At 58.4% G+C, this 56,507-nt stretch carries 57 protein-coding genes (1 of these 57 cut by a window edge); 32 read left to right on the top strand and 25 right to left on the bottom strand.

Features of this window, described 5'->3' with window-relative positions; genetic code table 11:
• From ACZ500_RS25785 to ACZ500_RS25770, 4 genes are all read left to right on the top strand, one after another.
• Window positions 1-106, top strand: the 3' portion of a protein-coding gene (locus tag ACZ500_RS25785) for a hypothetical protein (protein WP_464230301.1). The gene continues 221 nt to the left of window position 1, outside the view; 106 of the gene's 327 nt are visible here — the last part of the coding sequence; the start codon falls outside the window, past its left edge; it ends in the stop codon at window positions 104-106.
• Window positions 107-171: 65 nt separating this feature from the next.
• Entirely contained in the window at window positions 172-1,617 is a 1,446-nt protein-coding gene (locus ACZ500_RS25780) for a Do family serine endopeptidase (RefSeq protein ID WP_464230300.1), read from the top strand.
• A gap of 74 nt (window positions 1,618-1,691) precedes the next feature.
• On the top strand, window positions 1,692-3,140 hold the full coding sequence (locus ACZ500_RS25775; RefSeq protein ID WP_464230299.1) for a DegQ family serine endoprotease: 1,449 nt from the start codon (window positions 1,692-1,694) through the stop codon (window positions 3,138-3,140).
• 63 nt (window positions 3,141-3,203) lie between these two features.
• Window positions 3,204-3,740, top strand: a complete 537-nt coding sequence (locus tag ACZ500_RS25770; protein WP_464230298.1) for a hypothetical protein — start codon at window positions 3,204-3,206, stop codon at window positions 3,738-3,740.
• A 94-nt stretch (window positions 3,741-3,834) separates the two neighbouring features.
• On the opposite strand, the gene ACZ500_RS25765 is transcribed toward ACZ500_RS25770, so the two are convergent.
• The 6 genes from ACZ500_RS25765 to ACZ500_RS25740 form a co-directional block, all read right to left on the bottom strand.
• A complete protein-coding gene (locus ACZ500_RS25765) occupies window positions 3,835-4,206 on the bottom strand; it encodes a DsrE family protein (protein WP_464230297.1) in 372 nt (123 codons plus the stop codon).
• 483 nt (window positions 4,207-4,689) lie between these two features.
• Entirely contained in the window at window positions 4,690-5,139 is a 450-nt protein-coding gene (ahbA, locus tag ACZ500_RS25760) for a siroheme decarboxylase subunit alpha (protein WP_464230296.1), read from the bottom strand.
• A gap of 42 nt (window positions 5,140-5,181) precedes the next feature.
• Window positions 5,182-6,282, bottom strand: coding sequence for a heme b synthase (ahbD, locus tag ACZ500_RS25755; protein ID WP_464230295.1), 1,101 nt, complete (start codon window positions 6,280-6,282; stop codon window positions 5,182-5,184).
• A gap of 22 nt (window positions 6,283-6,304) precedes the next feature.
• The gene (hemB, locus tag ACZ500_RS25750; RefSeq protein WP_464233121.1) at window positions 6,305-7,219 is read right to left on the bottom strand and encodes a porphobilinogen synthase; all 915 of its coding nucleotides are present in this window, start codon (window positions 7,217-7,219) and stop codon (window positions 6,305-6,307) included.
• 44 nt (window positions 7,220-7,263) lie between these two features.
• Window positions 7,264-8,490 carry a 12,18-didecarboxysiroheme deacetylase gene (gene ahbC, locus ACZ500_RS25745; protein ID WP_464230294.1) on the bottom strand — a complete coding sequence of 409 codons (1,227 nt, stop codon included), beginning with the start codon at window positions 8,488-8,490 and terminating at the stop codon, window positions 7,264-7,266.
• Window positions 8,487-10,370 carry an AAA family ATPase gene (locus tag ACZ500_RS25740; protein WP_464230293.1) on the bottom strand — a complete coding sequence of 628 codons (1,884 nt, stop codon included), beginning with the start codon at window positions 10,368-10,370 and terminating at the stop codon, window positions 8,487-8,489. The genes ahbC and ACZ500_RS25740 overlap by 4 nt, the downstream gene beginning before the upstream one ends.
• Window positions 10,371-10,612: 242 nt before the next feature.
• On the opposite strand from ACZ500_RS25740, the gene ACZ500_RS25735 reads away from it, so the two are divergent.
• Window positions 10,613-13,609 carry an AIR synthase-related protein gene (locus tag ACZ500_RS25735; RefSeq protein WP_464230292.1) on the top strand — a complete coding sequence of 999 codons (2,997 nt, stop codon included), beginning with the start codon at window positions 10,613-10,615 and terminating at the stop codon, window positions 13,607-13,609.
• Window positions 13,606-14,448 carry a phosphoribosylformylglycinamidine synthase subunit PurQ gene (locus ACZ500_RS25730; RefSeq protein ID WP_464230291.1) on the top strand — a complete coding sequence of 281 codons (843 nt, stop codon included), beginning with the start codon at window positions 13,606-13,608 and terminating at the stop codon, window positions 14,446-14,448. The genes ACZ500_RS25735 and ACZ500_RS25730 overlap by 4 nt, the downstream gene beginning before the upstream one ends.
• Before the next feature lie 153 nt (window positions 14,449-14,601).
• Here ACZ500_RS25730 and ACZ500_RS25725 read toward each other — a convergent pair whose 3' ends face one another.
• On the bottom strand, window positions 14,602-14,742 hold the full coding sequence (locus tag ACZ500_RS25725; RefSeq protein WP_464230290.1) for a hypothetical protein: 141 nt from the start codon (window positions 14,740-14,742) through the stop codon (window positions 14,602-14,604).
• Window positions 14,743-14,775: 33 nt separating this feature from the next.
• On the opposite strand from ACZ500_RS25725, the gene ACZ500_RS25720 reads away from it, so the two are divergent.
• Window positions 14,776-14,913 carry a hypothetical protein gene (locus ACZ500_RS25720; protein ID WP_464230289.1) on the top strand — a complete coding sequence of 46 codons (138 nt, stop codon included), beginning with the start codon at window positions 14,776-14,778 and terminating at the stop codon, window positions 14,911-14,913.
• A 463-nt stretch (window positions 14,914-15,376) separates the two neighbouring features.
• Window positions 15,377-16,627, top strand: coding sequence for a thiolase family protein (locus tag ACZ500_RS25715; RefSeq protein WP_464230288.1), 1,251 nt, complete (start codon window positions 15,377-15,379; stop codon window positions 16,625-16,627).
• 347 nt (window positions 16,628-16,974) lie between these two features.
• On the opposite strand, the gene ACZ500_RS25710 is transcribed toward ACZ500_RS25715, so the two are convergent.
• Entirely contained in the window at window positions 16,975-17,214 is a 240-nt protein-coding gene (locus ACZ500_RS25710; protein ID WP_464230287.1) for a hypothetical protein, read from the bottom strand.
• Here ACZ500_RS25710 and ACZ500_RS25705 point away from each other — a divergent pair.
• From ACZ500_RS25705 to ACZ500_RS25675, 7 genes are all read left to right on the top strand, one after another.
• On the top strand, window positions 17,213-19,171 hold the full coding sequence (locus ACZ500_RS25705) for an oxidoreductase (protein WP_464230286.1): 1,959 nt from the start codon (window positions 17,213-17,215) through the stop codon (window positions 19,169-19,171). The genes ACZ500_RS25710 and ACZ500_RS25705 overlap by 2 nt on opposite strands.
• Before the next feature lie 44 nt (window positions 19,172-19,215).
• On the top strand, window positions 19,216-20,070 hold the full coding sequence (locus ACZ500_RS25700; RefSeq protein WP_464230285.1) for a branched-chain amino acid ABC transporter permease: 855 nt from the start codon (window positions 19,216-19,218) through the stop codon (window positions 20,068-20,070).
• A complete protein-coding gene (locus ACZ500_RS25695; RefSeq protein WP_464230284.1) occupies window positions 20,067-21,026 on the top strand; it encodes a branched-chain amino acid ABC transporter permease in 960 nt (319 codons plus the stop codon). The genes ACZ500_RS25700 and ACZ500_RS25695 overlap by 4 nt, the downstream gene beginning before the upstream one ends.
• Window positions 21,027-21,193: 167 nt before the next feature.
• Complete coding sequence (locus ACZ500_RS25690; protein ID WP_464230283.1) at window positions 21,194-22,444, top strand: ABC transporter substrate-binding protein; 1,251 nt, start codon at window positions 21,194-21,196, stop codon at window positions 22,442-22,444.
• 303 nt (window positions 22,445-22,747) lie between these two features.
• Complete coding sequence (locus ACZ500_RS25685) at window positions 22,748-23,500, top strand: ABC transporter ATP-binding protein (protein ID WP_464230282.1); 753 nt, start codon at window positions 22,748-22,750, stop codon at window positions 23,498-23,500.
• Entirely contained in the window at window positions 23,493-24,203 is a 711-nt protein-coding gene (locus ACZ500_RS25680; RefSeq protein WP_464230281.1) for an ABC transporter ATP-binding protein, read from the top strand. Before ACZ500_RS25685 ends, ACZ500_RS25680 begins: the two co-directional genes overlap by 8 nt.
• A 348-nt stretch (window positions 24,204-24,551) precedes the next feature.
• Entirely contained in the window at window positions 24,552-25,061 is a 510-nt protein-coding gene (locus tag ACZ500_RS25675) for a response regulator (RefSeq protein ID WP_464230280.1), read from the top strand.
• 36 nt (window positions 25,062-25,097) lie between these two features.
• Here the strand turns inward: ACZ500_RS25675 and ACZ500_RS25670 are convergent, their stop codons facing one another.
• Complete coding sequence (locus ACZ500_RS25670) at window positions 25,098-26,462, bottom strand: sigma-54-dependent transcriptional regulator (RefSeq protein ID WP_464230279.1); 1,365 nt, start codon at window positions 26,460-26,462, stop codon at window positions 25,098-25,100.
• A 4-nt stretch (window positions 26,463-26,466) separates the two neighbouring features.
• Window positions 26,467-27,975, bottom strand: coding sequence for a two-component system sensor histidine kinase NtrB (locus ACZ500_RS25665; RefSeq protein ID WP_464230278.1), 1,509 nt, complete (start codon window positions 27,973-27,975; stop codon window positions 26,467-26,469).
• Between the two features lie 464 nt (window positions 27,976-28,439).
• Here ACZ500_RS25665 and ACZ500_RS25660 point away from each other — a divergent pair, with 464 nt between their 5' ends.
• Together ACZ500_RS25660 and ACZ500_RS25655 are read left to right on the top strand one after the other, a co-directional pair.
• Window positions 28,440-30,095, top strand: a complete 1,656-nt coding sequence (locus ACZ500_RS25660; protein ID WP_464230277.1) for a (2,3-dihydroxybenzoyl)adenylate synthase — start codon at window positions 28,440-28,442, stop codon at window positions 30,093-30,095.
• Between the two features lie 58 nt (window positions 30,096-30,153).
• Window positions 30,154-30,390, top strand: coding sequence for a hypothetical protein (locus tag ACZ500_RS25655; RefSeq protein ID WP_464230276.1), 237 nt, complete (start codon window positions 30,154-30,156; stop codon window positions 30,388-30,390).
• A gap of 85 nt (window positions 30,391-30,475) precedes the next feature.
• Here ACZ500_RS25655 and ACZ500_RS25650 read toward each other — a convergent pair whose 3' ends face one another.
• The 13 genes from ACZ500_RS25650 to ACZ500_RS25590 form a co-directional block, all read right to left on the bottom strand.
• A complete protein-coding gene (locus ACZ500_RS25650; protein ID WP_464230275.1) occupies window positions 30,476-30,784 on the bottom strand; it encodes a hypothetical protein in 309 nt (102 codons plus the stop codon).
• Window positions 30,785-30,808: 24 nt separating this feature from the next.
• The gene (gene recO / locus ACZ500_RS25645) at window positions 30,809-31,552 is read right to left on the bottom strand and encodes a DNA repair protein RecO (RefSeq protein ID WP_464230274.1); all 744 of its coding nucleotides are present in this window, start codon (window positions 31,550-31,552) and stop codon (window positions 30,809-30,811) included.
• Window positions 31,549-31,794 carry a hypothetical protein gene (locus ACZ500_RS25640; protein WP_464230273.1) on the bottom strand — a complete coding sequence of 82 codons (246 nt, stop codon included), beginning with the start codon at window positions 31,792-31,794 and terminating at the stop codon, window positions 31,549-31,551. Before ACZ500_RS25640 ends, recO begins: the two co-directional genes overlap by 4 nt.
• 141 nt (window positions 31,795-31,935) lie before the next feature.
• Window positions 31,936-33,459 carry an AMP-binding protein gene (locus ACZ500_RS25635; RefSeq protein WP_464230272.1) on the bottom strand — a complete coding sequence of 508 codons (1,524 nt, stop codon included), beginning with the start codon at window positions 33,457-33,459 and terminating at the stop codon, window positions 31,936-31,938.
• A 74-nt stretch (window positions 33,460-33,533) separates the two neighbouring features.
• Entirely contained in the window at window positions 33,534-34,130 is a 597-nt protein-coding gene (locus ACZ500_RS25630) for an LEA/WHy family protein (RefSeq protein WP_464230270.1), read from the bottom strand.
• Window positions 34,131-34,226: 96 nt separating this feature from the next.
• Entirely contained in the window at window positions 34,227-35,036 is an 810-nt protein-coding gene (locus ACZ500_RS25625) for an ABC transporter ATP-binding protein (RefSeq protein WP_464230269.1), read from the bottom strand.
• Between the two features lie 76 nt (window positions 35,037-35,112).
• Entirely contained in the window at window positions 35,113-36,357 is a 1,245-nt protein-coding gene (locus ACZ500_RS25620) for an ABC transporter substrate-binding protein (RefSeq protein ID WP_464230268.1), read from the bottom strand.
• A gap of 100 nt (window positions 36,358-36,457) precedes the next feature.
• The gene (locus ACZ500_RS25615) at window positions 36,458-37,558 is read right to left on the bottom strand and encodes a branched-chain amino acid ABC transporter permease (protein ID WP_464230267.1); all 1,101 of its coding nucleotides are present in this window, start codon (window positions 37,556-37,558) and stop codon (window positions 36,458-36,460) included.
• Between the two features lie 94 nt (window positions 37,559-37,652).
• Window positions 37,653-38,537, bottom strand: a complete 885-nt coding sequence (locus ACZ500_RS25610) for a branched-chain amino acid ABC transporter permease (RefSeq protein WP_464230266.1) — start codon at window positions 38,535-38,537, stop codon at window positions 37,653-37,655.
• Window positions 38,538-38,545: 8 nt separating this feature from the next.
• The gene (locus ACZ500_RS25605) at window positions 38,546-40,468 is read right to left on the bottom strand and encodes an AMP-binding protein (RefSeq protein WP_464230265.1); all 1,923 of its coding nucleotides are present in this window, start codon (window positions 40,466-40,468) and stop codon (window positions 38,546-38,548) included.
• Between the two features lie 7 nt (window positions 40,469-40,475).
• A complete protein-coding gene (locus ACZ500_RS25600; protein ID WP_464230264.1) occupies window positions 40,476-41,297 on the bottom strand; it encodes an ABC transporter ATP-binding protein in 822 nt (273 codons plus the stop codon).
• A gap of 222 nt (window positions 41,298-41,519) precedes the next feature.
• The gene (locus ACZ500_RS25595; RefSeq protein ID WP_464230263.1) at window positions 41,520-42,689 is read right to left on the bottom strand and encodes a deoxyguanosinetriphosphate triphosphohydrolase family protein; all 1,170 of its coding nucleotides are present in this window, start codon (window positions 42,687-42,689) and stop codon (window positions 41,520-41,522) included.
• 25 nt (window positions 42,690-42,714) lie between these two features.
• On the bottom strand, window positions 42,715-42,954 hold the full coding sequence (locus ACZ500_RS25590; RefSeq protein ID WP_464230262.1) for a hypothetical protein: 240 nt from the start codon (window positions 42,952-42,954) through the stop codon (window positions 42,715-42,717).
• Window positions 42,955-43,675: 721 nt separating this feature from the next.
• On the opposite strand from ACZ500_RS25590, the gene rpsB reads away from it, so the two are divergent.
• The 7 genes from rpsB (at window position 43,676) to ACZ500_RS25555 (ending at window position 48,542) form a co-directional block, all read left to right on the top strand.
• A complete protein-coding gene (rpsB, locus tag ACZ500_RS25585; RefSeq protein ID WP_464230261.1) occupies window positions 43,676-44,515 on the top strand; it encodes a 30S ribosomal protein S2 in 840 nt (279 codons plus the stop codon).
• 54 nt (window positions 44,516-44,569) lie between these two features.
• Window positions 44,570-44,719: a hypothetical protein gene (locus ACZ500_RS25580; protein WP_464230260.1), complete on the top strand. Its 150-nt coding sequence runs from the start codon at window positions 44,570-44,572 to the stop codon at window positions 44,717-44,719.
• 155 nt (window positions 44,720-44,874) lie between these two features.
• Window positions 44,875-45,459: a translation elongation factor Ts gene (locus ACZ500_RS25575; protein ID WP_464230259.1), complete on the top strand. Its 585-nt coding sequence runs from the start codon at window positions 44,875-44,877 to the stop codon at window positions 45,457-45,459.
• Window positions 45,452-46,183: a UMP kinase gene (gene pyrH / locus ACZ500_RS25570; protein ID WP_464230258.1), complete on the top strand. Its 732-nt coding sequence runs from the start codon at window positions 45,452-45,454 to the stop codon at window positions 46,181-46,183. The genes ACZ500_RS25575 and pyrH overlap by 8 nt, the downstream gene beginning before the upstream one ends.
• Entirely contained in the window at window positions 46,180-46,737 is a 558-nt protein-coding gene (gene frr / locus ACZ500_RS25565; protein ID WP_464230257.1) for a ribosome recycling factor, read from the top strand. Before pyrH ends, frr begins: the two co-directional genes overlap by 4 nt.
• A gap of 63 nt (window positions 46,738-46,800) precedes the next feature.
• Window positions 46,801-47,706, top strand: a complete 906-nt coding sequence (locus ACZ500_RS25560) for an isoprenyl transferase (protein WP_464230255.1) — start codon at window positions 46,801-46,803, stop codon at window positions 47,704-47,706.
• A gap of 29 nt (window positions 47,707-47,735) precedes the next feature.
• Entirely contained in the window at window positions 47,736-48,542 is an 807-nt protein-coding gene (locus ACZ500_RS25555) for a phosphatidate cytidylyltransferase (protein ID WP_464230254.1), read from the top strand.
• A gap of 31 nt (window positions 48,543-48,573) precedes the next feature.
• On the opposite strand, the gene ACZ500_RS25550 is transcribed toward ACZ500_RS25555, so the two are convergent.
• Complete coding sequence (locus ACZ500_RS25550) at window positions 48,574-48,795, bottom strand: hypothetical protein (protein ID WP_464230253.1); 222 nt, start codon at window positions 48,793-48,795, stop codon at window positions 48,574-48,576.
• A gap of 103 nt (window positions 48,796-48,898) precedes the next feature.
• Here ACZ500_RS25550 and ACZ500_RS25545 point away from each other — a divergent pair, with 103 nt between their 5' ends.
• The 8 genes from ACZ500_RS25545 (at window position 48,899) to ACZ500_RS25510 (ending at window position 55,055) form a co-directional block, all read left to right on the top strand.
• A complete protein-coding gene (locus ACZ500_RS25545; RefSeq protein ID WP_464230252.1) occupies window positions 48,899-50,110 on the top strand; it encodes a 1-deoxy-D-xylulose-5-phosphate reductoisomerase in 1,212 nt (403 codons plus the stop codon).
• A gap of 2 nt (window positions 50,111-50,112) precedes the next feature.
• The gene (rseP, locus tag ACZ500_RS25540; RefSeq protein WP_464230250.1) at window positions 50,113-51,198 is read left to right on the top strand and encodes an RIP metalloprotease RseP; all 1,086 of its coding nucleotides are present in this window, start codon (window positions 50,113-50,115) and stop codon (window positions 51,196-51,198) included.
• A 51-nt stretch (window positions 51,199-51,249) separates the two neighbouring features.
• Window positions 51,250-51,942, top strand: coding sequence for a tRNA (adenosine(37)-N6)-threonylcarbamoyltransferase complex dimerization subunit type 1 TsaB (gene tsaB / locus ACZ500_RS25535; RefSeq protein WP_464230249.1), 693 nt, complete (start codon window positions 51,250-51,252; stop codon window positions 51,940-51,942).
• Window positions 51,943-52,021: 79 nt separating this feature from the next.
• Entirely contained in the window at window positions 52,022-52,705 is a 684-nt protein-coding gene (locus ACZ500_RS25530) for a phosphatidylserine decarboxylase family protein (RefSeq protein ID WP_464230248.1), read from the top strand.
• Window positions 52,706-52,775: 70 nt separating this feature from the next.
• A complete protein-coding gene (gene pssA / locus ACZ500_RS25525; RefSeq protein WP_464230247.1) occupies window positions 52,776-53,612 on the top strand; it encodes a CDP-diacylglycerol--serine O-phosphatidyltransferase in 837 nt (278 codons plus the stop codon).
• Window positions 53,609-54,181: a 16S rRNA (guanine(966)-N(2))-methyltransferase RsmD gene (rsmD, locus tag ACZ500_RS25520; RefSeq protein WP_464230246.1), complete on the top strand. Its 573-nt coding sequence runs from the start codon at window positions 53,609-53,611 to the stop codon at window positions 54,179-54,181. The genes pssA and rsmD overlap by 4 nt, the downstream gene beginning before the upstream one ends.
• Window positions 54,174-54,671, top strand: coding sequence for a pantetheine-phosphate adenylyltransferase (gene coaD, locus ACZ500_RS25515; protein WP_464230245.1), 498 nt, complete (start codon window positions 54,174-54,176; stop codon window positions 54,669-54,671). Before rsmD ends, coaD begins: the two co-directional genes overlap by 8 nt.
• Before the next feature lie 87 nt (window positions 54,672-54,758).
• Window positions 54,759-55,055 (top strand): integration host factor subunit alpha, encoded by a 297-nt coding sequence (locus ACZ500_RS25510; RefSeq protein WP_464230244.1) that lies wholly within the window; start codon window positions 54,759-54,761, stop codon window positions 55,053-55,055.
• Here the strand turns inward: ACZ500_RS25510 and ACZ500_RS25505 are convergent.
• Window positions 55,042-56,106, bottom strand: coding sequence for a septal ring lytic transglycosylase RlpA family protein (locus ACZ500_RS25505; protein ID WP_464230243.1), 1,065 nt, complete (start codon window positions 56,104-56,106; stop codon window positions 55,042-55,044). The two genes, ACZ500_RS25510 and ACZ500_RS25505, sit on opposite strands and share 14 nt — an antisense overlap.
• Window positions 56,107-56,507: the final 401 nt, after the last annotated feature.

Raw genomic sequence — 56,507 nt, 5'->3', positions numbered from 1 at the left:
TTCCAAGGCGCTCGCCGAGCAGCTGGACCAGGAAGAATCGAAGCGCCGCGTACCCATCCCGTTTCCGAAAGGCACATTCGACGTGCCGCTCGAGGAACTCTCCTGAGAACCTCCATCATGTCCGGTGGTCTTTCAGATATCGGGACGATCAGGGTATCGAGGAAAGGAACGATGGTAAACGCACGGTCCGTTTGTTTCGGGTATGTCTGTCTTATGCTCACATGCCTTTCCTCGGCGGGTTTTATGGCGGCACCCGGAGGCCTTTCGGCGGAGACGGCGATCATTTCCGGCCCCATCGACCTCAGCAAGGCCATTTCCGTCGTCGCCAAACGGAATATCCCGGCGGTGGTGCATATCGAGGTTGTCCAGCGCCAGAGCATCCCCAACCCGCTCTTTCCCTTCGAGGACGAACCTTTCTTCCGGTTTTTTTTCGACCTGCCACGGATGCCGCGGGAATTCAACCGGGAGTACCGTGGCATAGGGTCCGGGATCCTCATGGATGTCGACGGACACATCCTCACCAACAATCATGTCGTTTCGGGGGCCACTGAGATCAGGGTCCTGATCGAAAGCGGCGAATCGTACCCTGCCAAACTGATCGGGACCGAACCCCAGACAGACCTGGCCGTACTCAAGATCGATGCCGCGAAGCCCTTCGCCCACGTCGCCTTCGGCGACTCCGACAAGATGGAGGTCGGTGACTGGGTGGTGGCGATCGGGCATCCGAGGGGACTCGACCACACAGTCACCCAAGGGATCATCAGTGCGAAGCACCGGCGGGGGATTCTCAGCCCCAGCAGCTATCAGGACTTTCTCCAGACCGACGCCGCCATCAACCCGGGCAACAGCGGCGGCCCGCTCCTGAACCTGCAGGGTGAGGTGATCGGGGTCAACGCCGCCATCGTCTCCCAATCGGGCGGATTCGAAGGCATCGGCTTCGCCATCCCCGCCAACATGGCGCTGCACGTCGCCCACCAACTCATTGCGCACGGCAAGGTCTCACGGGGCTGGATGGGGTTGAGCCTCCAGGACATCACCCCGCCTCTCGCCCGATCCTTCAATCTGGAACAATCGAAAGGTGCGCTGGTCGCCGATGTGGTCGAAAAGAGCCCGGCCGGTGAGGCCGGCCTCCGACGAGGCGACGTGATCCTGAGCTACAATGCCAAGCCGGTCACGGACTCTGCGGACTTGAGAAATCTCATTGCCGGCAGTACAATCGGCTCGGCAGTCCAAATGAAGGTTTGGCGAAACGGCGCCGAGCTGATGATTCCCGTGCAGGTGGGCAACCCGCAGGACGTCCACGACATGGAATCGATCTCTCTACGCACCAAACTCGGGGCGGATTTGCGTCCGCTCGGGCCTGAGGATGCGCGGAAATACGGGCGGAAGATCCGCCAGGGCCTCGTGATCGACTGGGTCGACCCGAGCGGACCCATGGGGCGGGCCGGTTTCGAGGTTAGTGATATCATCCTCGAGGTCAACGGGAAGAGCATCAAGGACGTCCAAACGCTCTGGGAAGAAATCAGCGCCACCAACCCGCGCCACCGCAGGATCACCTTCTTGGCAATGGACCATCGGAGCGGGCGGACCGGCTACGTGCAACTCCCGCTCGAGTGAGCGTCCCTTTAAGCAGTGCCGTGAACGGTCTGGTTCAAACGACTAACCCATACAAACCGGAGGAAAACAGACCCATGATCCATCCAGGAAAAATGAGCATTCGCGCGGTGTTGCAGTTATCTCTCACCCTTCTGATCACGGTGCTTCTCGCCTCACCGTCCAGCGCCGCATTCCCGGGCTTCGGCAGCAAGATGCCGACGTCTTTCGCCGATCTGGCCAACGAGGTCAAAAACGCCGTCGTGAATCTTTCGACCACTCAGGTGATCAAGGAATCCCCCCTGCACCCCTTTATGGGCCCGGACTCCCCGTTTCGAGAATTCTTCGGGGATGACTTCTTCAACCGCTTCTTCGGCAATCAGGGCGAAAGCGAGTTGAAAACCCATGCCCTGGGCTCGGGCCTCGTCATCAGCGAGGAGGGCTACATCCTGACCAATAACCATGTCGTCGAAAAAGCCACGGAGATCAAGGTCAAGCTTGAAAATGGAAAAGAGTACGATGCCAAAATCATCGGCAGGGACCCGAAAACCGATCTGGCCCTGATTCAGGTCACGCCCGACAGAGAATTTCCAAAGCCGGCGAGGCTCGGGGACTCCGACAGCATCCGTGTCGGAGACTGGGTCATGGCTGTGGGGAACCCCTTCGGCCTCGGACATACGGTGACAACCGGCATCATCAGCGCCAAAGGACGTGTGATCGGAGCCGGCCCCTATGACGACTTTCTCCAGACCGATGCCGCGATCAATCCCGGCAACAGCGGCGGCCCGCTCTTCAACATGGACGGGGAGGTGGTCGGGATCAACACGGCTATTGTGGCCCATGGCCAGGGGATCGGCTTCGCCATACCGGTCAACGTCGCCACGAGCCTGTTGCCGCAGCTCAAGACCGGCAGGATCGTGCGGGGGTGGCTCGGCGTCATGATCCAGGATATCACGCCTGAACTCGCCAAGTCTTTCGGGCTTCAGAACACAAGCGGGGTCCTGATCTCCGACGTGCTCGCCGACAGTCCGGCGGAAAAATCGGGCCTCAAACGCGGGGATATCGTCCTGCAGTTCAACGGAAAAAACGTCCAGGATGCCAATTCCCTTTCAAGGGCCGTCGCGGCGACCGCCCCCGAGAGCAAGATCCCGATGCAGATCGTCCGCAACGGGCAGCAGAGGAATCTCGATCTGCTGATCGGGACCATGCCGGATGGCGAGAAGGGCGAACCTGCCACGAAAGGACAGGAGGAAGAAACCCCCTGGGGCATCACCGTCCAGGAGATGACGCCTGAGATCGCAAGGCACCTCGGGTTGGATTCAAAGGAAGAAGGGGTCGTCATCTCGAGCGTCAAAGGCGGCAGTGCGGCGCAGGAGGCCGGGCTTCAGTCGGGCGACCTCATCAAAGAAATCAACCGTAAGCCGGTCAAGAACCTCGAGGACTACAGGGAGGCCCTCGAAACGGCCACTCAGGAAGCGGGGCTTCTGCTGCTGGTCAAACGGAGCAAAGGTACGTTTTACGCGGTTCTGAAACCAGCGAACAGCTAGTTGGTTTCCATCCGGAAATGATTTCCCGGTACAACCCAGTTTCCAATCCGGAAATGAGGATTTTTGGCCAATATCAAGGAAATCAAGCGTTTGCGCGGAGGCGACCTGTGGGTCGCCGCACAAGCAAACGTGCAGATTGACGCCGAGATTGGCCAAAAAGACCATTTCCGGATGGAAACTGTTGGTTTCCATCCGGTCCGCCGCATGCTCGATCGAAACCCATATGGGAGGGTTGCCATGACAAAACAGATTTCCTTCACCAAATACGAAAACCTGATCCTGCCCCATTTCAGGGACAAGCTGAACAAGGCGGAATCGACCGAAGACGTGAAGAAGTTTTTCGTGCAGTCCGCCACGGACCTGGTGGATAAAATCCTGGAAGGGGCGGTCGAACTCGAAAACGAAGACATCAGCCTGCTTCCCGATCAGGCGCCGCATTACAAAATCAGCAAACGGCTGCTCTCGCTCGCGGCATTCAAGGATGTCCTGGCGGATTCAGACCTCTCCCGCGTCCTCGAGCGTCTGACCGAATCCGCCATGAACCGGTACCGGCATCTGCAAAAGCATCCCGAAAAGACCGACGCCAAGATCAGAATGTAGAAAAGTCGACGCCCCGACCCTCCTCGAAAAGGGAAGGCGGGGCGCCTTTGTTTTTCCCGGCAACGAAAAGTCGGCAGCTCCGAAGAAAACCGCTTTAATACGCCACCACGCTCTTGGCATCGAGCATCCCATCCACGAGCGTTGCACCCGCCACCACCTCTGCGCCCTCGATCAGCTCTTCGGGGGCAATCTGCCGTGCCTGGATACACGGGTCGCAGACCCACAGTTTCCCCCCGTGCTCCAGGAACAGGTCCCGCAGTTCCTCGAGCGCCGGCAGGCCCGATGCCTTGACGTGGCGCGCATACTGTTTCATCGCCAGGTAAACCCCCATCGACTGAAGGACCACGATCACCTCCACGTCCTTAGCGAGCGCGGCGTTTCCCAGTACAAACGGCAGCGTGGCCTTGTCGGGGTTTTCCTCCGCGCAGGTCGTGATAAAAATCAATTTTTCCTTTTTCTCCGCCATTGTCCGTCTCCTTTTCTCCGGTAAAATGAGGTGCATCAAGAACGATTCATCAGTCGCTTTGAAACCATTTAGACACGGTCCAATCCCTGGCTTTCCACCCGAAAACGACCTCTTTCCTATCTGCCTGCTCCTGCCCGACCCCGCTGCGTCGACCCGCCGCCCCCAGGTCTGCAGGATGCTCTCGATCGAGCTGCAAGCTACCCGCGGGGTTGATTCCTGAACGTCCAACGGGAACCAACGCGACTGGCCGCGCCGACAGCAGGCCGTCATCCATGCCCCGCTTGAAAGCACCCGCGTGCCAAAGATGACTTCAGAATGAAGACATCTTCACATGGTTTAGAGGCAATTTGAATCGAAAGGTTACTTCAAAGCGGAAAAAAAAGAAGAGAGCGGCGCGCTGCGGCACCCCCCGAATGTGGTTTTTCAAAGACACACACTCGAGGTGGATCGGACGGCGGCAGGGCAATCGGGCTTGAAATATCCCTACCCGATCTCAAAATCGACCTTGATCTTGAACATCTTCTTCGCAGGAAGGTTCAGGATCTCGACCCCGCCGGTCGCAGCCGATATCTCGGCAAGAGCCTGCTCGATAAAATCCATGTCCTCGGCGATGAAGGTGAACCAGACGTTGTAGGGATGGTTTCTCAAGTAGTTGTGGGTCACTCCGGGGTAGCGGTTTACGGCGGCGACAAACCGCTCCACATGCTCGGCCGGAACTCTGGCCGCGCAAAGGGTGCTGGTGAAATTGAGCCGGTGCGAATGGAAGTTGCCCCCGATCCTGCGGATGATGCCGGCCTGCTTGAGCCTTTGTACGCGCGAGATGACCTCTTCCTCGGCTAGATTCAACCGTTCGCCGAGATCCTGGTAAGGCCTGGGCGAAATCGGAAAATCGGACTGAATCTCGTTTAGAATCGCCTTGTCGGTGTCATCCATATCCGCTTCCCAAACCGGCCGGCTTCCATTCGAAAACGGTCGCTATGTTTTACCGCCTGCGCCGGTGTGCGCGTGGGGCTGGTAGGCGCACAGCGGTTCCTCGGCCAAGAAATTCCCGGTCGCCTCATAGGCCCTCGCGCGGCAGCCGCCGCAGACCCGCAGGTACTCGCACCGTCCGCATTTCCCCTCGTAGCCCGAAAAATCCCTCAGCTTCAGAAAAACGGGCGACTCACGCCAGACCTCCTCGAAGGAAGAGCGTTTAAGATCCCCGCAGTTCAGCTCCAGGTAGCCGCAGGGCTGCACGATTCCGTCGTGCGAGATGAAGCAGAAGGCCGTTCCGCCCAGGCAGCCGCGTGTGACAGCATCGAGGCCGTAGGTCTCGAAATTGACGGTCTCGCCCCGGGCATGCGCCTCCTGGCGCAGGATGCGGTAGTAGTGGGGCGCGCAGGTGGCCTTCAGGTGCAGGGGGACCTGGTCCCGCATCCGGTAGAACCAGTGCAGGAGTTCCTCGTACTGGTTGGCCTCGATCTCCTGGTTCACCATCTCCCGCGCGCGCCCGGTCGGCACCAGCAGAAAGATGTGGTGGGCTGCCGCGCCCAGCTCGACCGCCAGATCCAGGATGCGGTCGATCACGTGGACATTGTGGCGGGTAACCGTCGTGTTGACCTGGAACTCGATCCCGCCCTCCCGCAGGTAACGGATCCCGCGCAGGGTTTGATCGAAGGCCCCCGGAACCTGCCGGAAGGCATCGTGTTCGGGCGCGGTGGCGCCGTCCAGGGAAATGCTCACCCGCTGGATGCCGGAGTTGCGCATCCGTTCGACCATAGACACGTCGAGCAGGGTCCCGTTGGTCGCCATGACCATCCTGAGCCCCATCTCGGTGCCTTCCCGCGCGAGGTCGAAGACATCCTCCCGCATGAGCGGCTCCCCGCCGGTCAGGATGATGATAGGGCTGCCCACGCGGCTGATCTGGCGCAGGAGGTCGCTGCAGGCCGCATGATCGAGTTCGCCCGGGTAGGGGCCGCGCTCGGCCGAGGCCCGGCAGTGGACGCAGTTCAGGTTGCAGCGCCGTGTGATCTCCCAGGCGACCAGCCGGAGCTGGGACCCGTGGCCGGCCGGCATCTTCTTTCCGTGGGATGGCATATCAGGATGCATCGCGTCAGCCTCAGCACATCAACACGGCGGCGTCGCGCGCAAAATAGGTCAGGATGATGTCGGCCCCTGCCCGCTTGATCGCCGTCAGACTCTCGAGCATGACGCGCCTTTCATCGAGCCACCCGTTGGCGGCCGCCGCCTTGATCATGGCATATTCCCCGCTCACCTGATAAGCCGCAAGGGGGAGGACCGAGATCTCGCGCACCCGACGGATGATGTCCAGATAGGCCAGGGCGGGCTTGACCATGATCATATCGGCGCCCTCCTCGATATCGAGCCGGGCCTCCTTGAGGGCCTCGCGCGCGTTGGCCGGGTCCATCTGATAGGTCGTCCGGTCTCCGAACTGCGGAGCCGAATCGGCGGCCTCCCTAAAAGGCCCGTAGAACGCGGAGGCGTATTTGACCGCATAGGAAAGGATCCCGACCGAAGAAAACCGCGCATCGTCCAGGGCCCTGCGGATAGCCGCCACGCGGCCGTCCATCATGTCGGAAGGGGCGACGATGTCCGCCCCTGCCCGGGCATGCGACACGGCCTGCCGGGCGAGCAGTTCGAGGGTCGCGTCGTTGTCGACCTCCCCCCCGCGGATCAACCCGCAGTGGCCGTGGTCGGTGTATTCGCAAAGGCACACATCCGTGATGACGACCATGTCGGGCAGGCGCTCCTTCAAGGCCCGCACGGCCATCTGCACGATCCCGTCATCGGCCCAGGAGCGGCTTCCCGTCGCGTCCTTGGCGTCCGGCAGCCCGAAGAGGATCACCGCCGGGATGCCGAGTTCCCAGAGGGCCTCCCCCTCGTCGACCAGGGTGTCCACGCTGAACTGATACTGCCCCGGCATCGATCGGATCGGGTCGCGCAACTCCTCCCCCGGTTTGACGAACAACGGGGCAACGAAGTCCTTTACCGACAGCGCCGTCTCCCGCACCATATCTCTCAACGCGGCCGATTTCCTCAGCCTCCGTGGTCTTAAAATCATCGTTCTCTATCCGTTCCCGTCGCCCTCGCAACGTCCTCAGACACGGGGGCAATTTCTTCGTCCGTGAGATAGCAGGCCGGATCCTCCGCCCACACATCCCCTGTGACCGCCTCGGCCCGCACCCGGAAATTGCCCCCGCAGACATCCAGCCACCGGCACCGAGTACACCGGCCCTCCACATGGCGTTTTTTCTCCTTGAGCTTTGCCATGAGGGGGTTCGACAGGTCCATCCAGATCTCACTGAAGGGTCTTTTGCGGACGTTGCCGAAGGCATAATGCCGCCAGAACTGGTCTGCATAGACCTCGCCGTCCCAGCTCACGCACCCGATGCCCCGCCCCGAGCTGTTCCCCTCGTTCATCTCGAGGAGCCGGAGGACCTCGGGGGCCCGGGGGTTTCCCTCCCGCAGCATCCGCAGGTAAAGGTACGGGCCGTCGGCATGGTTGTCCACAGTCAGGACCTCCTTTTCGAGGCTGCGATCGAAGAGATCCCGCGTGCGGTCGATAATCAGATCCACCGCGCGGCGGGCCTCGCCCCGGTCGAGATCCTCCTCGACCAGATTCGAGCCGCGCCCGGCGTAGACCAGGTGATAAAAGCAGACCCTCGGGATGTCGTATTTTTCCAGAAGATCGAAAATGGCCGGGATCTCCTGGACATTCATACGGTTGATCGTGAAGCGCAGCCCGACCTTGAGGCCCACGTCCTGGCAATTCCGGATCCCGTCCATCGCGGCCCGGAAGGCGCCCGCCTTCCCGCGGAAACGGTCGTTGACCTCCTCCATGCCGTCCAGACTCACTCCGACATAGGACAGGCCCACATCCTTCAGCCGCAGGGCCTTCTCCTTCGTGATCAGGGTGCCGTTGGTGGAGATCACGGCACGCATCCCGCGTTTGACCGCGTAGGCGGCGAGTTCGGGCAGGTCCGGTCGCACCAGCGGCTCCCCGCCCGAAAAAAGCAGCACCGGCGCGCCGAAAGCCGTCAGGTCATCGATCAGCTCCAACCCCTCGGCATGGGTCAACTCCCCCTCCCGCCGGCTGTCGACGGCCTGGGCATAGCAATGGACGCACTTCAGATTGCAGGCCTGCGTCACATTCCAGACGACGACAGGCTTCTTGTCGGCGGAAAACTGCAGCAGGTGGGACGGCAGGTCCTTCGAGCGCCGCCCGTAGCGCAGGGCGTCGGAAGGCTCGACGCTCCCGCAGTAGAGTTTCGATATCCCAATCATGGTTCGTCCCTATCCTCTTCGAAATCCGCTGCGCGATCGCGAGCGGCCTTTCCGGGGCTCTCCGTTCCCTCCAATGATTCCGCCTGTCCCGATGGACATGAACGGCTGTAGGTCCTCTTGATCAGGTCATTTATGAAGCCCTCCATGTCCGTCACGGCTTCCCGCGTCAAGGTGAACCGCGCCGTGTCCGAGCGGTCCCGAACGAGCTTGAGTCCGTATTCCAGACGCTTGGCGAGCTGAAAGGCCAACGGGCCGACCTCCTGACCGGACGCAATGGCCTGCAGGATGATCTCGTCCACCGCACCGTCATCCAGTTCGAGGCCAACCTCGAGCTTCTCGTGCCACTGGGCCTCTTCGTCCCGAATCTCGCTCACCATATCCATGAAGGCCTCGACGGCGCTGTTTATATCAGAGAGCGTCTCGAAATACAACGCCGCGATGACCTTGGTCCGTTCTTCGGAGATGCGCAGCCCCGATCGGGCGGCGAGTTCACCGGCCCGCGCCAGGATATAACTCTCGATCTCCTGGAGTTCCCTCTCCCGTGCGCGGTCATAGCGGTCGCGAACGGCCTGCTCGTGCGGGGCGGCCAGGAGCTTCCGGAGTTCGGCCTCAGGGTCCGTCACCACATCGAGTGTTACCAGAAAGCGCTTCAGGCCGGTCGATGGCAGCCGCTTCTCGAACGGGATCAAGACCTTTTCGATGACGCTCACCAGACCGCGCGCTCCGGTCTTCTGAGCGGCCGCCATCTCGGCGATCTTCTCGATCGCGTCGGTCTCGAAGGCGATGTCGATCCCATAGGACCTGAAGTCCAAGCGTTTACTGATGATGATGGGGTTGTTGGGGTTGTTGAGGATCTCGACCAGATCGGGCTTCGTCAACTCATCGAAGACGACGATCACCGGCAAACGCCCCACGAACTCGGATTCGAAGCCGAACTCGATCAGATCCTGGGCCGTCACCTCCTTGAGAATCTCCCATGGAACCTCGGCCGGGGTGACCTTGGCTTCGAACCCCAGGCCCTGCTTCTGGAGGCGCTTCTTGATGATCTGCGCAAGGTCGCCGAAGGCGCCGCTCATGATGAAGAGGATGTTGCGCGTATTGACGACCTGTTTTTCTTTCTTCCCGGTCTTGCGGTACTGCTCGATCGCCTGGATTTGGCTGATGGGATCGTGCGGCACCTTCAGATCGACATCCGTCTCCTCCATAGGCTTCAGGAGCGCCCTCTGAACGCCGGTCCGCGACACATCGTGGCCGATGATGTTCCGTGCGGAGGCGATCTTGTCGATCTCGTCGACGTAAATGATCCCGTTTTCCGCAAGGGCGATGTCCTCACCGGCCTCATAGACGAGATCCCGCACCAGATCCTCCACATCGCCGCCGACATACCCCGTTTCGCTGAACTTGGTGGCATCGCCCTTGACGAACGGGACCCCGAGTTTTTCGGCGATCAGTTTGACGATATAGGTCTTTCCGACGCCTGTCGGACCGATCATCAGAACATTGTTTTTGATCATCCCCACGCGGGAAGACTTCCTCCCGCTATTGCGGGGGGCGGTGTGCTTGATGCGGTTGAAATGGGTGCAGATCTTGGTGGCCAGCACGGACTTGGCCTCCGACTGCTTGACCACGTAGCTGTCGAGGTACTCCTCGAGGTCCTCCGGAAGCATGTTGAACTTCCCCTCGCGGTCCGGGCCGAAACCCACCGGGGTCTGCTCGGTCCGGTCTTCGCCGGGCCGCGGAAAGACAAAGGGGGACACGATCTTGATCCTGCTCCCGTATTTCTTCGAAAGGTACTCGCTCAACTCCTTTTCGAGTTCCTTCTGGTTAGGCACCTTTCCGGTGTCTTTCTCCGCCTGCACAAATGGATCGTCAATTTTCATAAGCTCTTCCTGTCTGTTCGGGCCCCTGTCCACAGGGGTCCTTATTCATGCCATTTTTTCCCTAAAATAATTTATTCATAATATATCCATTAGCCAGGCCATTTCAAGCTCCGCCTTCAGAAAGGAATCGGTTGACTGACCCGGTCGTTTTCATTAATGTCAGCGGTGAACGCAGCCGGGGGCTGTTCGCAAGAAAACCGCCAGCCGCCCGGCGCAAACCTCCTCCTTTTCAGGGACGTCCCATGGTCAGCAGACTCGAAATCAGACTCAAACCGGAATTGACAGACGCCGAGGGAGAGAAGATCCGCAGGAAGGCACGCGCTTATTTCGGCTGCGATGTCGGCGATGTCCGGGCCATCCGCGTCCTCACCTGCACCGCGGACCTCTCCCCGGATGCGCTCGAACGTTTACGCACGGAGATCTTCACCAATCCGGTGACGGAGGAGTCGGCCTTCACGCCCATTGCACGCGGCTTCGACTGGCTGATCTGGGTCGGGTTCCGCCCCGGCGTCCGCGACACAGCCGGGAGCACCGCCGTGGAGGCGATCGAGGACCTCCTCGGCATCCGCTTCGGAGAGGGGGAGGCGGTCTACACCTCGACGCTTTACGAGCTGCGCGGCAACCTATCCGCGGAAGAGGTCGACCGGATCGCGGAGGGGCTCCTCGCCAACGGCATCATTCAGCAATGGCGGGTTTACGCAAAGCATGAGTGGAACGCCTCGGAGGGCATCGGGTTCCCGGTCCCGCGGGTCCTGCTGGATCACGAGCCGCAGGTGGACGTGATCCCGCTCGACAGCGACGAGACCCTGCAGAGGATCTCGGACGCGCGCAATCTCGCCCTCAACGCCAAGGACATCCCCGTCATCCGTCGATATTTCCTGCGGGAGGATGTGCGCGCCGAACGCTCTGCTGTGGGCCTCGACCTCCCGACCGACGTGGAGCTCGAATACATCTCCCAGGCCCGCAGCGATCACTGCAACCACAACACCTTCCGCGGGCGCTTCCACTACCGGGATTTAGCGACCGGAGCGACCGAAGTCGTCGACAACCTCTTCAAGACGTGCATCGAGGCCCCCACGCTGGAAATCCAGAAGCGGAAGGACTGGGTGGTGTCGGTCCTCTGGGATAACGCCGGCGTCGGCCGCTTCGACCCCGACCACAACTACGTCATCACGGGAGAGACCCACAACAGCCCCTCCAACATGGAGGCTTACGGCGGGTCCTTGACCGGGATCGTCGGGATATACCGAGACCCTCTCGGGACCGGAAAAGGCGCCAGACTGATCCTCGGGATGTACGGGTTCTGCGTCGGTCCGCGCGATTACGCAGGCGAACTCAGCCCGCATCTGCATCCGAGGCGCCTGTTGGACGGCGTCATCGAGGGGGTGCGCGACGGCGGGAACAAGAGCGGCATCCCCACCCCATACGGCATCCTCCTTTTCGACGAGAGCTATCTCGGGAAATGCCTGGTATTCGTGACCGCGCTGGGCATCATGCCCGCCCGGGTGGCCGGTGCCCCTTCCCACCTGAAAACGACCGAGCCGGGCGATCTCATCGTCATGTCCGGGGGGCGTGTGGGGAAGGACGGCATCCACGGCGTAACCGCCGCCTCCGAGACTTACAGCGAGCACACCCCTGCCGGGCACGTGCAGATCGGGGACCCATACACCCAGAAGAAGATGCACGACTTCCTGCTCGAGGCAAGGGACGAAGGGCTCATCGCCTTCATCACCGACAACGGCGGCGGCGGGCTATCCTCATCGATCGGGGAATCCGCCCGCTTCAGCAACGGGTGCCGGGTGGACCTGGACAAGGTCCCCTTGAAATACGCGGGCCTCGATCAATGGGAGATCTGGGTATCCGAGTCGCAGGAACGGATGACCATCGCGGTCAAACCGGAGCACATCGAGCGCTTCATGGCCCTCTCGGCCACCCATGCCGTCGAGAGCACCGTAATCGGGGAGTTCAACGATTCCGGCTACCTCAGGCTGGACTATCACTCCCGCCCCTGCGCCTACATCCGGATGGACCTCCTGCAGGCGGATTTTCCCCAGTGGGAGTTCGAGGCCGAATGGACCCCGCCCGAACGACGGGGGCTTTTCGAGCCGGTCGTGACCGAACCCCGCCGCCACGGGGCACTCCTGCGAAGCCTCCTGGCGCGCCCGAATATCTGCGCCCGCAACTGGATCCCCAGACAATACGACCATGAGGTCCAGGGGGGGAGCGTCGTCAAGCCGCTCCTCGGAGTGAATGGCGACATCCCGACGGACGCCGCCGTCGTCCGGCCGATTCTCGACAGCCCGAAGGGGCTGGCGGTCGCGCAGGCCATCCATCCTACATATGCCGCGATCGACACCTACCCGATGGTGGCGGCGACCATCGACGAGGCCGTCCGGAAAATTATCGCTGTCGGGGCCGATCCGGAGCAAATCAGCGGCGTCGACAATTTCTGCTGGCCAACCGTCCAGTACCACCCCGTCGACAACCCGGACGGGAAATACAAGGCGGCCCAGCTCGTGCGCGCCAACCAGGCCCTGCGCGACATCTGCCTCGCCTATGGGATCCCGCTCCTTTCCGGCAAGGACAGTATGTATATCGACGGAAAATTGGAGGGCCCCTACGGGGAACGGCGCAAGGTCTCCGGCCTGCCCACGCTGCTCTTTACCGCCTGCAGTGTGGTGCATGACGCGGCGGAATGCGTGACGATGGACTTCAAGGCCGCCGGCGATCTGATCTACGTGATCGGGCGGACCGGCAACGAACTCGGCGGCGGGGAGCTTTATCAGATGATGGGCTATACGGGGCTGAACATCCCCCGCCTGGACCCCGACGAATGTCTGGAAACCTACCGAAGACTCCACCGGGCCATCCGCGAAGGGCTCACGGCATCCTGCCGCGCAGTCTCGAGAGGGGGGCTTGCGGTGCACCTGGCCCTCTGCGCCATGGCGGGAGACCTGGGCATCACGCTTGACCTCGAAAAGCTCCCCGTTGCAGGCGAGCCGGCCCCGACTCAGCTTCTTTACTCCGAATCGTGCGGGCGCCTGATCGTTACGGTCTCGCCGCAGAACAGGGAACGCTTCGAGCGCCGCCTCGGTCCGGAGGCGCCTTGGGCGCTTGCAGGCGAGGTCCGCGGGGAGCGCCGGATCCTCGTGACGTGGAAGGGTGAGACGATCGGCCTCGACGAACCGCTCGAGGCCCTTTACGAAAGCTGGCTTGGTCCGTTCAAGGATTTACGATGAGTACGGTAAAAGCGCTGGTTCTGACCGGCTACGGATTGAACTGTGACTATGAAACGCACTATTCCCTTCTGAGGGCCGGGGCAGAACCCCGCCGGGTGCACCTCAACCGGCTGATCGGCAACGCCCCGTCAGGCTCGAAGGAGCGCCTGGAGGATTACCACATCCTGATTCTCGGCGGAGGATTCAGCTGGGCGGACGACCACGGCGCCGGAGTCCTGATGGCTGCCAAGCTCCGGAACCACCTCGGCACGGAGATCCTGCGGTTCATCGCCGACGGACGTCTCGTGATCGGGATCTGCAACGGCTTTCAGGCCCTTGTGAACCTCGGGCTGCTCCCCGCCTTCGGCGGAACGTACCATGAGCGCAGGGTCGCCCTCGTCTCCAATGACCGGGGTAACTTCATCGACTCCTGGGTCAGGCTCAAGGTCAATCCGGCCTCGCCCTGCGTTTTTACCCGGGGAATCGAGACCATCGAGATGCCGGTGCGCCACGGCGAAGGCAGATTCTACGCGACTGAAAAAGACCTGAAAAGGCTGTTCGGTAATGAGCAGGTCGTGTTGCAATACAGCGGCCCGGACGGCCATCCAGCGGAAGGCCGGTGGCCCCTGAATCCGAACGGCTCCCTGCTCGACATTGCCGGCATCTGTGATCCTACAGGACGGGTCTTCGGGCTCATGCCCCACCCCGAGGCCTTCAACCACTGGACCAACCACCCGCACTGGACCCGTTTGAAAGAGACGCGCATAAGGCGCGGGGAACGCCCCTGCCCGAACCAGGATGGCGACGGGATCCGCCTCTTTGCAAACGCTGTGGCTTATATCCGCAAGGCATTCGGGTGATGGGTTCCGGTTCTGCCGGGGCAGCTTCCAAGTGAGATATTTGGTAGCTTTCTGCTTGACAAAAATGAACATATACGGCTATTTTAGTGGTTTATTTCGATTTGCAGATAGATAGTATCCATCCGGAAGTGATTTCCCGGTAGAACTAAGTTTCTAATTCGGAAATGAGGATTTTTGGCCAATATCCAGGAAATCAAGCGTTTGCACGGAGGCGACCTGTGGGTCGCCGCACAAGCAAACGTGCCGATTAGTGCCGAGATTGACCGAAAAGATTCCTTTCGGATGGAAACTCATTTGATGTGTCAGTAAACCTGAAGGAGCATTGTCATGGCATCGAATTCAAAGAAAACCGGAAGCATCCGCAAGAAAAAGGACAAACCCAACAAAGGCAACCTGAAGGCTGATCAGAAAAGGCTCCAGGAAAACGCCAAACGCCTCAAGGAACTGGCGGCGGATCGGGGTTGATCGCTTTTCCGCTGCAAACCTTTTCCACGCAAAAGATTTCCGCCCGGAGAACTCTTGTGTCAATCTGCCGGATCAGACCGTGAGGTCAGCCATGCGGTTGCGCCAAGGGTATTTTTGTGCAACCGCTTGATCTTGTTGATATTATCCGAACAAGAACCCGCCGCGTCGCCCTTTCCTGAAACCGGCCCGCCTGGCGGGTTTTTTCTTTACATCCCATCGCGTTTCATCTATACATAAAAAGAATGAATGTTCATTCATCTCCGGTGCCCGGGGCGCTGGAGGCCCTTTGCTTCCAAGACCTCCGAAGCGTGGGGTTCGCGTTGCGCGGCCTCACAGGCTGAGGGGCGCGCTCGATTTCGAGGACTGTCTACGCAGCGGCGGGACCCGGGGCCACCTCCCCACCATGAAACGCCTGGCTTGTTTGTCTGGGCTATGGACACCCTTACAACCAGAGGAGCTTTTTATGAAAGACGTTGTCATCGTTTCGGCATGCAGAACAGCCATAGGGGCCTTCGGCGGCAGCCTGAGGGACATGAACGCGGCCCGTATCGGAGCCGTTGTCATGCGGGAAGCCATCAAGCGGGCGGATGTCGATCCTGCGCAGATCGACGATGTCCGTTTCGGTTGCTGCCTCGAGCCGGCCGACGCCCTGAATGTCGCCCGTGTGTGCGCCCTGATGGCCGGCATCCCGGACCACGTCACGGCGGTGACCATCAATCGGGTGTGCATCTCGGCCATGGAATCCGTAATCTCCGGCATGGCGATGATCCAGGCGGGCATGGCCGATATCATCCTCGCCGGCGGGGTCGAACATATGTCCGGTGTCGCCTACACGGTTCCAGCCGCCCGCTGGGGATGCCGGCTGCAGGACCAGGTCTTCGTGGACACCATGATCCACGCGCTCCACTGCGGCTCCCATCTGATTCCCGGCCCGGAATCCGGGCCCCTGAAGGAAGGCATGCCCCTCGAACTCTTCAAAGGCAAACCGTATATCATGGGGCATACGGCCGAGTTCATCGCGCAGATGTACAACATCTCGCGGGAGGAAATGGACGAGGTCGCTTTGAGGAGTCACAACAATACCGAGAGGGCCACCCTGGAAGGGGATTTCAGGGAGGAGATCGTCCCCATCGAGGTTCCGCAGAAAAAGAAGCCGCCGCTTCTTTTCGACAAGGACGAACATTTCAGGCCTGGCCTGACCCTGGAGGCCCTGGCAAAGCTGCCCCCCGCATTCATCCCGAAGACCGGCAAGGTCACGGCGGGAAACGCCTCGGGCATCAATGACGGCGCGAGTGCCATGATCATCATGAGCGCCGAGAAGGCGCGGGAACTCGGCAAACAACCTATCGCGCGCATCCGGGCCGTCGGCCGGGGCGCCTGCCACCCGTCCGTCATGGGGCTGAGCCCCGTCCCGGCGGTCCGGAACCTTCTCGACCGGAACCCCGACATCCGACTCGCCGATTTCGAATTGATCGAGCTGAACGAGGCCTTCGCAGCCCAGTACCTCGGATGCGAACGGGAACTCGGCCTCAACCGCGAGATCACCAACGTCAACGGCTCGGGGATCGGACTCGGCCATCCGGTCGGCGCCACCGGCTGCCGCATCATGGTGACCCTCCTTCACGCCATGAAAAAGCGCGGGAAATCATTCGGGCTCGCGACCCTGTGCGGCGGCGGCGGCGTCTCCATGGCCTGCGCCCTCGAAATGCTGTAAATACTTGATGGGGGATGCTCTGTGCATCTGAACAAGGGTGCGCCGAATAACAAGCTTTTGTTCAGATTGTACAGAGCATCCCCGCTTCACCAACCCGGCAGCCGTTGTAAACGCCCTGCGACTGACAGAAGAGAACCCCTCCTCGCCATTCAATCTTTCCCCGCCCGGGTGATAAACGGACCAAGACATGGGCTTGGCCCGCCCCATGGACCTCTTCGGCATCGAATTCAACCGCCGGAACCAAACCTATGCGCCCTTGCGGACCAGAAAGAGCCTCTCCCCGACCGAACATGGCATCGTCCTCCTCTACATCTCCACGGCAGCCCGTTTAAAAAAGATTTCAATCCTCATTGAAACAAATTTTCAAACAGTTCCCATCCGAATATCGAAGTCATTAAAAACACGACTATTTTATCATGGCATAGTTGTTGCTGCATGATCTTCGAAGCATGTCCTGATCCGTCAGGGCAATCGAACGTCGGTGCCTTACCCGCATCCTTCGAATTCATCCCCGGTTGAAAGAAGACGCGAGCATCAGAGCGGGAGATCTCCAGCCGGGAAAGCCAACGAATAAGGGAGAGAGCCATGGATTCAAACGGTTTTTCGCACATTTTCGGCGAAGGGACGATCGGGCCCTTCAAGGTTCAGAACAGGATCAAATACGCGGCCTGCTGTGTCAGCAACTTCAATACAAGGGACGGCTTCCTTTCTGAAAGAGAATTTGCACGCGACCAGGTCATTGCATCGACCGGGGCGTCCATCATGACCAACCAGGGTGCCTACCCGGACACGTCGGGGGAGGGAAAGGCCTATCACCGTCAGCTCTGTATCAATGACGATCGACATATCCCCGGGCTGAGGCGGATTGCGGATCTTTTTCATGCAAACCAAGCGGTCGCCATCCAGCAGATCCTCCATGGCGGGCGCTACGGCGGGATCGATATCGGGTACTGCGTCCAGCCATCGGACACCCCGCAGACCCTGCGGCACTTCCGCCCGCCGCGCGCCATGAACAAGGACGAAATCGCCCAGGTGATCGAAGACCACGCCCTGGCGGCCGAACGGAGCATCAAGGCGGGTTACGACGGCGTCGAGGTCACGAGCTTCCTCGGCTATCTGATGAGCACGTTCCTCTCCCCCTTCACCAACAAGCGGACCGACGAGTACGGAGGCTCCCTCGAGAAGCGCACCCGGTTCATGGTGGAGATCCTGGACGCCCTGCGCAAGGCGGTGGGGCCGGACAGGCTTGTGATCATCCGTCTGAACGGAACGGAACTGATGGATGAGTACGGCGGGAACAGCAACGAAGAGTGCATCGAGATCATGCGCATTGCAGCCGATCGCGGAGCGGACATGATCAGCATGGTGATCGGCTGGCACGAATCGCGTCAGGGGGCCCTCGGGCGGGACGTCAGCCGCACCCAGTGGCTGCACCTGGCCGAAAAGGCCAAAAAGGTCATCGGGGACGTCCCCCTGGCCTTCGGCCCCCGTCTTTCGGATCCCTACGCGGCGGATCATGCCCTGGCCACCGGCGTTTTCGACTATTGGGAGATCTGCCGCCCGTTTCTGACCGATCCCGAACTGGCCCACAAACTGCGGCGCGGTCAGCCGGAACGGATCAAGCCCTGCATCGGCTGCATGCTCTGTCTGGCGAAGATGTTCGCCAATCAGCCGTATATCTGCGCTGTAAACCCCCGCCTAGGCCATGAGGTCGAGCCCGAATACACCATTGCGCCGGCCGTCGTCAAAAAGAGGATCATGGTCATCGGCGGCGGACCGGCAGGGCTGGAAGCCGCCGTTGCCGCGGCGCAGCGGGGCCATGAAGTGGTCATCTTCGAGGCAAACGATCATCTGGGCGGTGCGCTCAACCCTTCCTCCAAAGATATCGGCGGGGGTGAAGTTCTGTTGGAACTCCTGCAGTACTATACGCACCGCGTGGCGGATCTGGGCATCGGGGTGCGCCTGAATACGCTCGTCGACCGTAAAGTCACGGCGGATTTCTTCCCGGACGTCGTCGTGGTGGCCACGGGCGCCGTCATCGCACCGCCAAGGATCCCGGGCATCGGCGGCAAAGACATCGTCAATGCCTATGCCCTGCTGGACAGCGGAGATATGAGCAAGGTCGGAAAGCGAGTCATCATCCTCGGCGGAGGCAAGGTGGGACTCACCTGTGCCGAGGTGCTCGCTTCGGCCGGCAAAACGCCCATCGTGATCGAACCCAATCGACGAGTGGATTTCGATGTCTCCACGACGTTCAAATGGCGCCATGCGGGACTGGTCAAAGAGCTCGGGATCGATGTGTACACCGAGGCGCAGCCCCTGGCCGTCGAGAACGGGGGGGTACGCTTCCTGGACAAAGACGGCAAAGAGCAGTCGCTAACGGCGGACACCATCATCCTGGCGGGTCCGCTTGCGCCCAAACAGAACCTCGTCCGGGATCTGGAATATCTCTGCGACGAACTCTATGTCATCGGCGACGCCGTGATGCCCCGAAGCCTCTATAACGCCATTCACGAGGGGTTCAAGACAGGGGCCAGGATTTAACGCTCATCCGGCCCGGCCATCCCAAACCAAGTTCGGGAGTTTTTATGGATTTCTGGATTATACAGGCCTTGAACGCCCTGTCCTTCGGGATGCTGCTGTTTCTCCTCTGTGCCGGCCTGTCGGTGATATTCGGACTCATGAATATCCTGAACCTGGCCCACGGATCCTGTTATCTTCTGGGCGCCCATACCGCGCTCAGCGCCATCAATGCCACCGGAAATTTCTTCGTGGGGATTCTCGCCGGCATAACGGCTGCAGCTGCTACCGGCTTTTTCCTGCAGAAATTCCTGCTGCAGAGGATCTACGGAAAACGCCTGCTGCAGGTTCTTCTCACGATGGGTTGCATGTTCATCATCGGGGATATCAGCATCATCCTTTGGGGCGCCGATCCAATGACCCTTCCCAAGCCGGCCTTTCTGAGGGGGTCCCTGGTGGCCGGTTCCATCATTTTTCCCTATTACCGGCTCTTTGTCATCGGGGTCGGGCTCTTTTTCGGGGTCCTGCTGTGGTTCCTGCAGGAAAAGACCAAGTGGGGCGCCATCCTCCGGGCGTCCGTCGACGACGAGAAGATGGCCCGCGCCGTCGGGATCAAGGTTCCGACCCTCTTTACGATCGTCTTCATCATCGGAACCGCTCTGACCGGTCTGAGCGGGGTCCTGGGCGGTCCCTTCATCGGGGTCTACCCGGGCGTGGACCTGGAGGTTCTGCTCTTTGCGGTGGTCGTGATCATCGTCGGGGGGTTGGGCAGCATGAAGGGGGCCTTTCTGGGGAGTCTGATCGTCGCCTTTCTCGACAATTTCGGAAAGGCCCTGTTCCCCGAGCTTGCCATGTTCACCATCTTCGCGCCCATGGCCATCATCCTGGCGCTCAAACCGACGGGTCTGTGGGGTAAATCATGATGCGGAAATCTCAGCTTCCCGCCCTGGTGTTTGGAGCGGTCCTGGCGCTTGCCGTGGTTCCCCTGGTCCTGCCTGAATATTACGTGGGTCTGGTCGCCAGGGCGCTGATCCTCTCGATCCTCGCGACCTCCGTCAGCCTGATGCTCGGCCACCTGGGCCTGGCCTCCGTCGGCCACGGCGTATTTTTCGGGATCGCATCCTACACAGTGGCCATTTTCACCCGTCATATAGCCGACAGCGCCTGGCTGGCAAGCGTGGGGGCACTCGTGGTCGTAACCGGTGCAGCCGCCGTTTTCGGGCTGCTCACCACGCGCACCAAGGACATCTTCTTCCTGATGATCATGCTCGCCATCTGCCAGGTCCTTTACGGCATCGCATTCAGTTGGCGATCCGTAACCGGCGGGGATGACGGGCTGCCGGGAATTCTGACGCGGCAGATGGCGCCCTGGCTCGACCTCAGGGATACGAGCGCATTCTATCTCTTCGTACTCGTCATATTCCTGCTGACCGTCAGCGCCTACTGGGTCCTGATCAACTCCCCTTTCGGCCTGACCCTGCGCGGGATCCGGGACAGCGAAAGCAGAATGAAGGCCCTCGGATTCAACGTCTGGCTGTATAAGTACCTTGCCTTCATCATCTCCGGGTTCATCGGAGGCATCTCGGGCGTTCTGAACGCCTATTACGATCTGACGCCGAACCCCGTGAACTTCGGCGTGATCCTCTCCTCGACCGCCCTCCTGATGGTGATTTTGGGCGGTCCCGGGACCCTGGCCGGCCCGATCCTGGGGGCGCTGGTGATCGTCTTTCTCCAGGACTTCGTCAGCGGCATCACCGATCGATGGCTCATGGTGCTCGGCCTGGTCTATGTCCTGGTCGTCCTGCTCCTCCCGGAAGGCATCCTGGGCGCACTGAACCGGATGCTGCGACCCCGCGCCGAGCCGAAACAAGAGGAATGACCTGTCTTGTCGGCCTGCCATCCAGATGAGACGGACTTCATGGATCCACCTTCCGGGCACGGCCTTTGCCGAATCAGAAACAGGCGCTGTCCCGGAAGAAAACGTGTTTTCGTTGGCTGATCCCAAACATTGACAAACCTTTTTGAAGAACACGGAGGGGATTCGAGATGAAAAAGCGATGTTTCCATACAGGGATGGGCGTTATCTTTTTTTGTCTTTTATCGGTCGTTTGTCTTTTCGCCATGGGGCAACGGGAAAGCGCAGCCGCAGAACCGGTCAAGATCGGCTACACCATCTCCCTCTCGGGCGTCTATACGGCCCTCGGGATCGACATGCGGGACGGGCTCAACCTCTACATGGAGGAGATCGGTCATCAGGCCGGAGGCCGCAAGATCGAGGTGCTGGTCGAAGATATCGGCAGCAACCAGGTCAGCCAGGCCATGGACATGGCGCGCAAGCTCGTCCAGAAAAACAACATCGATATCCTGGCAGGGGTTGTCGGAACCGGATCGGCCTACGCACTGGCCGAATTCGTCCAGAAATACAACATCCCGTTCGTCATATCGAATGCCGGCGCAGATGATCTGACCCAGCGAAAATCCAACCCGCTCATCGTGCGGCCGGCCTTTGTCAACAGCGGCGGCTCGCATCCCCTTGGGGTCTGGGCCTATGAAAACGGTTACCGCAAGGCGGTCGCCATGGGAGCCGATTACGCCGCCGGCTATGAACATGTCGGCGGCATCTGCAGAACCTTCACCCAGATGGGCGGGAAGATCGTCCAGGAGATCTGGCCGCCCCTTGGAACAAAGGATTATGCACCCTATCTGGCCAAAATATCAAAGGAAGCGGATGTCGTCATGGTCTTCTTCGCCGGGGCCGATTCCCTGCGGTTCGTCAAACAGTTTGCAGAGTACGGCCTCGACCAGAGGGTAGCCCTGATCGGGAAAGGCTACCTCGTGGACGACAATATCCTACCCAAGCAGGGGGCATCCGCCAAAGGCATCGTTACCGAATCGCACTGGTGCTACCTGTTGGACACCCCTGAGAACGATCGATTCAAGAAGTCCTTCACGGCCAAATACGGACATAAGCCCACATTGTATGCCGAACAAGGCTACGTCACGGGCATGTTGATCGCGGAGGCACTCAACAAGACCAACGGGGAAATCAAGGGCCCCGAATTCGTCCGCATCATGCGCTCACTCGAATTGAAGGCGCCGCGGGGGACGGTGAAATTCGATGAATATGGAGCAACCATCCAGAACAGCTACATCCGTAAAGTGGAAGAGGTCGACGGGGAATGGCAGAGCGTTCCGATCAAGACATTCCCTATGGTCAACCAGTTCTGGACCTGGACGGGCCAAGATTACATGAAGATGACGCCCTATCTCGATATGAAGGGGAAATGGGCCCAGTAATCACACAGGGGCCTCCGGCCTGCACCGCACCGTGGTATCGATCGCTTCGGGCATACCGGGTCAGCGGTGCGGCGGGCCCGCCCGAGCAAACAGACCTGCAGGTTGCTTCTACCGGGGCCGGGGATGAAATCCCTTCTCGTGTGAAGCGTCGAGAAAGGCCGGAACCAGAGGCACCCTCGCAGGGCGCAGGTGAAAACGGCTCCTCCCGTGGTGCAGCATTCGCCGAGGAGACCGAGACATTTATTGCGTATGCTTTATGCGACCGAAGAACGCCAACCCATCTCGGAGCAATCTGGAGCGGCCGTGAATGCATTGGAAGTAAACAGGATCAGCGTCAACTTCGGTGGGGTCAAGGTCCTCTACGATTGCTCCTTCTCGGTCGATATCGGCGAAAAGCGGGCGATCATCGGGCCCAACGGGGCGGGCAAGACGACGCTGTTCAACATCATCAGCGGAGTCATCAAGCCGACCGGCGGCGATATCCGCCTTTTCGGTCAGGAGATCACTGCCTATCCCGCCCACCGGCGAGCAGCCTTAGGCCTTGCAAGGACCTTTCAGATAACGAATCTCTTTCCGAACCTGACGGTCCTTGAAAATGTCTTTATGGGCGTTCAGGCGCTGACTCCCACCAAATACCTGTTCTATCGACGAACGTCATCCTGCAAAAAGATGCTCGAAGACGCCGAATCACAATTGAAGGACTGGGACATCTGGGACAAGAAGGATCAGCAGGTGAGAAATCTTTCACACGGCGAACAGAGGCAGCTCGAGATCATCCTGGCGCTTTCAGGCAAGCCGAAGGTCGTCCTGCTCGACGAGCCCACCCAGGGGTTGTCCCCCGCAGAGACGGCGCTGGTGGTCCCTATGATCAATCGGATCGATCCCTCCACGACGATTCTCTTTATCGAGCACGACATGGACGTGGCCTTCAAGATAGCGGACAGGATATCCGTTTTATATCAGGGAAGAATTCTGGTCGAAGGAACGGAGTCACAGATCCGCGGCAATCGGGAAGTAGCGGAAGTCTATTTGGGTATGGGTGACCATCATGCTTGAAGTCCTTGATCTGCATACCTACTATGGGGACAGCTACATCCTGCAAGGCGTCTCCATCCGGGTCCCGAAGGGGAACATCGTCGCTGTGCTCGGCCGCAACGGCGTGGGGAAAACCACGCTCATCCATTCGATCGTCGCCTTCGTCAAACCGAGAAAGGGCAGCATCCTGCTCGAAGGCGCCGAACTGATGGGGAAAACGACGCATGAGATCATGCGCTCCGGCATAGCCCTGGTGCCGCAAGGCAGACGGGTCTTCCCGTCTCTGAGTGTCCTCGAAAATCTCGTTGTCCCCTTCCGGTGCAGCTACCGGGACGAAACGGCGATCAGGCCCATGGCCATGGATGAGGTCTTCGAAATCTTCCCGGTTTTAAGAAGCCGCCAGGGCCAGAAGGCGCGCTTTCTGAGCGGCGGGGAGCAGCAGATGCTGGCCATGGCGCGGGCGCTTGTCAGCGGGCCCAAGATCCTCCTCATGGACGAGCCGTCGGAAGGACTGGCCCCGTTGATCGTCCAGGAGATCAGCGACGTCATCTCCAGACTTCGTGAACAGAAAATGGGAATTGTCCTGGTCGAACAAAATTTTCAGATGGCTACCCGTCTGGCCGACAACGTCTACGTCATGAGCCGCGGAAATATCGTCCATGAATCGAGCCCGCAGCAGCTTGTCGTAAACGAGGAGATCAAATCCCGGTATCTGGGAATGTAAAACGGTACCATCGAGAAGGCGGGGCTTTTTTCAAACCCAAAATGGGGATATCGAGTTCGAAAGCTTCCGGTGTCCGCAAATTTTTCCTATGGACCGGACACCGAAGCCGGTAGTATGAATATAAGTATAAGCTCCATCCGGAACTCGCCTTTTCGGCCAATCTCGGCGTCGATCTGCGCGTTTGCTGGTGCGGCGACCTACAGACCGTATCATTGCAACCGTTCGATTTCCTTGATATTGCCAGAAATCCTCGCCTCCGGATTGAAAGCTTGGTCACACTGGATAAGCCTTTCCGGATGAATGGCAGAATGGTTGTTTCAATGACAGGACAAGAGGGAACACATCACAATGAAGGACAGGAATATACTGAAAGACAAGGTAATCCTAGCCGTCGACGATGAGCCGGACGTCCTCGAAACCATCGAGGAAATCTTGAGCATGTGCATCGTTTACAAGGCGCGCGATTTTGACACTGCCACACAATATCTTCTCAACTACACTTACGACATCGTGATACTGGACATTATGGGCGTCAACGGTTTCGAGCTTCTCAGGACCTCCGTCTCCATGGGATTTCCAACGGTAATGCTGACGGCCCATGCCCTTACGCCCGAAGCCCTGAAGAAGGCCATCAAGCTCGGCGCCGTGTCCTTTCTGCCCAAAGAAAAGATGCGGGAACTACCTGATTTCCTCGAAGATGTCGTCCTCGGGAAAAAGGAGTCCGTCTGGTCGAAACTGTTCTCTGGACTAGGCACCTATTTCAACAGCCGATTTGGGCCCGACTGGCGTGAAAAAGACCAGTTTTTCAAGGACTTCCAAGCAGCCTTGAAAAAGTCGGAGGAAAAGGGGGGTTCATAGGACTGATGTCTGAAGGCGTCAGGAAATCAGGCTCTCTCAGACCTGGCTGCAACCATATTGCTTCAGCTTGCTTCTCAACGTCGGCCGGCTGATTCCAAGCGTCCGGCAGACCTGTCCGAGGTGCCCCCGTTTTGCGTCGAGCACACGAAGGATGTGCTCCTTTTCAACCTCCGCCAACGTCTTCTCAACAGTCCCCTTTCCGGGGGAATATCGGTCAAGATCCTTAGTGGCGTTGACGATATCTTCGGTGTCCAGCACGGAGGACTTGGTCAGAACCGCCGCTTTGGTCAGGCTGTTTTCAAGCTGCCGGACATTGCCCGGCCAGGAGTAGTTTTCGAGTTCCTGCACCGCTCCATCTGTCAACGTCTTAACGGGAATCCTCAGCTTCCGCCCGATCTTTTCGAGAAGGCAGGAGGCCAGAAGCGGAATATCCGAGCGGCGGTCCCGGAGCGGCGGCATGTGGATCGTCACCACCTGCAGACGATAAAAAAGGTCAGTCCGCATCCGCCCCTCCGATGCCATCTGATCCAGATTCCGATTGGTTGCGGCGATGATGCGGGCTTCCGAATGCATCAGCCCGCTGCCGCCTACCCGGGTATATTCCTTTTCGTGCAGAAATCTGAGAAGCTTGCTCTGGAGCCGCAGCGGCAGCTCGCCGATCTCGTCAAAGAAAATCGTCCCCTCCCCGGCCAATTCGAGCGTCCCTTTGCGGGTCATTTCCGCTCCGGTGAAGGCGCCCTTTTCATATCCAAACAGCTGACTTTCGGTCAGCGTATCCACCAGCGTGGAGCAATCGACCACCATAAAGGGCTGGTTCCGGTAGGCCCCCTGGTAGTGAATCGCCCGTGCAACCAGTTCCTTCCCCGTACCGCTTTCGCCCTGGATGAGCACCGTGACCCTGGAATCGGACACCATCGCGATCTTCTTGAAAATATCCTTCATGGCCTGGCTTTTCCCGACGATATAGGGCGACTCTTCATAAAAAGCAGCCCGCCCGGCCGGTTCGGCCGGGGGCTTCACCTTAGCCCCCTGGGCCTGGCTTACATTGCTGAAGCGGTTGAGGGCCGTTTCCAGTTCGTCGATATCGATCGGCTTGTGAATGAAATCGAAGGCGCCGAGCTTGATGCACCGGATCGTATTATCCATATCCTGAAAGGCCGTCACGACAATCACCTGCGTCGCGGGCATCTCCTGCCGCAGCTGTTCCAATATCGTCTGCCCATCCATATCCGGAAGCCGCAGGTCCAGTATCACCAGGGAAGGACGCAGGGCGCGCGCCTTTTTCAACCCTTCCTGCCCCCTCGAGGCGGTTGTAACCTCCCACCCCCGCAGCTCGAAAAAGATCCTCATGGATTTGAGGAGCGAATCCTGATCATCGATAATCAGCACACGGGTGTCCACGAATTCACCTCGCCGGGAAACTCAGGTAAAAGCTCATTCCGCGCATCCGGTTCAGCTTGACCCGCACCGTACCGCCATGCGCCTCGACAATCCTTTTGACGTTATGCAGCCCCAGTCCGGTCCCCATCGCCTTCTGACTGAACATGGGGTCGAAGAGATAGGGCAGGATTTCCCTGGGAACCCCGGGGCCCTGATCCGATATCGAGATTTCCACCCACGGATCCGCCCCCTTGCTGAAGGGCCGGGCGAAGATCGCCACCTTGCCGCCCGAAGGCTGGGCTTCGACAGCATTGAAAAGCAGGTTGACCAGCGCCTGCTCCATCCGATGGGGATCCGCAAGGATACCTTCAGCCCCCCGTTTCAACCGGATGGACGCCTTTACCCGGTTGTTGGTGAGGCGCTGCCGCATACTGTTGAGGCAGTGATCGAGCAAAGTCCTGAGGTCGACCGGCTGGGGCGATAGCCTCAGCGGAAAGCTGATATCCATCATCTCCTGCAGACTCCGTTCAATCTGCACGACTTCATCGAGGCTGGCCTGCAGAAGACCGAATTGTTCCGGCTCGGGAGCGGCCCGAGACAGGAGCTGCAGGTTGATCCGCACGGTGGAAAGAGGGTTTCTCACTTCATGGGCCAGAGAGGCCGCCTGTTGCGCCAAGGCCTTCAGTTTTTCCGCCTCCCGTGTCTTCTTCTCCAGTTCGACGCGCTCGCCGATATCCCGGCAGATGCCGATATTGGCCGTCTCGTGTCCGAATATCGTCCGTTTGGCCATAATCTCGGTCGGCAGCTTTCGGCCGTCCCTGCAAAGACGCAGGTATTCGATCCTGGCCGGCACATGGGTCTGGCCCTGGCTCAGTTCGTATACCCTTCGGATCTTCTCTTTATGTTCATCCGCAATGAAATCGAGATAACTCTCCTGGAGCACGTCTGTCACCTCGCATCCGTGCATCTCGGCGAACATCCGGTTCGCAAAAACGATGTGGCCGTCCATCAGAACAAAAAAGCCCTCGTTGATATCCTCTACGAGCGTTTTATATTTCTGGCGGGATTCAGCCAGTTCGTGGGTGCGGGTCTTTATCTCAGTCTCGAGGATCTGGGTGTGGTTGCGCAGAAAATTCTCATGGATGCCTTGGAAAAATTCAGAGAAATGCGTGATAGTGAAGATCATGCATTCCTGGAGTTTCATCATCAACGCTTCCAATTTCGGCGGATCGATCTCTTCAAACAGGAGCGGAATGAGCGTCTGACGATAATATTCGAAAGCCATCTGGACGTCTGAGACTTTGAAGCCTTCGCTGAACCGTTTCTTGGCAATATGGGTAATAAACTCCTTCAGATCGGCCCAATCATCCTCGATCATGACCCGACGAAAGGCAAGCGCTGCATAGTTCATCAATCTGCGGAGATCCTGGGGCGGCTCCCTGTGGTAACGCGTGGAGGGATTGTTGTGGAGCATGTCAAACCATAAAGACACGATCTCTTCGTGCCGCTCATGGAAAAATTGCCTTGCATCCATTGAAGCACCTGACAGATGGGTTACAGGGCGAGAAGATATGTTCCGCCTTGATTTGAAAGTCTATATCGAATAGGCCCGGCCTGCAAGCTGCATCGGTCGGGGTTGCAATTTTTTTTCAATCTCACCTGAAAATATTCTACAAAAAATTCGGCCATATTCCGACAACACGCTGATATGCCAATAAAAAAATCTGGCATATCTCTTGCTGACTGATCTTTGTGGAAATACGTCCCGATCTGCCATGCTGAATGGATTTCATCCCTGAAACATACCCCAGCCCCGGGTGTAAATCCAACCGGCCGGTCGACGACCGGAGGCGCCTCGAACTTGGATTCCAGTGTACGAACACGCAAACGCCTTCAACCATGCGCAGGCTGTTCCTCGCTCGGAGTCCACCTGTCACTCAGGTCCGGGCGACGCCATCAACCGGTCACTCAAGAAAACTTCATCAAAGGAGAGAGGAAATGGAAGGTTTTGTTCCCTGGCCCCCGGAATTTGCCCGTCGTTATCGCCAGGAGGGATACTGGCTGGATAAGACCATCACGGAAATCCTGGAGGAAAGCTTCGAGCGTTTCGCCTCGAATCCCCTCCTGATCGCGGCGCAAAGCGGCCGCGTCTACTCCTATGAAGAATGCGGCCGCCTGGTGACACGGCTCGCGCTGCACCTCAAATCCCTTGGGCTCGAGCTTTATGACAGGGTGATTTTGCAACTTCCGAACCAACCCGAGGTACTCCTCACGTACCTGGCAATCCTCAAGGCCGGTGGCATCCCCATCATGGCCCTTCCACCGCATCAGGAGGCTGAAATCGGATTTTTTGCAAAACTGGCGGAGGCGAGGGCACTGGTCATCCCCGCCGTATTCCGCAAGGCCGACAAACAGCAGATGGCTGAAAATATCCTGAAAGAAGCCCCCTCACTCGATATTGTGCTGGTGGGCGGCGGCACCCCTCGACAGGGCTTCCATTCCCTGGACGCACTGCTGGCCGACCCCATCGAAGAGCGGACCGTAGACCGGGCCTTCCCCAGGCCGGATCCCGACCTGCCGGCGGTGCTGCAGCTCTCAGGTGGAACGACAGGGATACCGAAGCTCATCCCGAGGACACACAATGACTATATTTACAATTTCCTCTGCAACGCCCAAGTCTGTGCGCTCGATCAGCGCACCGTACTGCTGCTGGCGATTCCCCAGCAGCACAATTTCGCACTCGCCTGCCCCGGATTCATGGGGATCGCCTCGGCCGGCGGCTGCGAGGTCCTGAGCGACGCACCCTCCCCCGACGCGGCCCTGGGAATGATCGAGACATATCAGGTGACCCATTGGATCGCGGTGCCGGCCATGATCATCGCGGTCCTCAACCACCCGGACCGAAGCCGCTACAATCTCAAATCTTTGAAAATCATCCTGACGGGGGGATCGAAACTCAATCCCGAGGTAGCGCTCCGGGTTCGGCCGGAGCTGGGCTGCGACGTTCAGCAGGTCCTCGGAATGGCAGAAGGGCCTCTTTACTGGACACGGCTGGACGATCCCGACGAGGTACGTTTCGGGACCCAGGGCCGGCCGCAGTCCCCCGGCGACGATCTCAAGATCGTGGATCCCTCTACGGGAGAAGAAGTCAGACCAGGCGAGATGGGAGAACTCTGGTGCCGCGGCCCTCATACGATTCGCGGCTATTACCGGGTGCCGGAATACAACGCGAAGGCATTCAGTCCGGACGGATTCTACAAATCCGGGGATCTGGTGCGGCTCGATCCGAGCGGCAATGTCATCGTCGAGGGGAGGTTGAAAGACTGCATCAATCGAGGAGGGGAAAAGATCAGCGCCGAAGAAATCGAGAACCACATCCTGGCCCATCCTTCGGTGGACATCTGCGCTTGTGTCGCCATGCCCGACCCGGTTCTGGGCGAACGTGTCTGCGTGTTTGTCGTGCCCAAGCCCGGACAGGAGCTGACCCTTGCGGAGCTGAATCGCTTTCTCCTGGAAGAACGCAGGATCGCCAAGTTCAAATTGCCCGAGCGGCTCGAACTCGTCGACGCCCTTCCCTTGACCAATGTCGGCAAGGTGAATAAGGTCGCTCTCCGAAACACGATAGCCGAACAAATTGACAAAGAAGGGGCCTAACCCACCAGCAATCAAGCTTCTTGAGAATCGGGCTGCGGCAACGTGTAAACAAATGGATATGACTACGGATTCAAACCACGAAGACGTCCTGCTGGCCGAAACCGCCAAGGAAGGGGTAACCATCCAGCTGATTGAACGGAGAACCGTCGGCTGCCTTCTGCGTTGGCTTACAGCCGACGGCACCCCTATCCGGGAAAGCGGCGTTCTTTGCTCCGACACCGCCGGTCTGCTGGAGGCGCGTGACCTCTTTCCGGAATGTTTGCCTTGGGGCGGCATCGCCGTCGACAGCAGTTAGAGTGTCCATCCTGAAATGCCCGGTACAAGCCAGTTTCCAATCGGGAAATGAGCATTTTTTCTTCACACGCTTCGCGTGCTCAGTCCTACCGCTCCGCGGCGGGACTCGGTTTGCCAATATCAAGGAAATCCAGCGTTTGCGCGGAGGCGACCTGTAGGTCGCCGCACAAGCAAACGTGCAGATTGACGCCGAGATTGGGCAAAAAGACCATTTCCGGATGGAAACCATAACAGTTTCCATCCGGAAAAGAGCATCCGGCGCGGCAAAGTTTCCAATCCGGAAATGAGGATTTTTGGCCAATATCAAGGAAATCCAGCGTTTGCGCGGAGGCGACCTGTAGGTCGCCGCACAAGCAAACGTGCAGATTGACGCCGAGATTGGGCAAAAAGACCATTTCCGGATGGAAACCAGTTAGCGGTTACAGCCACGCCAGGCTCTTCGGTCGCCGCCCCAGACGGTAGTCCATGTGGCGGCGGTTGACGCGTTCGATTGTCCGCACGATCTCCCGCGACAGGGCCATCTGTTCGAAAAGGTCCCATTCCAGGCTTTGAAGGCGGCCGAGGGCTTGAACCCCAAGGGGGTCGAGGCCCGGGTTGAACGCCGACTCAGCCCCGCATCGCAGACACACAATGCCGCCTTTCTCCGGCAGGAAGGCCACCCTGCCGCGCCCCTCATAGATGCGCCCGCAGGAGCCGCATCTTCCGAGATCGATGGCATAGCCTCCGACCGACATGGCTGCGGCCTCGAAAAAGATCTGCACCTGATCCGGCTCCGTCGTCTCCTCCAGAAGCTTGAACGTCCTGAGCAAAAGGCTGAATAGAGAAGGATCCGCGGCCTGCGGGGGAGAGAGCATCTCGACCACTTCCACCATATAACCGGCTCGGACAAGGGTATTCCAATCCCGCCTGAGACCGTCAAAGGCATCCAAAAGTCGACAGGATAGAAGCGTATGAAGCTCCCCGCCTCTGCGATCCTCAGCATACTCCATGCGGCTCAGGCAGAAGAGATCGAGACAGTTCGGGAACCGCTTCCGGCTGCGGCGGGCGGCCCGTGCGACACCCTTCAGACACCCCCGCTCCGCAGTAAAGAAGGTCACCAGGAGGTCGGCCTCGCCGAAGTCCTTGATGCGCATAATAATGGCCGGAGAAATGCTGGTCTTCATTTTGTACCGGGGACAGGTTGGCGACGTTCCTTATATTTGATGTCCATCCGGAAAAAAGCATCGGGCACAACAAAGTCTCCAACCCGCAAATGAGGATTTTTCTTCACCGCATCGCCGCTCGGTCCCGCCGCTCCGCGGCGGGTCCCGGTTTGGCCAATATCAGGGATATCAAGCGTTTGCGCGGAGGCGACCTGGTGGTCGCCGCACAAGCAGACGTGCAGATTGACTCCGAAATTGGGCAAAAAGACCTTTTCCGGATGGAAGCTGTTTACCCATTTGCTGTGCATCTGTAGAAATGGCAGGTCTATCCCCACTGGCAAAAAAGGTCCTGCACAACGGCGCAGGACCTCCATCTTTCACTGAATGGGTAATCGAATCCGCCTCTATACTTTACCACCATAGAGCGTTTTGACTTTTGCCCTATCGGGGTTTCCATCCTCCAGCAAAGGCATGACATCGACAAACTCGACATACTGCGGTTTCTTGTAGCGGGCGATGCGTTTCCCGACAAAATCGATCAACGCCTCGGCGCTGAGGGTTTCTCCCTCCTTCAGCTCGCAGACCGCCTTGATGCCTTCCTTCCACTTGGGGTCCGGGACCCCGAAGACAACGGTTAGCTGAACGGCGGGATGCTCCAGGATCGCCTTTTCGACCTCCGCAGGGTAAACGTTCTCGCCGCCCGGCTTGATGAGTTCCTTTTCGGCCTTCCGGCCCGCGTACCAGAGGAACCCTTCCTCGTCGAAGCGCCCCAAGTCGCCCGTGTGGTGCCAACCGTCCCTGAACACATAGCGGTTGTCCTCGGGCAGATTCCAGTAGCCCCTGAACACCATGGGGCCCTTCATCGTAATCTCGCCCACCTGACCGACAGGGACCGGCCGGTCATATTCATCGACCAACCGCACCTGTGCGAGAGGCAGCATCCTGCCTGCCGAACCGGGGCGCTCGTCATAGGCGGAGAAGGTCGCCACGCAGGAGGTCTCCGTCTGACCGTACATGCAGAAGAAGGTGCCGCCGGTCGTCTTCTGGTAGCGTTCGATCGTCTCAGGAGATTCCAAGCCCACCACCGATTTCAGGGAGGAGATATCCTGCCCAGTCTTTTCGTGGGTATCCAGGATGGAAGCGAGAATCGGCGCAAAATCGAACATGAACGTGATGCGCTTTTCCGCAATCAGATCTACCGCCTTCACGGCATCGAATTTGCTCATGTTCACATTGAGCGCACCGGCATGGAAGATCGCGGTGGCCATGTGAAGCCCCCCGACATGGAAGAGCGGCAGGAGATTCAGGTGGACGTCCGTGCTGTTCAACCCGCAGAAATAATCGAAATGCATATCGGAGCAAAGCAGGTTACCGTGGCTCAACAGCGCGCCGCGCGGGCGCCCGGCCACCGCCGCCGTGTGGATGATCACAAAACCGTCGTCCGAGGCAACGTCCGGCGGTTCGAATGTGCCGTCGCCCGACACGAGGGACTGTATGGACTCGAAACGCCCGCCGCCCGGCTCCAGGTTGAAAAAGCGCTCCACAGACGGGAGGCGGCCTCGGATCTCTTCGACCAGCCCCTGAAATTCAGAGCCTGTGAAAAGCAGACGCGGCGTGCAGTCATTGAGGTTATATTCGATTTCGGGTGCGGACAAACGCCAGTTGATGGGCAGGACAATAGCCCCGAGCGCCGCCGCCGCACCATACAGAACGAAATACTCCAGACAGTTCTTTCCGAGAATGCCGATGCGATCTTCCTTCCGGATGCCGAACGCCTGAAGCCCCTGAGCCAGTCGATCCACCTTCCCCTTGTATTCCAAAAAGGTCAAGGACCGCGAATCATCCACCTCGAACCACGCCACCTTTCGCCCATAGCAAAAGGCATTGCGATTGACGAGGTCGTAAAACGTAAAATCGTACAGTCCCATACGTGTCCTCATTCAAAAAAGGCCCTTTACCGGCCTCGACGCACCACCGGCAAAGGGCCTTCCGATCTCAGGCTTTAGGGATACACGGTTTCGAAAGGAACCACCATGCTCTTGCCGTCAGCCGCAAAGGTAAAGGCACCCTCTTTGACCGAGACGGGCACCGAATAATCCGGCACCCCTTTCCACCATCTCTCCAGGGCATCAAAAGGCGCCCACCCTTTTTCCTTCAGCTTGAAACCTCCGGTCACCATGAGGCTCAACAGGGCCGAGCGGGCCGTGATCATGGTCGTCGCCCGCACGTGGCTGGCCTTTCCAGCCGGGATCCAGATCGTATCCATATTGGCCACTGTGACCAGCTCGAAATCGCTGTCGAAGGCCACGGTAAATTTATAATCGCTCAGCTTGACCGGATAGGGATTCGGGTTGTTGACGCTGAAGAGGAAACTCATCGGCAGAGGAGCGCCACGGTCACCGGCATCCCCTTTCGTGGGGGCAACGGCCGCAGCATAATACCAGTACCCGTCGTACTGGGGCACTTCGAAAAGTTCGAGGGTAATGGTGGGCGCCACCATTTCAGGCATCGCCTGCTGAGTAGCTTGGTGGGCGCACCCAAAGAACAAAAGGCCTGCTGCAAAAACCATCAGAGTGATCAGGATCAGCTTCTTTTGCATCTTATCCTCCCCTCTTCATGTGAGAAGAAAACCGCCGCTGAGCACGTTTCGGCCCATGACCATCTCGCCAGTTTCTCAGGCCACGGCCGTCTGACGTCAACCCAACCAGCGTTTTCTTCGTTTGTAATGTTTCACCTCACGGAAACTCTTTCTGCCACCCTTATCGGTCAATCCAAGGTAGAAGTCCTTGATGTCCTCGTTCTGACTCAGCTTTTCGGCCGTGTCATCCATCACGATCCGGCCGGTTTCCATGACATAGGCGTAAGGCGCCACGTTCAGCGCCAGTTTGGCGTTCTGTTCGACCAGCAGGATCGAGATCTTCTCTTCCTGATTGAGCTCAGTGACGATATTGAAGATCTCATGGATCAGCATCGGGGCAAGCCCCATGGAAGGCTCGTCCAGGAGCACCAGCTTCGGCTCCGTCATCAGGGCTCTGCCGACAACGGTCATCTGCTGTTCTCCGCCGCTGACAAAACCGGCGGTTTCGTTCCGCTTCTGCCGCAACCGTGGAAAGTAGTGGTAGACCAGTTCGAGCTTGTCCTTGACCGACCCGGTCTTCCGCAAGTGGGCCCCGACCTTCAGGTTCTCCTCCACGGTGAGGTGCTCGAAGACCTTTCGCCCCTCGATGACCTGGACGATGCCCATCTTGGCGATCTTGGCGGCGTGCTCATGGTGGATCATCTGCCCTTCGAACTCGATGCCTCCATCGGTCACCTCACCGTCTTCAACTTTGAGGAGCCCCGAAACGGCCTTCAACGTAGTGCTCTTTCCGGCCCCATTCGCCCCAAGGAGGGCAACGATGCCCGCCTTCGGAACCTCGATGGAAACCCCTTTCAGGACAAGGATAACCTCGTGGTATTTCACCTCAATGTTCTTGATCTTCAAAATGGCTTCAGGCGTCTCCAAGATCCCTACCTCCCAGGGTGTTGACAGATTCTCTGCACACAGCCTCGCTATCCGGCAGGGCTACCGGCGCAGGCACCTACCAGCCCAGCCACTCCTTCTCCCATTTATCCGGCCACCGCTCCTTCAGATCCACACGCTCGACCACCTGGAATTTGCCGTCTTTGTATTCCTGAATGAGGCAGCCGGTGGTCGGACGGTGATCCGTCGCCGTATAGGTAACCGGCGCGGCGGCGAGCCCGATCTCGAAATTCTGCATAGTCTCGAAGCCCTTGACCATCATACCGACCCCTGTCAACTGGCCGGCATCATCGGCTCGCTTCATGGCCTCGACGGTGATCATGGCATCGCACCAGGCCTGGATGGTCCTGTTGAGCCGCTTGTTCTGGGGAACGCTCGGGTTGAACTTCTTGGCGGCGGCCACAACGATATCCATGTTCTTGGATTCCTGGCCGTAAAACGCACACGGCGTCGCGCCCATCACGCCCTCGGCGGCCTCACCGGCCAGCCGCGGCAGGTTCTCGTCCATCCCCCAGTTGTTGACGATCCAGTCGGCTCCCAACCCGAGGGAATAAGCGTCACGGATGGTCGCGGAAACGGACATCGTGGTGTTCCCATGCCAAACGACATCCGGGGCGAAGGACTTGAGCGCCATGATCTGGCTCTTGGTATCCAGGGCAAAAAGGGACACGTCCTGATCGTCGCCGATCTCGAACCCCAGCAGGGTGGCCTGGTCCTTGATCGCCTTGATGGGTGCGCTGCAATAGGGGGATGCAAACATGTAGGTGCAGGCGAAACGCGGCTTCCTCTTGCCGTAATCGGCCTTTTGCGGCCAGCGCTTGTCGAACCAGGCCGTCAAGGCCGCCCGGGCATTCGTGGAGTAATCGGAGGAGAAGAAGATGTTGTAGCGGGATTTGGCCGGATCGGTCAAATGGGCGGAATAGGAAGCCGAGATATAAGGGATCTCGTCCTTGTTGACCGTCGGCGAAAGGGCTTCCGTATCGCCGGTGCCCCAACCCATGATCGCCAAAACGCCCAACCGCTTCAGGAGCTTATACTTGGTGATGGCTTCGGGGATCCGGTATCCGTAGTCAAACCAGGTATACTTGATCTCCTTCCCGTTGATCCCACCCTTTTCATTGAAATACTTGAAGGCTTCATCCATACCGATGGCGTAATCCTTCCCGACGTCAGAGGTTCCGCCGGTGGTGTCCATGATCCCGCCCAGTTTGATATTATCGGCCAAGCCAACGCCGGAAAATCCGAACACCCATCCGACACACACTGCAACGGCCAGCAGCTTCAGGAAAAATCCTTTCTTCATGATCTCTTCCCCCTTCTCTAGTAAAAGGATAAAACAATGGCCCATGCAATCCAACGCAGCTCCAGCGGCAACCAGAAACCCGTCACCTCCTTTCATCCTGTCAATACGAAAACGGCCAAAGGTTGAAGTAATTCTTGATCTGCCACCATCGATAAGCCAGACCATTCGGCTCATAAATCAGGAAGGCGCAAATAGCCAGTCCGAAAGCCGCATCCTTGATATATGCGAAATCGAACAGCAGCTTGGGATAATAGATGGAGAGAGGAATCACCACCGCCTGCAGGAGTTCCATGATGACGACCATGAAGATGGACCCGAAGATCGCCCCGTGGATGGAACCAACGCCCCCGATCAGAATCACCCCGACCAGCCAGAGGGACCAGAACCAGGGGAAATGCTCCGGACTGAGCGCCGCAGTGTTGCTCACCCAGAAGGCGCCGGCGATCCCCGCCATGAAGCCGGCGACGAAGAAGGCAAGCAGTTTGTAGTAGACGATATTGATCCCCATGGCTTCGGCCGCGATGTCGTTGTCACGGATGGCCACCCAGGCCCTGCCCGGTTTGGACCGGAGGAGATTGGCCAGAACGATGACCATCAAGGTCAGCAGCACCGCCATGAGATAGTAGATCTGCCGCTCGTTTTCGATCAGCCACGGCCCGATCTTGATCGTGCCCGGAGGGAGGGAAAAGGCCTGCCCTCGTCCGCCGATCTGGCTGACATACTGCGTCAGGATGAAATCCACCGTGACGAACTGCGCCGCCATGGTCGTCAGAATCAGATAGAACCCCTTCACCTTGGCTGAAGGCAGACCGAAAAGCACGCTCCAAAGCCCCGCTGCAACACCCGCCGCCAGAATGGAGACGGGGTAAGCCACGCCCCAGTCGAGCAGGAATTGAGGCCAAGGGAACTGCAGGATCAGAAGCGTGCTCGTATAGGCGCCCACCGCGATGAATGCGGCGTGCCCAAGCGTGATAAGGCCGGCAAACCCGATCAGGAGTTGTACCCCGAGGGCCCCCATCGCCGTATAACCCACCATGGTCGCCACACTCATCCAGTACTCGGGAATCAGCCACGGGATCACCACGAATATCGTCAGCAGCAGCAGGATCATCTTGCCTTTGATGAAGCTCGACTGCCACCATCCCTGATCTTCAGCGTAGCTCTGATGGTAGTCCCCGCATGGCAACCAGACGCTTGACATAATGCCTCCCTTTCACATGGTGTTTTCGCTGAAACGCATTCTCGTCCGTACGCGCGACGGCAGCCTGGACCGCTCGGCCTCGATCCGCAGCGGCTCAGACCCGCTCGATCCTTTCCCAGCCCCAAAGCCCATAGGGCTTGAACAGGAGAAACACCGCCATGAAGGCGAAGGGTACGATCTCCTTTACGCCGCCGGGGAAATATTCGTCGAGATAGGTCCCGGCAAAGTTCTGGAGGAGCCCGATGACGATGCCGCCGACGATCGCCCCCGGCACCGAATTCAGGCCGCCGAGTACAACGGCCGGTAGAACCAGCAGACCCAGATACCCCACCGACATGTTGATCCCGTTGATATTTCCGAGCAGCGCCCCTCCCACTCCGGCGCTCATGAAGGCGATGGCCCAAGCCGCAGCATAAACGAACCGTGCACTCACGCCGAGAGAGAGCGCGGCGGTCTCGTCATCGGCTGTAGCCTGCATCGACAGACCCCATCGGGTGTATTTGAAAAAGGCCACGAAAACGATCAACAGCACAATGGCCAGGATGAACGACCAGAGATAAACCGGCGAGACCTTTAGAAACCCGATGGTTATGGGCTTGATCGAAAAAACGGGCGGGGTGAAAACGCGGGTATCCGTGCCCCATGTGAACTGCACCAGGCCTTTGAAAAAAAAGGACAATCCCACCGTTACCATAATGACAGCCAGGATCGGCTCCCCAATGAGCTTATCGAGGAAGATCCGCTCCGTCAGGATTCCAAGGATGATTCCCACCATGAGCGTCAGGATGACAGCCAGGACAAATGGAATCCCAAGATTATAAAAGGTCAATGAGACGTAAGCGCCAATGATCGTCAGTTCTCCCATCGCCAGATTGAGGACGCCCGAACACTTGTAGATCAACACCCAACCCAGGGCCACCAGGGCATAAATCCCTCCGACCATGACTCCGGTCGTCAACGTCATCAAAAAAAGTTCCATACCTCCTCCTAAAGGCTGATCTTTTGGATGCGCAGATCCGTTTTGATGCGCTGTTCCCTGCCGTCCTCGTAAGTAATGGTCGTATCCATATGAATGACCTCGTCATCGGAATAAAGACCGCCGACGATGTCTCTGTAACGATTTTCGACAAACGCCCGCTTGAGCTTGCTCGTACGCGTCAACTCCTCGTCGTCGGCATCGAAGGCCTTATAGAGGTTCACGAATTTGTGAATCTTCGCCGGACCGGGGAGGTCTTTGTTGGACTCCTCGATCTGCTTCTGCACGAGATCATAGACCTCCGGCTTCTGGGAAAGCTCCGTATAGCTCGTATAGTTGAGCTTGCGCTCATCGGCCCATTTCCCCACCACGGCGTAATCGATGCACATGACGGCCGTCACATAGGGGCGTTTGTCCCCGATCACCCATGCCTCCTGGATGAAGGGGCTGAATTTGAGCCGTGTCTCGAGATACTGCGGCGAGAAGGGGCGCCCGTCGTTGAGCGTCATGACATCCTTGGAACGGTCGAAGACCACGAGATGCCCGTCCTCGTCGATGAACCCGCGGTCGCCCGAGTAGAGCCAACCGTCCACCAGTGTCTTCCGCGTAGCCTCATCGTTCTTGTAATACCCCAGAAAAACGGAAGGACTGCGCGAGAGGATCTCACCCTCCTCCGTAATCCGCACCTCGGTATCCGGTATCGGGGTCCCCACCGTATCGAACTTGATGTCGCCGTCACGGTGCACGATCGAGATGCCGGCGATCTCCGTCTGACCGTAGATCTGCTTCAGATTGACACCCAGGGCGTGAAAGAACCGGAAGTGATCGGGCCCCATGGCCGCGCCGCCCGTATAGGCGTGCCGCAGACGCGACATCCCCAGGTGGTCTTTCAGCTTTTTCTGCATGGCGACATAGGCGATCCCCTGCAAAAGCTTGAAATACCAGGGTACAGGCTCCTTCTCGAAGTGCATATTGGCGACCTTGTAGCCCACCTTGGTCGCGAATTCGTAAATCTTGCGCTTGATCCACGCCGAATCGATGTACTTGACCTGCACCTTGCGGGTCATCCCTTCATAAAGGCGCGGCGGCGCAAACATGACGTGCGGCCCGATCTCGCGGATGTTTTCCTGGGCAGTTTCAGGCTCCTCGGGGAAATTGATCGTAAACCCCACCTGAAGACCGCACGAAATCGACATCATCTGCTCACCGATCCATGCGAACGGGAGATAGGACACGAAGTCGTCCGTGTCGTAGCAGGGGTCGACCGACATGAGATTCTGCCCCATGGTCAACATGTTCCAGTGGGAAAGCAGCGCCCCTTTGGGGAGCGCGGTCGTCCCCGAGGTATAAAAAAGGAGGCACACATCGTCGCCGTGTCCCTCCTCTATGAGCTTCTCGAACAATCCTGGGTCCTCTTTGTCCAGTTGTCGACCCAGTTCCTGGACCCGGGGGATGCTCATCAGAAAATCCTGGTCGTAACTGCGCATCCCCTTCGGATCGTCCCACAGCACCCAGCGCAGCTTCGGACAGGCATCCTTGATGGCCAGAGCCTTGTCGACCTCCTCCTGCGTCTCCCCGACGAAGAACGTGGCATCCGAATGATCGATGATGTATTTCACCTCTTCCATCATACAATCCTGGAAGAGCCAAACCGCGATTCCACCCGCGCAGAGCGCCGCCATCTCCGCCCAGAGGCCTTCAGGCCGGTTGTCGCCTATCATCGCGACCTTGTCGCCGCGTTTCAGTCCCAGCTTCACCATGCCGAGGCTGAGATACTTCACATTGTCGTAATAATCCTGCCATGTGAAAGGCAGCCAGATGCCGAACTCCTTTTCCCGCATGGCCACCTTGCCGGTGCCGTAGCGTCTGCATTGGCTCGAGAAGAGCTTGGGGATAGTCAGGTTCTTGGTTATTTCTATCCCGGTTCCATTCATATCTCCTCTACCTCCGTGTGGAATACAGGTCCTCTTCACCCAGATATGCCTTCACAACTTCGGGATTCTTCTGCACCTGTTCAGGCGGACCGTCCATGATCTGATTGCCGAAGTTCAACACGAATACATTGTGGGAGATGTCCATCACGACCCCCATATCGTGCTCCACCAGGATGCAGGTGATCTTCCAGCGCTTTTCTTCGTTGATATCCAGGATGAAGCGGGCCATGTCCTCCACCTCTTCGAGATTCAGACCCGCCAGGGGTTCGTCCAGCAGGAGCAGTTCCGGGTTGAGCGCCAGGGCCCTGCCCAGCTCCACCCGCTTCTGCAGACCGTAGGGAAGCATATGAACGGTTTTGTCGCGAATGCTTTCGATTTCGAGCAGATCGATGATTTCTTCTTCGATAAATCTCCTGTTTTCCAGTTCCTCCCGCTTTGTCTTGCCGACATAGAACGAACCGCTGAGGATGCCCGATTTCATATGGATGTGGCGGCCGAGGCGGATATTGTCGAGGACGGTCATCCCCCCGAAAAGTTCGATCTTCTGAAACGTGCGCGAGAGCCCCAGGGTAGCGCGCTGATGGGGCTTGAGATCGTTGATCCGTTCACCTTTCAGGTAGATGCTCCCCTTCTGAGGGTGATACAGGCCGTTGATGCAATTCATCATCACCGTCTTGCCGGCCCCGTTCGGGCCGATGATCGAGTGAATCTCGCCCTTCTTCACCTCCAGGTTGACACCTGCCAATGCAGCGACCTTGCCAAAGTACATGTGAACGTCTTCGAGCTTCAAAAGGGTATCGCCTTCCCTGAGCTCCCCAACTTGAACCATGTCGCCCGGCCTCCGTATTTGAAAAGAAGTTGCAAAGTAACGCAAAGAAGTGAGGAAAAGATGGTTGGATGGAACGGGATCGATCAACGCCAGCAATGCGCTTTTACTCTTACTCGTTTGGTCCTTTCTTGTCAACCCTGTTTGATAAAAAGAAATTTTTCACAAAAAAACCAAAACCACGGCAACCCCGCTGGAAGAAGTATATTTTAACGCATAAATCACTCAGAAAACACCCATTCTTACCTCCGGGAAAAAGTTTTTCCTGCATTGGGCCAAAAAATACTCATCGGTCATGCCCGCAAGAAAGTCGCGTACCATGCCGGCCGCAGGCGTATTTTCCCGATAGCCGGGCGACATCCCTTCCAGATAGGCGCGTTGGATCTCCGAGGCTTCGTTGCCCTCTTCCAGATCCTGCAGGTACCGGTCGAACATCAACTCGAACATGATCTTGATCTTCGGCGTCTGATCCTTGACCAGCCGGTTCCGATAGATGGCCTCATGGTTGAACGTCTTCAGACGCTGCAGGGCCTCCCCCACCTCATCGCTGAAACGGATGAAAGGCAGATCGAGGCTGTGCGCCGCCAGGTCCTCGACCAGGGTGTAGACAATGGTTCCGTTGGTATTCCCGAGAACGCGCACACAGTCGGAAGGGAGGTCATCCCGCCGGATCAAACCGAGCCGGATGGCATCCTCGATATCCCGGCCGATGTAGCTGATGGTATCCGCAAGACGCACGACGCAGCCCTCCAGGGTCATCGGCCAGATATCGCGCTTCGGATCCATGCGTTTCAGGCGCATCTCTTCGTCCAGACGCTCGAAGCTCCTGCCCGTCACCGGTTCGAGCGCGCTGGTGTGCAGCTCGCCATTGTGGCAGAAGATGCCGTCCAGGACCTGGAGGGTGAGATTCCACCCTCGGCCCTTCCGCTCGATGTCCTGCAAAAAGCGGACACTCTGCAGGCTGTGCTGAAAAGAGCCGATGCCGTGCGCTTCGCAGAGGGCGGAGAGAAAGGCCTCCCCATCGTGACCAAAAGGGGTGTGCCCGATGTCGTGGCCAAGTGCGATAGCCTCGATCAGGTCCTCGTTCAAACGGAGTAAACGCCCGATCGTGCGCGCGATCTTCGAAACCAGCTGGACATGCAGCACGCGGTGGGTGATATGATCGTTCTTGACGAGATAAAAGACCTGGGTCTTGTCGATATAGCGCGAATAGGCCAGCGAATGAAGGATCCGATCCGTGTCGACCGAAAAATACTGGCGGTGCCCGCCCAGGGTATCTTCATCGGGCCGCCTCCTCACCGCCTCGGAGCTCAGGCAGGCCCACGGCGAAAAACGGTCCTTCTCAGCCTCGTCCAAGGCCATGCGAATACCCAGCAAACGCTCGTTCGACCTCAAAAACCTCTCCCTCTCACCAAACCATTCAGCGCTTGACAGCCTTCCGCAACTCCTCAAAAACCCGCCTCCCACGCTTCCTCACGACCTCGTGGGCATTGGCCGCAACCTCTCCCGCCCGCTCTCGCAGCGATGGTCCCTCAGGAACCTGCTTTCCATCCTTTTCGTATCGCCAGCGCAGCAACCGCTCCGTCAGATCGATCTCCTTTTCCTTCAAGGCATCCTTGAAAGCCGTCCTCAGATCCTTCTCGCCCCTATCCGTTGCCATGAGCGCTGTCCCCCTTCGCTTTCCGCCTTTGAACACCGTGCGGCGACGCCTTGGTGAGCCATCTTTCCGGCCCCTCCCGCCCTCGGTCCTCGCGGCTCCATAAAACCAACAACACCTGACCCGGCTTTCTCCGTAGACCCAGATCCCCTCTTCAGCCCGGGAGGGACCTCGGCCCTCCACCTGGGCGGCGCACGCACGTCTACGCGCGAGGCGGGTATGCCCTGATCATCACCAAGCGCACTGAATGCCAAGCGCAAATCCACAGGAGACCGTAACCGACCCTCATTGGACGGACGCCCTGTCCACCCGGACGACTTTTTTTCTTGCCGATATAACCATTTTCTGTTAGGTAATATCGTTTATAATTTTGGTTGCCCTGGAGTTCGATCGTTTTCCACGCTCAAGCCCCCAGGGGGAGAAGCCAGCAGCAACAGACGCAGCACCTGCGCGGCGGCCCGAAGGGTGTACGGATGGCAGTCTATGCCTGCCCGCCACCGCACGCAGCCGCTCCCCGGATAGAAACGGATCGGAGGCATAAAGACCGGATCCAGCCGACGGCGAGTATAGCAGGTTGCCTCTTCGGACTCAAGCTTCTCCAGCGGAAATCACACGTCCGGGATATTGCCCGGTGCCCTGCATCATCGGGGGTCAAGACATTCCGGACCGGGAACCAACCGTGGCAGGGAGACCGTTCAGGGTCTCCACAAGAAGGAGGCGTTTTATGGCTATCGTCAACATGAAGGAACTGCTGGAAGCCGGTGTACACTTCGGACATCAGACCAGGCGCTGGAACCCGAAGATGAAACCCTATATCTTCGGGGCGCGTAACGGGATCCACATCATCGATCTGCAGAAAACCGTCCGACTCTTCAAGACGACCTACGAATTCATTACGAGGACCGTGGCCGAGGGCTATTCCGTCCTTTACGTCGGGACCAAGAAGCAGGCCCATGACTCCGTTATCGAAGAAAGCGAACGATGCGGGATGTTCTGCATTGTCAACCGGTGGCTCGGCGGCACGTTGACCAATTTCCAGACGATCACGAAGAGCATCGCGCGGCTGAAAGAATTGGAAGCGATGAAGCGGGACGGGTCCATCAACCGTTACACGAAGAAAGAGGTCCTCCAGATGGAGAAGGAGCTGGCCAAACTCGAGAAAAACCTCGGCGGCATCAAAGACATGGACGATCTGCCGGGCGCCGTTTTCATCGTGGATCCCAAGAAGGAACGGATCGCAGTCAAGGAGGCCCGCAAACTGGGCATCCCCGTGGTCGCCATCGCCGACACGAACTGTGACCCCGATGAGATCGACTTCATCATCCCGGGCAACGACGACGCTATCCGAGCCATCCGGCTGATCTGCTCGAAAATTGCGGATGCCTGCATCGAAGGGCACCGGATCGCCGAGGAGCGTCTGAAGGCCGAGGCCGAAATGCAGAAGAGCGAAGAGGGGACAGCCGAAGAAGCGGAAAAACCGGAAAGCGAAGCAGGGCCCGAGGTGATCGTCATCCCGAAGCGGGAAGATGCATCGGCGACCGAGCCCCCTGCGGCAGCGGAATAGGTGAACCGCCGGCCTGTCGGCACCTCACAATTCTTAAATAGTTTCCATCCGGAAATGGTCTTTTTGGCCAATCTCGGCGTCAATCTGCACGTTTGCTTGTGCGGCGACCACCAGATCGCCTCCGCACAAACGCTTGATTTCCTTGATATTGGCCAAACCGGGACCCGCCGCGAAGCGGTGGGACTGAGCACCCGAAGGGTGTGAAGAAACCGGGACCTGCAGCGAAGCGGTGGGACTGAGCAGCGAAGCGGTGAAGAAAAATCCTCATTTCCGGATTGGAAACTGGGTTCTATAGGGAAATCATTTCCGGATGGACACTAAATATCATGGGAGAGGAAACGTTGGAAATTACAGCATCGATGGTCAAAGATTTGCGGGAGAAGACCGGCGTCGGCATGATGGACTGCAAAACGGCGCTGAAGGAGTGCAACGGCGACATGGAGAAGGCCGTCGATTACCTGCGCAAGAAGGGAATCGCCACCGCTCAGAAGCGGGGCGGCCGCGCGACCTCCGCCGGCCAGGTTCAAGCCTATATCCACGGAGGAGGAAAAATCGGTGTGCTCGTCGAGGTCAATTGCGAAACCGATTTCACCGGCAAGACGGATGACTTCTCCGAGTTCGTCAAGGACCTCGCCATGCAGATCGCCGCTACCAATCCGGTCGCCATCGACAGGGAGCATGTCCCTGGGGAGCTTCTGGCCCGGGAAAAGGAGATCTATGCCACCCAGGCCAAAGAATCCGGGAAACCGGAAAAGGTGATCGAAAAGATCGTGGAAGGCAAACTGGCCAAGTTTTACTCCGAGGCCTGTCTGCTGGAGCAGCCCTTCGTCAAGAACACCGACCTGAAGATCCAGGATATCCTGAATGAACTGATGGCCAAGACGGGCGAGAACATCCTGATCAGACGCTTCAGCCGTTTCCAACTGGGTGAACCGGATGAGTAACCCCTTTCCCCGGGTCAAACGCATCCTGCTCAAGCTGAGCGGAGAAGCGTTGATGGGGGATGATCCATACGGCATCGACGCCCCCGTGCTCCGGACCGTTGCAAATGAGATCGCGGCGATCGGCCGGCTGGGGGTTCAGTTGGGGATCGTTGTCGGCGGTGGCAACATCTTCAGAGGTCTGAAGGCCGGCCAACTCAATATCGGTCGAGTGGCCGCCGACCACATGGGCATGCTCGCCACCGTCATCAACACGATTGCACTGGCCGAGGCACTGAGGGCGCTGGGCTGCGAGGCCCGGATCCTCAGTGCCATCCAGATGGAAAGCATCACCGAGCCGTTCAGCCGCGAGCGGGCGGTCAGACAGCTCGAAGCGGGTGCCATCGTCCATTTCTGCGCCGGAACGGGCAACCCTTTTTTTACCACGGATACGGCGGCTACCATCAGGGCCCTGGAGATCGATGCCGATGTCCTCCTCAAGGCGACCAAGGTGGATGGGGTCTATGACGCCGATCCAGCCACCCATCCCGAGGCGCACTTTTTCGAGCGCCTGACCCACCGCGAGGTCCTTGAAAGGAATCTGAGGGTCATGGACATGACGGCGATATCCCTTGCCATGGAGCGCGGGCTGCAGATCGCCGTCTTCAATCTGCGCAAACCCGGCAATATAGAGCGGTTCATCCGGGGTGAAACCGTCGGCACGCTTATCACAGGAGAGAGATCATGATCGATGAAATCCTTGCCGAACTCCGGCAGAAAATGAACAAGTCCGTCGAATCGCTCCAGAAGGATTTCAAACGCATCCGGACGGGGCGGGCATCCAGCGCCCTGCTCGAAGGGATCAAGGTCGACTGCTACGAGACCCAGATGCCCCTCGATCAGGTGGCCTCCATTTCGATACCGGAAAGCCGGCTCATCACCATTCAGCCGTGGGACAAATCGATCATGCCCAACATCGAAAAGAGCATCCTCAAATCCGAATTGGGCCTGACCCCCTTGAACGACGGCAAGCTCATTCGGATCTCCATCCCGCCGCTGACCGAGGAAAGACGCAAGGAATTGGCCAAACTGGCCCGTAAGATGTCGGAGGAGAGCAAGATCGCCGTCCGCAATCAGCGGCGCGAGGCCAATGACCTGCTGAAAGAAATGAAAAACGAAAAGGAGATCTCCGAGGACGAGATGTACCGGACCCAGGAGCAGGTCCAGAAGGTGACCGACGAATTCATCAGCGCCGTCGACGAGGTCACCGCTGCCAAGGAAAAGGAGATCATGGAATTCTAGCCGGTTTCCATCCGGAAAAAAGCATCCAGCGCGGCAAAGTTTCCAATCCGGAAATGAGGATTTTTGGCCAATATCAAGGAAATCAAGCGTTTGAGCGGAGGCGACCTGCAGGTCGCCGCACAAGCAAACGTGCAGATTGACGCCGAGATTGGCCAAAAAGACCATTTCCGGATGGAAACTAGCCGGTTTCCGCCCGTGCATGGCCGCTCGACCTCACCCCTCTCCAATCCCCGGGATATCATGGATCAGATCGACACCGAAAAGCTGCCGCGCCACATAGCGATCATCATGGATGGCAACGGGCGCTGGGCCAAAAAACGCGGGTTGAAGCGTGTCCTCGGGCACCAGAAGGGCGTCGATGCCGTTCGTGAAGTCGTTCGAACCACGAACAGGCTTGGGATCCCGTGGCTGACTCTTTACGCCTTCTCCGAAGAAAACTGGTCCCGCCCGAGGCACGAAGTCCAGGCCCTCATGAATCTCCTGCGCCGTTTTCTGCGATCGGAAAGACCCGAGATGATCCGAAACGGCATCCGGCTCCAGACCATCGGGCGGACCGACAAGCTCCCGGAAGCCACCCGGGATGAACTCGCGGCCACTATCCTCGCGACGGCGGAAAACAGCGATCTGGTCTTGACCCTGGCCTTGAGTTACGGCGGCAGGCAGGAGATCGTCGATGCCGCCAGGGCCATTTCGCACGGGGTCGAGACAGGGGCCTTGCGGACCGCTGACATCAGCGAAGAGTTCTTTGCAAAATACCTCTACGTCCCGGAGATGCCCGACCCTGATCTTCTCATACGAACCAGCGGCGAATACCGCATCAGCAACTTTCTTCTCTGGCAGATCGCCTACAGCGAGATCTACATCACGCCGACCCTGTGGCCGGATTTCACCGCAGAGGAGTATTTCGCGGCCATTCGCGACTTTCAGCGACGAGAGCGACGGTTCGGCGGCACGAACGAATCGAACTGACGCTGAATCGGTCGACAGGAAATCCGAGCATGCATCTAAGAAGATGGCTCACCGCGCTTGTTGGAATTCCGGTCCTGATCCTCGTGATCGGCCCCGGCCCTCGGTGGGTCTTCCATGCCATCCTTCTCGCAGCCGCCGCCGTCGCACTCCTCGAGTTTTACCGGATCACCGAACCCGAACTGCCCCAGCTTTTCCGCTGGAGCGGGGTTGGGGCCTTATGCGCCCTCTTCGCGGCCATCCATTTCCGGCATGTGCTTCTCCTGCCTGCCATCGCCGCCTTGACGGCCTTCGCACCGATGGTATGCCACTTATGGGCCACCGGACAACAACCCGTCCCTGACTGGACGGCGCGCATCGGCAGGACCTGCTGCGGACCTTTCTACGTCGGCTACCCTCTCGCCCTTTTGATCATGATCGACATGCGGTCTTCCGGAAACCTTTGGATCTTTTTCCTCCTGACCGTGGTCTTCGCGGGGGACACCTTCGCCTATTACGTCGGAAAGGCCTTTGGAAAACGCAAACTGAACGTCCGGATCAGCCCTGGCAAAACCTGGGCGGGAGCCGTCGGCGGAGCGACTGGAAGCCTGATCGGCGGCATCATCTTTATGAGGATCTTCCCGATTCACCCCCCGGATCTGTCCGCGATCATCCTGATCCTGGTCCTCGCCGCGGCGGGCCAGGTCGGCGACCTGGCGGAATCGCTTCTCAAGAGAAGCCACGGAATCAAAGACTCCGGCTCGATCCTGCCCGGCCATGGCGGTCTCCTCGATCGGATTGACGCCTTGATCTTTGCAATCCCGGTCCTTTATGTTTATCTTTATTTTCATTTAGTATAGGCTATATCCCGAAATGATGATCCAACACCACTCAGTTCCCAATTCGGAAACGAGGATTTTTCTTCACCGCTTCGTCGCTCGGTCCCACCGCTCCGCGGCGGGTTCCGGTTTGGCCGATATTTAGGGAGTTTCCATCCGGAAATGAGAATTTTTTGCCAATATCAAGGAAATCAAACGCTTGTGCGAAGGCGGCCTGGTGGTCGCCGCACAAGCAAACATGCAGATTGACGCCGAGCGTGGCAAAAATGACCATCTCAGGGCGGAAACCGGTCTACGACGGCCTGGCGTTTTTTGGATGAATAGGCCTCCTGCATTTAGCACGCCGCAGGTGGCCATACCGAGGTGAAAACCGCATCATGCTGAACATCGCACTCCTCGGGTCGACCGGTTCGATCGGAGTGAACGCCCTCAATGTCATACGCACAAGACCTGACCTCTGCCGCATCACGGCTCTCGGGGCGGGGACCAACATCGAACTCCTCCTTGAACAGACCGAGGAGTTCAAACCACAAACTGTTGGCCTGCGCGACGCAAGCCCTGCAGCAGCCTTTTGCGACCGGCTGCCGTCTCACCTGCAGCCCGAGGTGCTTCACGGAACAACCGGATTCATGGATATCGTCCGGCGCGAGGAAACAGACACCGTCATTTCGGCCATTTCCGGCGCGGCCGGGCTGATGCCCACCTTTGAAGCGGTACGATGCGGAAAGAACGTCGCTTTGGCCAACAAGGAAACGATGGTGATGGCCGGCCCATTGGTCATGCGGCTCGCCAGGGAGAAAGGCGTCTGGATCCGACCCATCGACAGCGAGCACAGCGCCATCTTCCAGGCCCTTCAAGGTCACCGGCGCAGGGACGTCCGGCGTGTCATCCTGACCGCCTCCGGCGGCCCCTTCCGGACGGCTTCTCCCGATATGCTGAAGCAGGTCACCCCGGCGCAGGCTCTGAACCACCCCAATTGGCGGATGGGGCCCAAAATCAGCATCGATTCGGCCACACTGATGAACAAAGGGCTTGAAATCATCGAGGCGCTCTGGCTCTTCGACCTGGGCATCGAGCAGATCGACGTCCTGGTGCACCCCCAGAGCATCGTCCACTCGATGGTAGAGTATGCAGACGGGTCGGTCATTGCCCAGATGGGCATTCCGGATATGGTGATCCCGATTGCCTACGCCCTGTCCTACCCGGCACACCTGCCGACGGGGCTTCCCCCGCTCGACCTGACCCGCATGGGGCCGCTGACCTTCGAGGCCCCGGACATGCAGACCTTTCCCTGCCTGCGCCTGGCAATCGCAGCGGCACAAGCAGGGGGCAGTCTTCCGGCGGTCCTGAACGGGGCCAACGAAATCGCGGTGGAGGCTTTCCTGGGCGGCAGAATCGGTTTTCTGGACATCCCCTGTGTGATCGAAAGCACCATGGACGCTCATCACACATTTCCCATCGACACGATCGAGCAGGTCCTCGAAGCGGACCTCTGGGCGCGCCAGACCGCCGGCCGCATACTCGAAAACGTCCCCCCTCCCTCGGGGACCGTGCCGGCTTCCCAAAACCTCCAAGACTTCCGGACCTAATGATGCATTATCTCATTTATTATATTCTGCCTTTTATCGTGGTCCTCGGCGTCCTGATATTCTTTCACGAACTGGGGCATTTTCTCGTAGCGAAGCTCTATGGTGTCAAGGTCCTCAAATTCTCACTCGGGTTCGGACCAAAACTGGCGGGAATCAAAAGAGGCGATACCGAATACCTGATCTCGGCGGTCCCCCTGGGCGGGTACGTCAAGATGCTGGGTGAAAAAGAAGATGACGAAGACGAAGCGCCCCTGAGCGCCGAAGACGCCGCCCGCTCTTTCAGCAATCAGCCGGTCGGCAGGCGGATCGCCATCGTGGCGGCGGGTCCGGTTTTTAACCTGCTGCTCGCCCTGATCATATTCTGTTTGAGCTTTCTGATCTCGGGCGTACAGGTGATGGTGCCTGAGGTCGGTCAGGTTCGCGAGGATTCCCCGGCCGAAAAAGCCGGATTTCAAAAACATGACGTGATCGTGGCCGTAGATGGCATCGCCGTCGAAACCTGGGAGCAGGTCCAGGAGATTGTCCAGGGTAATGAGCAAAAGGAACTGGCTTTTACCCTTCAACGGAACGGGGCTCTGTTGGAATTGCGTGTGCGCCCTGAAGTAACGACCGTCCAGAACATCTTCGGCGAAGAGGTCCGCTCTGCGTTGATCGGCATCGTCGCATCCGGCGCATTCAAAACCATTCCGCTCGGACCCCTCCAGGCGGTCTGGGAAGGAACCCGGCGCACCTGGGACATGATCGCATTGACCTGGATGACCATTGTCAAACTGATCGAACGGGTGGTGCCCATAGAAACCCTGGGCGGGCCGATCCTCATCGGCCAGATGACAGGGCAGCTGGCCCAGGAAAACTGGACCTATCTTTTTCCGTTCATGGCGGTGATCAGCGTAAACCTCGGCATCCTGAACCTCCTCCCGGTTCCGATACTCGACGGCGGCGTCATCCTGATCCTGCTGGTCGAATGGGTGATCCGCAAGCCCATAAGCCCCAAGGCCAAAGAAATGGCTCAGAAGGTAGGGCTCTTTATCCTGTTCATGCTGATGGCCGTCGTGTTTTACAACGATATCAGCAGGCTGTTCCAATAGGTCTGGTCGAAAATGCTCCTGGCCCTCGACACATCCACCACTCGCTTTTCCATGGCGATCCTGAATCTGGACGGATCCATCGCTGCAGAGCATTCCGCTGCAGCGGGGAAAAACCGGTTCGTTCACCTGATGCCCGTCCTGAGCTTCCTGCTCGAATCGGCGCAGATCGATCTCCAGGAGATCCAATGCCTCGGCGTGGCACTGGGACCGGGCAGCTTCACGGGCCTGCGGGTCGGACTTGCGCTGACCAAGGGGCTCGCCCACGCCCTCGATATACCCCTCGTCGGCGTCCCGAGCCTGATGGCCGTGGCCGCCCAGGCCGCACCAACCGATCTTCCGGTAATGCCTCTTCTGGATTCCCGCCGCGACGAGTTCTTTACCGCCCTCTTCAAGGCAGAGAAAAACGGCGGAATCGTTCGGCTTGCGCCTGATCGGGCCGTAAAGGCCGACGACCTGCCCGCCTGCCTGAAAACCCCGGTCCTCCTGATCGGGAACGACTTTCATCGGCAGGCTCCTCTGGCCGAGAAAAATCCAAAGGGGTGGGCTGTACCGGCCCTGCCCCATGAGTGGGGCATTCGGGCATCCGGGGCCGGGCGCCTGGCCCTGGAACGGTTTCTTGCCGGAGACACCGACGATCCCCGGGCGCTCGGGCCGCTTTACCTGAGGCCCCCCGACATCAGGCCCCCTGCCGACAGCGTGCGCGCCGGCTCCGACCTGCACGCAGCGGTTTCAGAAGGGCATTGACAAGGCCGTTCAAAACATATTACGTTCCCATGAGCGTTTCGTTGGCAACCCTTGAGAGCTGAAAGGCAATATCCTATCTTTGGAAGCCTCACGGATCCATAACCGATGGCCGATCGCGAGGGAAGGTCTGCCCTTTATCCTGATCGCCGCCGGCCTGACCGTCTGCTCCGCCCTGTTTGGCTGGTCCTGGCTCAGCGTCGTTCTCGGCATCCTGACCGTCTTTATCACGTCTTTTTTCAGGGATCCTGAAAGAACCTCCAACGCTTCACCCGATGCCGTTCTGAGCCCGGCCGATGGAACCATCCTCAAGGTCGAGCGTCTCGAATCGGCCGATAACCCTTTGAAGGCACCCGCCGAAAAGGTCAGCATCTTCATGACGGTTTTCAACGTACACGTCAACCGCATCCCCGTCTCGGGCACCGTCCTTGAAACCACCTACAGTCCGGGGAGATTTTTTTCCGCCAATCTCGACAAGGCCTCGGAGGAGAACGAAAAAAACAGTCTTGTCCTGACCACACGGGACCACAAGAGGCTGGTCGTCGTTCAAATCGCAGGCCTCATCGCCCGACGCATCGCCTGTTGGGTAAAACCCGGTGATTCGCTGAGCGCCGGCCAGCGCTTCGGATTGATCCGGTTCGGCTCACGGCTCGAGGTCTTTGCCCCCGCCGGTTCACGGATTGTCGTCACACCTGGCCAGAAGGTCAGGGCCGGAGAAACGGTGATCGGATACCTCGAAGGGTTGCCGTCCGGAATCGATCGCTGATTTTTTGTGTCCCGGCAATGCGCGGGAATGGTTTTTCATCCCTTTTGCTTCATAAAACGATGGGAACCGCATGAAGACAAGACGCAAAAAAAGGCCGCAGCACCTTGAAAAGAGGGGGATTTATGTCCTGCCCAATCTCTTTACCACTGCAAGCCTTTTCAGCGGCTTTTACGCGATTATCGCCACCATGCAGGAGCGCTTCGAGACCGCGGCGGCGGCCATCCTGATCTCGTGCGTCTTCGATGCGCTGGATGGCAAGATCGCCCGTTTCACCCATACCACCAGCCATTTCGGTTCCGAATACGATTCCCTTTCCGATCTCGTCGCCTTCGGTGTCGCACCGGGCCTCCTGGCCTACCAGTGGGCCCTCGCGCCTTTCGGGCGACTGGGTTGGCTTGCAGCCTTCATCTACCTTGTCTGCGGAGCCCTCCGGCTTGCACGATTCAACGTCCAGAAGGGCAGTGTGGATCCGGGTTATTTCCGGGGCCTTCCGATTCCCGGAGCGGCCGGCTTTATTGCCTCGCTGGTTCTCTTCACCTCCGTTTTCAGCTTCGACGGCCGAGCCTTTCCATTCCTATTCATCCTTTGCGTCTATATCCTTTCGTTTCTGATGGTGAGTACCATCAGCTATCCCAGCTTCAAAGGTCTGGAGCTGCGCAGACAACGGCCGTTCAGCGTCCTGGTAGCCGTTATTCTAACCCTTATCGTCATCGTCTATCAGCCGAAAATCATGCTTTTTCTGATCCTGGCGCTCTACCTCCTTTCAGGACCGTTCCTCATGGTTTACCGCCGGAAGACGAGGGAAGCGATAAAAACGCCGCTGGAAGACGTTTCCCGAAGTGCTGGAGAGCAAAGTCAAACACAGAAAGATTCCGATCCCCACCCTCTTCACCATATCATTAAATGAGAATTACAGGAGGACAACTGACCGGGCTGCAGCTTCGTTCCCCCCGGGGCCGCGATATCCGGCCGACCGCAGACCGCGTGCGGGAGGCGCTTTTCAGTATTCTGGGGCAGCAGCTTTTCGATCTGCGGGTACTGGACCTTTTTGCCGGGACAGGCGTCCTTGGACTGGAGGCCCTCAGCCGTGGGGCGGCTGAGGGCATTTTTGTAGATCGGTCCCCTCATTCCCGCAAGCTTGTTCAAAAGAACCTGATGCTCTGCCGCTTCCATGAACGCGGGAGGTTCCTGCAGCGCGACATCCTCCGCGGGCTGCCGGCGGAGTTCCTTGGACCGCTCGCCACCTTCGATCTGGTCTTTCTGGACCCGCCTTACGCCCTGCAAGGCTCGATCGGGACTCTGGAAACCATTGCCGAAAAGGGTCTCCTGAGCCCCCGCGCCGTGGCAGTGGTCGAGACCTCGCGGAAAACGGTGCTGCCTGAATCGATTCACCTGCTCCGGGTAACGGACAGCCGCATTTACGGGGATACCCGTCTCACTTTTTACCAAATCGCCGAAGAGGAAGAACATGAGTGAAGAAACCGCGATCTACCCGGGCACCTTCGACCCCATCACCAACGGGCACATCAGCATCATCAAGAGGGGCCTCAAAATTTTTGACAAGGTCATCGTCGCTATTCTGAGAAACTCTCAGAAAAAGCCGCTTTTTTCCCTGGAAGAGCGAATGACGATGATCCGGGACTCGCTTAAGGCATACCCGAACGTCGAGGTGGACAGTTTCGAGGGGCTCCTCGTGGATTATGCCGTTCGGAAAAATTGCAGGGTCATCCTCCGTGGGCTGCGCGCCATGTCCGACTTCGAATATGAATTTCAGCTGGCACTGATCAACCGTAAGTTGAATCGCAATGTCCAATCCATTTTTCTGGTCACGGACTACAAATGGTTCTACACGAGTTCGACCATCATCAAGGAAGCCGCCAGCCTGGGCGGTGACATCGGCAGTCTCATCCCACCCCTGGTTCATCAGAAATTGAAAGAAAAATTTGCCGCTCTAAAAAACACTTGACAGCAAATCTGGCATAAGCCATACTTCTTATTAGAGATTTTCAGCATTGTCCTTGCATTCAAGAAGGGTTTTTGGGGAGGAATGGTCTTGGCTTTGACTAAAGAAAAAATAATCAACAGCATTTACCACCAGGTGGGACTCAGCAAAAGCCAATCGCGGGCCGTGGTAGAGCAGCTACTGGAGATCATCAAGACTACCCTGGAAAGCGGCGAAGACCTCCTTATCAGCGGCTTCGGCAAGTTCGTCGTCAAAGAGAAGGCCGAACGGCGTGGACGCAATCCTCAGACGACAGAGGACCTCCAGCTGAGAGCCCGGAGGGTGATCGTCTTCAAGACCTCGGGCGTCCTCAGAAACAGAGTCAACGATGCCGTTACAGAGCGGTGATAAAGGCCTCCTCGAAACCGAGCGACTCGAGCCGGCGCTCGATCGTCCGAGCCTCGAAGAGAGAATCGGCCTGAGAAACGTGCACCCGGTAAAGGGTTCCAGCCGCCGGGTCAGCTGAAACCTCGATATCCACTTTGTCGAAAAAGACCCGCAGCCGCTCGGCAACCCGTGCAGCATTTTCCTTGTCTTTGAACGCGCCCGCTTGAACAGTAAAAGCGCCTCGGCTCAAATCCCTGACCTCGAGTACAGGTTCCGGGATGCCGGCACGTGAAAGATCGCGCCCGATCTCTTTCGCCATTGCCGTAACCCGCACCTCCGTCACCCCGGGACCGACCATCCCGATCTCCCTTGCAGCGCCGTAGGACAGATCGATGATCCTGCCTTTGACAAAGGGGCCTCTGTCGTTGATCCTCAGGACGATGCTCCTCTGATTCGTCAGGTTTTCGACCAGCACGTAGCTCCCTAAAGGGAGCACTTTATGGGCCGCGCTGACCTCGTACATATCGTAAACCTCACCGCTGGACGTCCGCCTGCCGTGAAATGGATGCCCGTACCAGGAGGCCTTGCCAATCTCCGTATATCCGGCCGCGCTCGGCAAAGGGTAATACGTTTCGCCGTTGATCGTATAAGGGCGTTGAGAAGGGGGCAATATACGGGCCGGGGATGACAAAGCGGCATCTTCCGGCAACTTGGCGGTGCCAGGGCGGGTGGCACAAGCCGAAAACAGGCTAAACACAGCGATTAGCGCTACGCATAACGCAGCCCACATCATTCTGAGCGATATTTGCCCAACCGGCTGTCCCTTCGTTCCCGTTTCAGCCGATCCATTGCGCCGAGGGCAGAAAAACATGGTTCCGGCCAACCTCCGTTTGAAGGATGATATTAGGTGGTGTCCATCCGGAAATGATTTCCCTATAGAACCCAGTTTCCAATCCGGAAATGAGGATTTTTGGCCAATATCAAGGAAATCAAGCGTTTGCGCGGAGGCGACCTGTAGGTCGCCGCACAAGCAAACGTGCAGATTGACGCCGAGATTGGTCAAAAAGACCATTTCCGGATGGAAACTAGGTGACATCAGAAAGAAAAAGGATCTTCCCGGCCGTTTTCATACGCTTGGGCCCTTTCGGAGATCCAGAGACCGCTTCAAGGGCTCGATCTCCTCGACCCGGCAATCGCATCTTTAGATTTGAGCGAGCGTTTTGTGGAGCGTGATGTCTCCGCCTGCCATAGGAAGACCTCCCTCAAGCACTCCCTCGTTTGCCGAGGCCAAGGGATGAGACTTTTTCTTACCACAGGCACCGCTATTTATCAAGCTGATTTTTATGATGTTTTCGATTCACGGGATGGATAGGAAGACAACTCCGCACCCTTCGCTCCAAAACAGACCTTTCACCATTGCTTAGCCCCCATCTCGGGAAGTTTTCCCCAGGGCTTCCGCCCGGGGCGATCTCG

This window comes from Desulfatiglans parachlorophenolica (assembly GCF_055394735.1).
This window is presented reverse-complemented; position numbering and strand designations above follow the sequence as displayed.

Bases quoted from the DNA above. Each gene is read 5' to 3' on its own strand.
- ACZ500_RS25665 (WP_464230278.1), bottom strand. From the start codon at position 27,975: ATGGATGCAAGGCAATTTTTCCATGAGCGGCACGAAGAGATCGTGTCT.
- pssA (WP_464230247.1), top strand. From the start codon at position 52,776: ATGAAGACAAGACGCAAAAAAAGGCCGCAGCACCTTGAAAAGAGGGGG.
- ACZ500_RS25730 (WP_464230291.1), top strand. From the start codon at position 13,606: ATGAGTACGGTAAAAGCGCTGGTTCTGACCGGCTACGGATTGAACTGT.
- ACZ500_RS25690 (WP_464230283.1), top strand. From the start codon at position 21,194: ATGAAAAAGCGATGTTTCCATACAGGGATGGGCGTTATCTTTTTTTGT.
- ACZ500_RS25610 (WP_464230266.1), bottom strand. From the start codon at position 38,537: ATGGAACTTTTTTTGATGACGTTGACGACCGGAGTCATGGTCGGAGGG.
- frr (WP_464230257.1), top strand. From the start codon at position 46,180: ATGATCGATGAAATCCTTGCCGAACTCCGGCAGAAAATGAACAAGTCC.
- ACZ500_RS25620 (WP_464230268.1), bottom strand. From the start codon at position 36,357: ATGAAGAAAGGATTTTTCCTGAAGCTGCTGGCCGTTGCAGTGTGTGTC.
- pyrH (WP_464230258.1), top strand. From the start codon at position 45,452: ATGAGTAACCCCTTTCCCCGGGTCAAACGCATCCTGCTCAAGCTGAGC.
- ACZ500_RS25660 (WP_464230277.1), top strand. From the start codon at position 28,440: ATGGAAGGTTTTGTTCCCTGGCCCCCGGAATTTGCCCGTCGTTATCGC.
- ACZ500_RS25555 (WP_464230254.1), top strand. From the start codon at position 47,736: ATGCATCTAAGAAGATGGCTCACCGCGCTTGTTGGAATTCCGGTCCTG.
- ACZ500_RS25550 (WP_464230253.1), bottom strand. From the start codon at position 48,795: ATGGTCATTTTTGCCACGCTCGGCGTCAATCTGCATGTTTGCTTGTGC.
- ACZ500_RS25710 (WP_464230287.1), bottom strand. From the start codon at position 17,214: ATGGCTCTCTCCCTTATTCGTTGGCTTTCCCGGCTGGAGATCTCCCGC.
- ACZ500_RS25740 (WP_464230293.1), bottom strand. From the start codon at position 10,370: ATGAAAATTGACGATCCATTTGTGCAGGCGGAGAAAGACACCGGAAAG.
- ACZ500_RS25615 (WP_464230267.1), bottom strand. From the start codon at position 37,558: ATGTCAAGCGTCTGGTTGCCATGCGGGGACTACCATCAGAGCTACGCT.
- ACZ500_RS25735 (WP_464230292.1), top strand. From the start codon at position 10,613: ATGGTCAGCAGACTCGAAATCAGACTCAAACCGGAATTGACAGACGCC.
- ACZ500_RS25655 (WP_464230276.1), top strand. From the start codon at position 30,154: ATGACTACGGATTCAAACCACGAAGACGTCCTGCTGGCCGAAACCGCC.
- ACZ500_RS25630 (WP_464230270.1), bottom strand. From the start codon at position 34,130: ATGCAAAAGAAGCTGATCCTGATCACTCTGATGGTTTTTGCAGCAGGC.
- ahbA (WP_464230296.1), bottom strand. From the start codon at position 5,139: ATGGATGACACCGACAAGGCGATTCTAAACGAGATTCAGTCCGATTTT.
- ACZ500_RS25650 (WP_464230275.1), bottom strand. From the start codon at position 30,784: ATGGTCTTTTTGCCCAATCTCGGCGTCAATCTGCACGTTTGCTTGTGC.
- ACZ500_RS25705 (WP_464230286.1), top strand. From the start codon at position 17,213: ATGGATTCAAACGGTTTTTCGCACATTTTCGGCGAAGGGACGATCGGG.
- ACZ500_RS25720 (WP_464230289.1), top strand. From the start codon at position 14,776: ATGGCATCGAATTCAAAGAAAACCGGAAGCATCCGCAAGAAAAAGGAC.
- rsmD (WP_464230246.1), top strand. From the start codon at position 53,609: ATGAGAATTACAGGAGGACAACTGACCGGGCTGCAGCTTCGTTCCCCC.
- rpsB (WP_464230261.1), top strand. From the start codon at position 43,676: ATGGCTATCGTCAACATGAAGGAACTGCTGGAAGCCGGTGTACACTTC.
- ACZ500_RS25635 (WP_464230272.1), bottom strand. From the start codon at position 33,459: ATGGGACTGTACGATTTTACGTTTTACGACCTCGTCAATCGCAATGCC.
- ACZ500_RS25545 (WP_464230252.1), top strand. From the start codon at position 48,899: ATGCTGAACATCGCACTCCTCGGGTCGACCGGTTCGATCGGAGTGAAC.
- tsaB (WP_464230249.1), top strand. From the start codon at position 51,250: ATGGCGATCCTGAATCTGGACGGATCCATCGCTGCAGAGCATTCCGCT.
- ACZ500_RS25695 (WP_464230284.1), top strand. From the start codon at position 20,067: ATGATGCGGAAATCTCAGCTTCCCGCCCTGGTGTTTGGAGCGGTCCTG.
- ACZ500_RS25605 (WP_464230265.1), bottom strand. From the start codon at position 40,468: ATGAATGGAACCGGGATAGAAATAACCAAGAACCTGACTATCCCCAAG.
- ACZ500_RS25600 (WP_464230264.1), bottom strand. From the start codon at position 41,297: ATGGTTCAAGTTGGGGAGCTCAGGGAAGGCGATACCCTTTTGAAGCTC.
- rseP (WP_464230250.1), top strand. From the start codon at position 50,113: ATGCATTATCTCATTTATTATATTCTGCCTTTTATCGTGGTCCTCGGC.
- recO (WP_464230274.1), bottom strand. From the start codon at position 31,552: ATGAAGACCAGCATTTCTCCGGCCATTATTATGCGCATCAAGGACTTC.
- ACZ500_RS25590 (WP_464230262.1), bottom strand. From the start codon at position 42,954: ATGGCAACGGATAGGGGCGAGAAGGATCTGAGGACGGCTTTCAAGGAT.
- ACZ500_RS25715 (WP_464230288.1), top strand. From the start codon at position 15,377: ATGAAAGACGTTGTCATCGTTTCGGCATGCAGAACAGCCATAGGGGCC.
- ACZ500_RS25580 (WP_464230260.1), top strand. From the start codon at position 44,570: ATGGTCTTTTTGGCCAATCTCGGCGTCAATCTGCACGTTTGCTTGTGC.
- ACZ500_RS25775 (WP_464230299.1), top strand. From the start codon at position 1,692: ATGATCCATCCAGGAAAAATGAGCATTCGCGCGGTGTTGCAGTTATCT.
- hemB (WP_464233121.1), bottom strand. From the start codon at position 7,219: ATGGTGCGGGAGACGGCGCTGTCGGTAAAGGACTTCGTTGCCCCGTTG.
- ACZ500_RS25700 (WP_464230285.1), top strand. From the start codon at position 19,216: ATGGATTTCTGGATTATACAGGCCTTGAACGCCCTGTCCTTCGGGATG.
- ACZ500_RS25765 (WP_464230297.1), bottom strand. From the start codon at position 4,206: ATGGCGGAGAAAAAGGAAAAATTGATTTTTATCACGACCTGCGCGGAG.
- ACZ500_RS25575 (WP_464230259.1), top strand. From the start codon at position 44,875: ATGGTCAAAGATTTGCGGGAGAAGACCGGCGTCGGCATGATGGACTGC.
- ahbD (WP_464230295.1), bottom strand. From the start codon at position 6,282: ATGCCATCCCACGGAAAGAAGATGCCGGCCGGCCACGGGTCCCAGCTC.
- ACZ500_RS25725 (WP_464230290.1), bottom strand. From the start codon at position 14,742: ATGAGTTTCCATCCGAAAGGAATCTTTTCGGTCAATCTCGGCACTAAT.
- ACZ500_RS25675 (WP_464230280.1), top strand. From the start codon at position 24,552: ATGAAGGACAGGAATATACTGAAAGACAAGGTAATCCTAGCCGTCGAC.
- ACZ500_RS25505 (WP_464230243.1), bottom strand. From the start codon at position 56,106: ATGGTCTTTTTGACCAATCTCGGCGTCAATCTGCACGTTTGCTTGTGC.
- ACZ500_RS25680 (WP_464230281.1), top strand. From the start codon at position 23,493: ATGCTTGAAGTCCTTGATCTGCATACCTACTATGGGGACAGCTACATC.
- ACZ500_RS25780 (WP_464230300.1), top strand. From the start codon at position 172: ATGGTAAACGCACGGTCCGTTTGTTTCGGGTATGTCTGTCTTATGCTC.
- ahbC (WP_464230294.1), bottom strand. From the start codon at position 8,490: ATGATTGGGATATCGAAACTCTACTGCGGGAGCGTCGAGCCTTCCGAC.
- coaD (WP_464230245.1), top strand. From the start codon at position 54,174: ATGAGTGAAGAAACCGCGATCTACCCGGGCACCTTCGACCCCATCACC.